Annotated in this window: 42 protein-coding genes, 1 tRNA gene and 2 pseudogenes; 27 read left to right on the forward strand and 18 right to left on the reverse strand. The window is 58.7% G+C overall.

Features of this window, described 5'->3' with window-relative positions:
• Nucleotides 1-453 precede the first annotated feature (453 nt).
• Both HMPREF2804_RS10100 and HMPREF2804_RS11150 read left to right on the forward strand, forming a co-directional pair.
• Nucleotides 454-2,043: an MFS transporter gene (locus tag HMPREF2804_RS10100; RefSeq protein ID WP_083308378.1), complete on the forward strand. Its 1,590-nt coding sequence runs from the start codon at nt 454-456 to the stop codon at nt 2,041-2,043.
• Between the two features lie 362 nt (nt 2,044-2,405).
• Nucleotides 2,406-2,633: a hypothetical protein gene (locus HMPREF2804_RS11150; protein WP_168164914.1), complete on the forward strand. Its 228-nt coding sequence runs from the start codon at nt 2,406-2,408 to the stop codon at nt 2,631-2,633.
• 47 nt (nt 2,634-2,680) lie between these two features.
• Here HMPREF2804_RS11150 and HMPREF2804_RS10105 read toward each other — a convergent pair whose 3' ends face one another.
• A complete protein-coding gene (locus tag HMPREF2804_RS10105; protein WP_246824270.1) occupies nt 2,681-3,292 on the reverse strand; it encodes a dihydrofolate reductase family protein in 612 nt (203 codons plus the stop codon).
• A gap of 43 nt (nt 3,293-3,335) precedes the next feature.
• Between HMPREF2804_RS10105 and HMPREF2804_RS10110 the strand changes: the two genes are divergently transcribed.
• Both HMPREF2804_RS10110 and HMPREF2804_RS10115 read left to right on the forward strand, forming a co-directional pair.
• Nucleotides 3,336-3,905 carry a TetR/AcrR family transcriptional regulator gene (locus tag HMPREF2804_RS10110; RefSeq protein WP_048754247.1) on the forward strand — a complete coding sequence of 190 codons (570 nt, stop codon included), beginning with the start codon at nt 3,336-3,338 and terminating at the stop codon, nt 3,903-3,905.
• 323 nt (nt 3,906-4,228) lie between these two features.
• Nucleotides 4,229-4,714 (forward strand): NTP pyrophosphohydrolase, encoded by a 486-nt coding sequence (locus HMPREF2804_RS10115; protein WP_070628229.1) that lies wholly within the window; start codon nt 4,229-4,231, stop codon nt 4,712-4,714.
• A gap of 82 nt (nt 4,715-4,796) precedes the next feature.
• Here the strand turns inward: HMPREF2804_RS10115 and HMPREF2804_RS10120 are convergent.
• The 5 genes from HMPREF2804_RS10120 to HMPREF2804_RS10140 form a co-directional block, all read right to left on the reverse strand.
• Nucleotides 4,797-4,873, reverse strand: a tRNA-Pro gene (locus tag HMPREF2804_RS10120).
• A gap of 238 nt (nt 4,874-5,111) precedes the next feature.
• On the reverse strand, nt 5,112-5,930 hold the full coding sequence (locus HMPREF2804_RS10125; RefSeq protein ID WP_246824272.1) for an S-layer homology domain-containing protein: 819 nt from the start codon (nt 5,928-5,930) through the stop codon (nt 5,112-5,114).
• Nucleotides 5,931-6,112: 182 nt separating this feature from the next.
• Nucleotides 6,113-7,987, reverse strand: a complete 1,875-nt coding sequence (locus HMPREF2804_RS10130) for an ABC transporter ATP-binding protein (protein ID WP_070628231.1) — start codon at nt 7,985-7,987, stop codon at nt 6,113-6,115.
• Nucleotides 7,987-10,017, reverse strand: coding sequence for an ABC transporter ATP-binding protein (locus tag HMPREF2804_RS10135; RefSeq protein WP_246824273.1), 2,031 nt, complete (start codon nt 10,015-10,017; stop codon nt 7,987-7,989). The genes HMPREF2804_RS10130 and HMPREF2804_RS10135 overlap by 1 nt, the downstream gene beginning before the upstream one ends.
• A 418-nt stretch (nt 10,018-10,435) precedes the next feature.
• On the reverse strand, nt 10,436-10,729 hold the full coding sequence (locus tag HMPREF2804_RS10140) for a YciI family protein (protein WP_070628235.1): 294 nt from the start codon (nt 10,727-10,729) through the stop codon (nt 10,436-10,438).
• 66 nt (nt 10,730-10,795) lie between these two features.
• On the opposite strand from HMPREF2804_RS10140, the gene HMPREF2804_RS11215 reads away from it, so the two are divergent.
• Nucleotides 10,796-11,056 carry a hypothetical protein gene (locus tag HMPREF2804_RS11215; RefSeq protein WP_070628237.1) on the forward strand — a complete coding sequence of 87 codons (261 nt, stop codon included), beginning with the start codon at nt 10,796-10,798 and terminating at the stop codon, nt 11,054-11,056.
• 40 nt (nt 11,057-11,096) lie between these two features.
• On the opposite strand, the gene HMPREF2804_RS11155 is transcribed toward HMPREF2804_RS11215, so the two are convergent.
• From HMPREF2804_RS11155 to HMPREF2804_RS10155, 3 genes are all read right to left on the reverse strand, one after another.
• Nucleotides 11,097-11,258 (reverse strand): hypothetical protein, encoded by a 162-nt coding sequence (locus tag HMPREF2804_RS11155; RefSeq protein WP_168164915.1) that lies wholly within the window; start codon nt 11,256-11,258, stop codon nt 11,097-11,099.
• Between the two features lie 854 nt (nt 11,259-12,112).
• On the reverse strand, nt 12,113-13,093 hold the full coding sequence (locus HMPREF2804_RS10150) for a metallophosphoesterase (protein ID WP_070628239.1): 981 nt from the start codon (nt 13,091-13,093) through the stop codon (nt 12,113-12,115).
• 26 nt (nt 13,094-13,119) lie between these two features.
• Nucleotides 13,120-15,270, reverse strand: coding sequence for a transglycosylase domain-containing protein (locus HMPREF2804_RS10155; RefSeq protein WP_048751234.1), 2,151 nt, complete (start codon nt 15,268-15,270; stop codon nt 13,120-13,122).
• 319 nt (nt 15,271-15,589) lie between these two features.
• Here HMPREF2804_RS10155 and HMPREF2804_RS10160 point away from each other — a divergent pair, with 319 nt between their 5' ends.
• From HMPREF2804_RS10160 to HMPREF2804_RS10180, 5 genes are all read left to right on the forward strand, one after another.
• Nucleotides 15,590-15,796, forward strand: a complete 207-nt coding sequence (locus HMPREF2804_RS10160) for a DUF4177 domain-containing protein (protein ID WP_004005495.1) — start codon at nt 15,590-15,592, stop codon at nt 15,794-15,796.
• A gap of 129 nt (nt 15,797-15,925) precedes the next feature.
• The gene (locus tag HMPREF2804_RS10165; protein ID WP_048751233.1) at nt 15,926-16,408 is read left to right on the forward strand and encodes a RidA family protein; all 483 of its coding nucleotides are present in this window, start codon (nt 15,926-15,928) and stop codon (nt 16,406-16,408) included.
• A 13-nt stretch (nt 16,409-16,421) separates the two neighbouring features.
• A complete protein-coding gene (locus HMPREF2804_RS10170; protein ID WP_048751232.1) occupies nt 16,422-17,486 on the forward strand; it encodes an NUDIX hydrolase in 1,065 nt (354 codons plus the stop codon).
• Between the two features lie 89 nt (nt 17,487-17,575).
• On the forward strand, nt 17,576-18,574 hold the full coding sequence (locus tag HMPREF2804_RS10175) for an NADP-dependent oxidoreductase (protein WP_048751230.1): 999 nt from the start codon (nt 17,576-17,578) through the stop codon (nt 18,572-18,574).
• A 15-nt stretch (nt 18,575-18,589) separates the two neighbouring features.
• Entirely contained in the window at nt 18,590-19,225 is a 636-nt protein-coding gene (locus tag HMPREF2804_RS10180) for an NAD(P)-dependent oxidoreductase (RefSeq protein ID WP_048751227.1), read from the forward strand.
• Nucleotides 19,226-19,271: 46 nt separating this feature from the next.
• Here the strand turns inward: HMPREF2804_RS10180 and HMPREF2804_RS10185 are convergent, their stop codons facing one another.
• Nucleotides 19,272-20,189, reverse strand: coding sequence for an Abi family protein (locus HMPREF2804_RS10185; RefSeq protein ID WP_048751225.1), 918 nt, complete (start codon nt 20,187-20,189; stop codon nt 19,272-19,274).
• A 528-nt stretch (nt 20,190-20,717) separates the two neighbouring features.
• Nucleotides 20,718-21,395 (reverse strand): Crp/Fnr family transcriptional regulator, encoded by a 678-nt coding sequence (locus HMPREF2804_RS10190; protein WP_004005489.1) that lies wholly within the window; start codon nt 21,393-21,395, stop codon nt 20,718-20,720.
• A 371-nt stretch (nt 21,396-21,766) separates the two neighbouring features.
• Here HMPREF2804_RS10190 and HMPREF2804_RS10195 point away from each other — a divergent pair, with 371 nt between their 5' ends.
• A complete protein-coding gene (locus tag HMPREF2804_RS10195) occupies nt 21,767-22,960 on the forward strand; it encodes a MarP family serine protease (protein ID WP_004005488.1) in 1,194 nt (397 codons plus the stop codon).
• 162 nt (nt 22,961-23,122) lie between these two features.
• On the opposite strand, the gene aroQ is transcribed toward HMPREF2804_RS10195, so the two are convergent.
• On the reverse strand, nt 23,123-23,566 hold the full coding sequence (gene aroQ / locus HMPREF2804_RS10200) for a type II 3-dehydroquinate dehydratase (protein ID WP_004005487.1): 444 nt from the start codon (nt 23,564-23,566) through the stop codon (nt 23,123-23,125).
• A gap of 111 nt (nt 23,567-23,677) precedes the next feature.
• On the opposite strand from aroQ, the gene nth reads away from it, so the two are divergent.
• Together nth and HMPREF2804_RS10210 are read left to right on the forward strand one after the other, a co-directional pair.
• Nucleotides 23,678-24,604, forward strand: coding sequence for an endonuclease III (gene nth / locus HMPREF2804_RS10205; RefSeq protein WP_070628242.1), 927 nt, complete (start codon nt 23,678-23,680; stop codon nt 24,602-24,604).
• The gene (locus HMPREF2804_RS10210; RefSeq protein ID WP_070628244.1) at nt 24,597-25,364 is read left to right on the forward strand and encodes an NUDIX hydrolase; all 768 of its coding nucleotides are present in this window, start codon (nt 24,597-24,599) and stop codon (nt 25,362-25,364) included. The genes nth and HMPREF2804_RS10210 overlap by 8 nt, the downstream gene beginning before the upstream one ends.
• Nucleotides 25,365-25,429: 65 nt before the next feature.
• Here HMPREF2804_RS10210 and HMPREF2804_RS10215 read toward each other — a convergent pair whose 3' ends face one another.
• Nucleotides 25,430-27,382 (reverse strand): bifunctional 3'-5' exonuclease/DNA polymerase, encoded by a 1,953-nt coding sequence (locus HMPREF2804_RS10215; RefSeq protein ID WP_083308379.1) that lies wholly within the window; start codon nt 27,380-27,382, stop codon nt 25,430-25,432.
• A 195-nt stretch (nt 27,383-27,577) separates the two neighbouring features.
• On the opposite strand from HMPREF2804_RS10215, the gene HMPREF2804_RS10220 reads away from it, so the two are divergent.
• The 7 genes from HMPREF2804_RS10220 (at nt 27,578) to HMPREF2804_RS10250 (ending at nt 36,326) form a co-directional block, all read left to right on the forward strand.
• A complete protein-coding gene (locus tag HMPREF2804_RS10220; protein WP_048751216.1) occupies nt 27,578-30,061 on the forward strand; it encodes a PEP/pyruvate-binding domain-containing protein in 2,484 nt (827 codons plus the stop codon).
• 6 nt (nt 30,062-30,067) lie between these two features.
• Entirely contained in the window at nt 30,068-31,264 is a 1,197-nt protein-coding gene (locus HMPREF2804_RS10225; protein ID WP_070628245.1) for an MFS transporter, read from the forward strand.
• Nucleotides 31,265-31,491: 227 nt separating this feature from the next.
• Nucleotides 31,492-33,288, forward strand: coding sequence for a TadA family conjugal transfer-associated ATPase (locus HMPREF2804_RS10230; protein WP_246824275.1), 1,797 nt, complete (start codon nt 31,492-31,494; stop codon nt 33,286-33,288).
• On the forward strand, nt 33,285-34,709 hold the full coding sequence (locus HMPREF2804_RS10235) for a type II secretion system F family protein (protein WP_070628247.1): 1,425 nt from the start codon (nt 33,285-33,287) through the stop codon (nt 34,707-34,709). Before HMPREF2804_RS10230 ends, HMPREF2804_RS10235 begins: the two co-directional genes overlap by 4 nt.
• Before the next feature lie 84 nt (nt 34,710-34,793).
• Nucleotides 34,794-35,303 carry a DUF4244 domain-containing protein gene (locus tag HMPREF2804_RS10240; protein WP_070628250.1) on the forward strand — a complete coding sequence of 170 codons (510 nt, stop codon included), beginning with the start codon at nt 34,794-34,796 and terminating at the stop codon, nt 35,301-35,303.
• Between the two features lie 58 nt (nt 35,304-35,361).
• Nucleotides 35,362-35,784: a TadE/TadG family type IV pilus assembly protein gene (locus HMPREF2804_RS10245; RefSeq protein ID WP_070628252.1), complete on the forward strand. Its 423-nt coding sequence runs from the start codon at nt 35,362-35,364 to the stop codon at nt 35,782-35,784.
• A gap of 2 nt (nt 35,785-35,786) precedes the next feature.
• On the forward strand, nt 35,787-36,326 hold the full coding sequence (locus HMPREF2804_RS10250; protein ID WP_070628254.1) for an Rv3654c family TadE-like protein: 540 nt from the start codon (nt 35,787-35,789) through the stop codon (nt 36,324-36,326).
• Between the two features lie 58 nt (nt 36,327-36,384).
• On the opposite strand, the gene HMPREF2804_RS10255 is transcribed toward HMPREF2804_RS10250, so the two are convergent.
• Complete coding sequence (locus HMPREF2804_RS10255) at nt 36,385-38,910, reverse strand: DEAD/DEAH box helicase (RefSeq protein ID WP_070628269.1); 2,526 nt, start codon at nt 38,908-38,910, stop codon at nt 36,385-36,387.
• 162 nt (nt 38,911-39,072) lie between these two features.
• On the opposite strand from HMPREF2804_RS10255, the gene HMPREF2804_RS10875 reads away from it, so the two are divergent.
• The 3 genes from HMPREF2804_RS10875 to HMPREF2804_RS10265 are packed head-to-tail and all read left to right on the forward strand — an operon-like array spanning nt 39,073 to nt 40,715.
• Nucleotides 39,073-39,270, forward strand: coding sequence for a hypothetical protein (locus HMPREF2804_RS10875; protein ID WP_246824276.1), 198 nt, complete (start codon nt 39,073-39,075; stop codon nt 39,268-39,270).
• 27 nt (nt 39,271-39,297) lie between these two features.
• Entirely contained in the window at nt 39,298-40,212 is a 915-nt protein-coding gene (locus HMPREF2804_RS10260; RefSeq protein ID WP_070449788.1) for an oxygen-dependent tRNA uridine(34) hydroxylase TrhO, read from the forward strand.
• Complete coding sequence (locus HMPREF2804_RS10265; RefSeq protein WP_070449791.1) at nt 40,209-40,715, forward strand: GyrI-like domain-containing protein; 507 nt, start codon at nt 40,209-40,211, stop codon at nt 40,713-40,715. Before HMPREF2804_RS10260 ends, HMPREF2804_RS10265 begins: the two co-directional genes overlap by 4 nt.
• A gap of 10 nt (nt 40,716-40,725) precedes the next feature.
• On the opposite strand, the gene HMPREF2804_RS10270 is transcribed toward HMPREF2804_RS10265, so the two are convergent.
• Both HMPREF2804_RS10270 and HMPREF2804_RS10275 read right to left on the reverse strand, forming a co-directional pair.
• Nucleotides 40,726-41,190 carry a pyrimidine dimer DNA glycosylase/endonuclease V gene (locus HMPREF2804_RS10270; RefSeq protein WP_070449799.1) on the reverse strand — a complete coding sequence of 155 codons (465 nt, stop codon included), beginning with the start codon at nt 41,188-41,190 and terminating at the stop codon, nt 40,726-40,728.
• A 161-nt stretch (nt 41,191-41,351) separates the two neighbouring features.
• Nucleotides 41,352-42,722: a hypothetical protein gene (locus HMPREF2804_RS10275; protein WP_246824278.1), complete on the reverse strand. Its 1,371-nt coding sequence runs from the start codon at nt 42,720-42,722 to the stop codon at nt 41,352-41,354.
• A gap of 560 nt (nt 42,723-43,282) precedes the next feature.
• On the opposite strand from HMPREF2804_RS10275, the pseudogene HMPREF2804_RS10280 reads away from it, so the two are divergent.
• The 4 genes and pseudogenes from HMPREF2804_RS10280 to HMPREF2804_RS10295 all read left to right on the forward strand — a co-directional run.
• Nucleotides 43,283-43,651 (forward strand): annotated as a pseudogene (locus tag HMPREF2804_RS10280) (LLM class flavin-dependent oxidoreductase); the annotation flags it as partial.
• A 250-nt stretch (nt 43,652-43,901) separates the two neighbouring features.
• A complete protein-coding gene (locus HMPREF2804_RS10285; RefSeq protein WP_210399323.1) occupies nt 43,902-45,368 on the forward strand; it encodes an SLC13 family permease in 1,467 nt (488 codons plus the stop codon).
• A 100-nt stretch (nt 45,369-45,468) separates the two neighbouring features.
• Nucleotides 45,469-47,475 carry a sensor histidine kinase gene (locus tag HMPREF2804_RS10290; protein WP_210399324.1) on the forward strand — a complete coding sequence of 669 codons (2,007 nt, stop codon included), beginning with the start codon at nt 45,469-45,471 and terminating at the stop codon, nt 47,473-47,475.
• Nucleotides 47,472-47,942, forward strand: a complete 471-nt coding sequence (locus HMPREF2804_RS10295) for a response regulator (protein ID WP_007588139.1) — start codon at nt 47,472-47,474, stop codon at nt 47,940-47,942. The genes HMPREF2804_RS10290 and HMPREF2804_RS10295 overlap by 4 nt, the downstream gene beginning before the upstream one ends.
• Nucleotides 47,943-48,016: 74 nt before the next feature.
• Here HMPREF2804_RS10295 and HMPREF2804_RS11385 read toward each other — a convergent pair whose 3' ends face one another.
• Both HMPREF2804_RS11385 and HMPREF2804_RS11480 read right to left on the reverse strand, forming a co-directional pair.
• Entirely contained in the window at nt 48,017-48,217 is a 201-nt protein-coding gene (locus HMPREF2804_RS11385) for a hypothetical protein (protein ID WP_246824280.1), read from the reverse strand.
• A gap of 66 nt (nt 48,218-48,283) precedes the next feature.
• Nucleotides 48,284-48,370: pseudogene (locus HMPREF2804_RS11480) on the reverse strand (hypothetical protein); the annotation flags it as partial.
• Between the last annotated feature and the right edge of the window lie 23 nt (nt 48,371-48,393).

Raw genomic sequence — 48,393 nt, forward strand, 5'->3', positions numbered from 1 at the left:
GGGGGGGGGGGGGGGGGGGGGGGGGGGGGGGGGGCAGCTGTATGTGACTGGGCGCATCAAAGATATGATGATTGTGAGGGGGAAGAACTATTTCCCGAACGATATTGAGAAGTCTTTGCGAAGGGACTTGCCAATCCTGCGTGGGCGGCGGTTTGTCGTGTTCCAAAATACGGAGGACCTTATCTATTGCTTCGTGGAGGAGGTGATTGAGATAGGCGATAGCACGGGTGTTCCAGGTCTTGTTCGGGACAGTGATGATGAGGTTGGCAGCATGTTGCGATCCGGAATCGCGCGTAGCGTGGCGCAAAGATATGGTTTGTATGTTGCTGATATGCGGGTGGTTCCGGCGGGCAGCTTGCCGACGACTGTCTCTGGAAAGATTGTCCGGACAGGTTTGGAGGACCTAATCAGTCGGTTAGACGTTGGAGAGAACGACGAGTGAGTTGATGGTATATGGGAACTGCAGTAGAGTCCGGTAGTCGCGAAATTACAGATTTAAGGGATAGCCGCGTTCTGGCGCTTGTGCTCGTCTGCACGGTGAGTTTCATGAACGTCCTGGATATCACGGTGGTGTCGGTGGCACTGGGTGATATCGGGCAGAGTCTTGGTGGGTCGCAGAGTGAGTTGCAGTGGGTAGTGGATGCTTACACGCTGCCGTTGGGAGCGTTGCTGATGTCAGCGGCGACTTTGAGCGGAAGTCTGGGGCGGCTGCGATTGTTCCGATGGGGGCTGGTCCTGTTCACGGTGGGGTCGGCCGTGTGCGCGTTGGCCCCTTCGATGGTCGTACTCAATGTTTTCCGAGCTCTTCAGGCGGTTGGTGGGGCGATCTTCTTGGGCGTCGGCGTGCCGATGATCTCTGATCGCTACGCCGCCGGACGCGAGCGGGCACGAGCTACCGGGATTTACGGGCTCATCTCAGGGGTGGCTATCGCAGTGGGGCCACTGGCAGGAGGCGGTCTGGTCCTAGTCGCTGGGTGGCGCTCTATCTTTTGGATCAACGTCCCTGTGGGGGTGGTATCCTGGCTGGCGTCGTGGTATGTGAAGGATCACGGCGCGGATCGCAGAGGTTCAGACATGGACTGGCCCGGAACGCTACTGGCAGTCCTTGCCGCCGGGGGCGTGACGGTCGTCCTGCTGGAGGGGTCGGCCTGGGGGTGGACCAGTGCGCGCACACTTGGTGGCGTTGCCGTCGGACTGGCCGCGATGGGTTTGTTCATGGCCGTCGAGCGGCGCTCGGACTCACCTATGGTTCCGGGACGCCTGCTGACTGACCGGCTCTATGTGGTGAGTATCCTGACCGGCTTTGCCGTCCAGGCTGGTCTGGTGGGGCAGATGCCCTGGCTGTCGCTGTATGCGCAGAATATCTACCTGTTGTCACCCCTGCAGGCCGGACTCTGCTTCCTCCCGTTCAGTCTCTGTGCCATCGCGGGGGCGTGGCTGTTTCGTGGCGGTAATAGGCGCTGGGCGCCGTCGGCCAGGCTGCTGGGGATCCTTGTCGTCGGGTGCGCGGCGCTGATGTCATGGGTACTGTTGTACGGCTCATCGACCTGGGTGGCGCTCCTGCCGGGTCTGATCCTGGCAGGCATTGCGGTTGGTGCTGCCGGGACCGTAGTCAACGAACTGGCGGTTGCCTCCTTCGAGGGTGATGACGCAGGTGCGGCCTCTGGGCTGTCCGCGGCGATGAGGCAGATCGGCGTGGTACTCGGCGTGGCTGTCTCCGGCGTGGGGTTCGGTGGCGCGAGCGAGCACGTGGTGCGTGATCAGTGGCCGGTGGGTGCGCAGGAGCTTGTCAGCAGCGTGCGCTCAGGACAGGGACTGCGTACGACGGCTAGTGCTCCCGGTGCCGGACGCAGCCTTCTTGCCGACGTCGTGCACCGTGCCACCGACTGGGGGATGGTGACCAGTTTCGCGATCGGGCTGTTCATCATGCTAATGGTGCTGGTTACCGGTGTCCTGTGGCTACGACGAGGAGGCGTCAACATGCCGACTCCGGGGAAGAAAAACTCCCCCGGTCCGAGAAACACCGCGCCCCCCGCACACTAAGCGTCATGAGTCAGGCGTTTTCGCCTCACAGCCCTAGAATGCTCGGCTTCGGCGTGCCTTCTTGGGCTTCTTCAGTAGGTCGGCATGGGGAAGTTCACATACCAGGCCTGGCGCTACCCCGGCAGAACACCAGAATTGGAGCACGATTCCGGGGACATGAATCTTTATATCCCCGAACTCGGTATTCCGCGAGATTAAGTCACAAGGACGACCCTCAAGAAATCTGCTTTCCCAAGACTTCAATCACAACCGCCAAAGCTGTAAATGCATGAAAACTTTGATAGGACATGACGGATTATCTTAGTAGGTTGATCACATCCTTGCGTGAGGCTGAGATTCACGTTCACGGCAACAAAGGGCTTGTGAGTTTTCCTTGCAGGCGAAACATCAACGACGCCTGCTTCTGGGCAACCAATGACACATGGAATGTAGGCTATTCACGCTGGCTCACGGATCCAATAGCAATTCTCACCACTCCTGATCGTGATGTCTCACTGCGCTGGCTGATTTGCTGCATCGGCAACCTGTATCGCAAGAAGCAGAATGATTCTACCTCCTCCTCCCTCTCCGAACCACTTCCGGATTCGTGAACGGATGGAAAGTTCCCGAACCCAGCAACGGATAGGCACGTAACGGACTACTGTCGGATAGTGCGGGCGTATTCCTCCATCACGACGCCGGATTCAAAGCTTCGACAACTCACCAGATCAAAGTTCTGTATGACGGTACCAGCATTGCCGAACAGTCGGACACCATCACCAAGGACGACGGGATTGCGTTTGAGAATGAGGCGGTCGATCTCGGGCAGCAGCTCTCCTGCAAGACTTCCACCACCGCAGAGATAGATCGCAAGCCCCTCTTGCTGCTTCAGCTCACGCACAGTCGCGAGCGCGTCAGCGGTGAATATCACGCCAGCTGGCGGGGCTGTCTCCGAGCGTGTTGCGACGAACTCGCTCAGGTGCGCATAGGGTCGTTCAATACCGGCCGCCCGCGCAATATCATAACTTGCTCGCCCTTGAATGACCGTGTCGAAGCGATTACCCGGCGGATGCATATCGAGCGCCGCGAGTACATGGGCGGGGAGTGCATCGGCGAAGTCACTCAAGTAAACAGCCATGTGATCCCCTTCAACGGGGAAGGCGTCGTAACTGCCGTCCGGTGCGGCGATGTAGCCATCGATAGACACGGCGACGTAGTAAATCAGTTCACGCATCATATCTCCAATCACTACTTTTGTCGTGGTTAACATGACTTTACCACGATATCAGTAGTACATGCGATAGCATGATCACATGGTCCGTAATGCTGAACGACGCACACTGCTCGCCGACGCTGCTGTACGAGTACTCGCTCAACAAGGCTCACGCGGTCTGACACATCGGGCGATCGACGCCGAGGCGAAAGCACCCAGAGGTACAGCCTCAAACTACTTTGCCTCGCGCGATGAAATCATCGATGCGATCCTGCTCCGTATCAGTGAACGTCTGCAGCCGGACCCCGACATCCACGCTGACCTTGCCCAGCGACCTCCCGGCGTTGAGCTATTCACCGAGTACTTGCGCGACATTGTCCACCGGCTGACAGACAACCGTGATGCTGCGATAGCGCTCTTCGAGCTGCGGCTCGAAGCCACCCGCCGCCCGCGCGTCGCGGAGGCGCTCACCACCTGGCGGCGAGCAGGGCTTCAAGCCGATATCGAGTTCAACGAGAAGATGGGCCTACCCGGTCGGCCTGCGGACATCACGCTTTTCCACTACGCCCTCGACGGACTGCTTCTTGATCATCTCACCGTTCCCGTGGATGAAACTGTCAATCCTGACGAGGTGGTGAGCGTGCTCGCCCACCGACTTCTCGGCAGCTGACGCAACCCATCACTTTTTAAAGTCGCCAACACACTGGGTTCTCCCCAAACCCTCCAGTTCAATCCTGCTCTGCCGAGTAGACGCGGTCTACCGACGACAGATCAAACTGCTGCATTTGACGTCGTCGCCCAGAGCATGCTTGTCACGCAGATACTCCAGCGTCGGAACGAGGTTCTCAGTGGGGCCACTACGTGCTGTGCATAGGCGCTCGTCCTCATGAGCGGGCGGGGATAGCCCAGCGAAGTGACGAATATGCTGGCACGCACGGTTTCTCTTCGATACTCTGGTGCCTACTGAAGAACACGTGAGAGAGGAATAAGCCCGTGAAGTACTTTGCGTACAGGGTGGTGGGGAAGACTGAATATAACGGATTTGATGTTCCCCAGACTCCGCAGTCTTTCGCCGACGATACCAAGCAGCGCCTCACCGATCCCGACTTTTTGGAGGGTGACAAGCGCTTCGCCCTCGTGGTGTGGGCTCTGCCTGAAGGCGTGAACCATGTTGATGACGTTCCCCAGGATTCGGTGGCGCACGGCAACTATATACAGTGTGCCGGTTCCACGCGTGCGATGACGGTGGAAATTAGGGTGACTGCCGAAGATGGTTCGTACGAACAGTACACGGTGGCTCGCACACCTGTGACCGACCCCGATGCGTGGACAACCATCACATGGGTTGGTAACCGTATGCCCGTTCAAGTGCACCCTGAAGAAGTTTTTACGGGTGAGCAGGCGGCGCCTATCTTCCGCGCCTACATTGAGGACGGCGTGATTCCGCCGCGCGAGTTGCTGCGTACACTGGATATTTAGATGTTTGGTGAGGCCCAGGGGGGCCCGGGCAGAAGGTACATACAGCAAACCCCCTGAAGATTACTCTCAGGGGGTTTAGGGTTGGTCGGGATGACAGGATTTGAACCTGCGACCTCGTCGTCCCGAACGACGCGCGCTACCAAGCTGCGCCACATCCCGGTGTTAACCTGTCGGACAACCCGCAGGCAACTCATCAATAATAGCCGAAGAGCACGGGGAAAGCAACACGAATAAGCCCTCTCAAAAACCTGTAAACCCTGAGTTTCCAGGGGAGTAGGCGCGGTGTCTTGTGCGTGTGCTTCCGCCTTCTGCTTGATGCACTAAAAACGCGGAAGCACACGCGACACCGGAGAGAAACGCTCAACATTTCCCGCAGCGACTGTACAAGATTATCCGCTTAGATCTTGGCGAAGCGGAACACAAACGCGGCGGTCGCTTCACGAGTAACAGGCTCATGCGGGCGGAAGGTGCCGTCAGGCCAGCCGGTCGTGATCTTCTGGGCCTTAAACCATGCGATTTCACGGTAGAACGGGCTCTTCGAGGTAACATCCGTAAAGGGTGCCTGAGTCGGTGCCGCATCGTCGTTCATATTGGCGGCACGGTAGAAGAACGCCGCCAGAGCCTCACGAGTAACGGAATCGTGCGGGCGGAAGGTGCCATCCGACCAGCCGGTCGTGATGTGCTGCTGGTGCATCCACACGATCTCCTTGTAGAAGGGATCGCTCGGAGCAACGTCGGTGAACGGCGACTGCTTGGGCAGAACAACATCGGGTGAGCCAGCCATCCGGTAGAAGTATGCGGCAATTGCGGCGCGCTCAATATTCTGGGACGGGCGGAAAGTGCCATCGGGCCAACCCGTCGAAATACCGGTCTGTCCCAGCCACGTGATCTCCTGATAGAACATATGGGTCTGGGGAACATCCTTGAAGACCACCGCCGCTGGCTTTTCGCTCGGCGCGGGTGCGGGTGCCTCCGGAGACGGGCCGTCACTCGGAGCCGGTGCGACTACAGGCGCCGCAGGAGTCGGATCTACCGAGAGTCCGGGGTTCGCCTCAGCCGCCGGTGCGCTGGGGGCCGCGGATGCGCTCGACGCAGGGTCCGCCGCCTTCGCAGTTTCCGCAAAAGCAGGCTGAGCGGCAAAGGTTAGGCCAAGAGCAAGAGTGAGTGCAGAAGCGGTGCCCTGAGCCAGAAACTTCCTCGCATCATTGCGTGACATATTTTCCTCCATGAGGTTATAAGGGTTTAAGTGAATGAGTATCTGCACGCTCTATGAAGCGGCAAGACACCTTTATCATCCACAAAAAATTTTGCCGTGTCTACTCAGGCGGTTACAGCTAAGAACTATGACGTTTAGGGATCTCATGCACGTATCACAATAGGTAAACGTGCGCATAAGAGTTAGGCGCTGGGGGAGTCTGAATCCTGCCGCGCATCCTCCCACGAGGTGTACATTGCGGCAAACTCGCCACCGGCGGCAATCAGCTCCTGCGGTGAACCATCCTCAACAATAGCCCCCGCAGAAACAACCAGCACCCGGTCCGCACTCAGCACAGTCGAAAGACGATGCGCAATCACCACGGCGGTACGCCCCGCCAACAAGGCATTGAGCGCCCGCTGCACCGCCCGCTCGCTGGGAATATCCAAGGATGCGGTGGCCTCATCCAAAATCAGTACCCGCGGATTTGCCAAGAAAACGCGGGCAAAAGACACAAGCTGACGCTGCCCGGTCGAAAGGTTCACACCGCCGCGCCCGAGCATTGTGCCGTACCCCTGCGGGAGGGTCTGAATAAACTCATCCGCGCCGACAGCCTGCGCCGCCTGGCGTACCTGGTCGTCGGTCGCCTGCGGGTTGCCCAAACGAATGTTCTCGGCAATCGAGGTTGAGAACAGAAAGACTTCTTGGGTGAGCATGACGACGTTTCGGCGCAGCTCCTGATCGGTCAGGGAACGCACATCCACGCCGTCGAGAAGCACCCTGCCGGTATCAACGTCATAGAAACGGGCAATTAATTTGGCAATCGTAGACTTTCCGGCACCGGTTTCACCCACGAGTGCCACCGTCTGCCCCGGTGCAATCCTCAGCGACGTAGGCATGAGCGCGTGCTGACCCGCAGTGTAACCGAATGCGGCATCCTCAAGAACGATCTCACCCAGCGGGGTTGCCTCTGCTGAACTCTCGGTGCTCGCCGGCGTGGAGGGGGACTGCGGCAGGCTTACAGGATGCTGCGGGTCTTGAATCTGCGGTTTTTCGGCTAAGAACCCGGAAACCTTCTCCAACGCCGAAAACGCCGACTGGAGTACGTTATAAAACTCGGAGAGCATCATAATCGGCTCAAACACCCGGTTCGCATAAATAATGAGCGCAAGCAGGGTGCCCACCTGCATGGTGCCGCCGAGCACCGCATACCCACCAATCACAAGCGCCGCCGCCACAAAAATATTGCCCAGCAGAATCAGCACGGGGGAGTAGATGCCGAAGAGCTTGATAGAATCCATGACCGCCACCCGGTACCGCTCGGCGTTGCGTGCGTACGATGAGCGCGCATCCGCCTCTGCACCGAAACTCTTGATGGCTCGAATACCGGTGTAGGTTTCAACAAAACGGCTTGTCAGCTGGGCAGATTCGTTACGCATGGCACGGAATGCGGTTTCTGAGCGGGTGCGGAACCAGCGGGTTATCAGCCAGATGGGAACCGTCATAGCCACCAGAAGCAGACCGATGCGCCAATCCAACAGGAAAATGGCGATTACCGAGAACGCAATCCCCAGCAGGGTTGTGGCAAGCTGACTGATACCACTGTCTAAAAAGGTGCGGATCGTATCAATATCGCTTGTCAGCCGCGAAATTACGCGGCCTGACGTATATGACTCGTGGAACGAGACGCTCAGCGACTGCGAATGCTGGAACACACGCGTGCGCAGGCTCAACAGCACACCCAGCGAAACCCTCACCGTATACACCACATTCACCCAGGTCAGGGTGCCGTTAGCGAGCACGGTTGCCCCAAAAAGTACCACAAAGAATATAAGCGGGGTGCTGTCGCCGCGGGTGAGTGGTTCAATTGCGGTATCGAGCACACGTGCAATCAGCCAGGGCTGCACGGCGGATGCGATCGCCCCGAGTATTACCGCCGCCACCGAAATCGCCAGGGACAGCCGATGCGGGCGCAAAATCTCGCGCAGTAGACGGTACGAACGCTTCCGAGCCTGCCGCCGTTCTTCGGGGGACAGGTTCGTGCGTTCGTCGGAATTCGGCACGAGACGCCTAGGCATTAACCCTCGTCCTGCACACTCATTAGGCGGCGATACTGTGGCAGCTTCATAAGCTCGGTGTGGGTGTCCTGGGCGGTAATACGGCCATCCTCCAGCAGCAGCACCCGGTCGGCAAGCGCCACCGTTGAAGGCCGATGTGCGGTCAGCAGGGTGGTAGCCCCGCCCAGTCCTTCATGCCCGGTGCGCAGCGCCTCAATAATCTTCTCTTCCGTGTGAACATCTAGCGCCGAGAACGGATCATCAAGCAGCAGCACGCTCGGGCGAACCGCCAGGGCACGCGCCAAAGAAAGCCGCTGCCGCTGACCACCCGAGAGGCTCAACCCCTCTTCGCCAATAATGGTATTGACCCCTTCGGGAAGGTCGTCCACGAAATCGCAGGCTGCGATCGTGAGGGCGGCGCGCACACGCTGATCCGCCTCCTCAGAAGAGCTAAGATCGTGCACCCCTAACAGGACGTTCTCACGCACCGACCCCGAGAACAGCACGGCTTCCTCAAAAACAGAGGCCATTTGCGCGCGTACCTCGGGCAGCGGCATATCGGCGGCATCGCGACCGCCCAGCAGAATCTTTCCTGACGAGGGCTCATAGAACCGCGGAATCAGGTTGAGAATTGTTGATTTCCCGCTGCCGGTAGCCCCTACGAGCGCCAAAATCTCGCCCGCAAAAGCTTTAAACGTAATATCGTGAAGTACCGACGGGGTTTTGGAGGTTGCAGCCTTCTGCTGTGCACGCGCAAACTCGCGTTCCTGCTCTGTAGGCTCGGGGCTTGGATCCTGTAGATCAGCCTGTAACTCCGGGAACGCTGCGGGGTCTGCCTCCTGCGTGGAATCGGCACTGTCCTGGTGATCCTGCGAGCCCTTGGCAAAACCTAGAATCTTCGCCAGAAAACCACCTAAACCGCTCTGCTCGGCGTGATCCGTTGAAGCCCCATCCTGCCCGGAATGCTCCTCAGGAACCTTAGCCGTGCGCGCCTGAGTATCAGCGGAATCTTCGTGTGCGCGTGCCACCGCATCAGAATCGACGGCATCTACGGTGTTCGCCTGCTCGGCATAGCTGAAGCTCACCGCCTCACACGCCACAGAAATTGCGCCACCCGAAGGATAAGCCACGGTCTCCTCCTCAACTAGTCGTACCTGTTCATCGCCGGGATCCGCCATCACCTCAACGTGACGCTCAAACGCCACCCGGTAATTCAAATATGATGCCATCAGCGCGGTCGAACGGAGCACATGCCCCAACACCACCGTCAGCACCGCAAAATAGGCGGTCATCGCACCCAAAGAAAGACTACCCGATGCCACCTGCGGCGCGCCCACCAGCAGGGCGAGCATCGTCACCGCCCCCACAATCACGCGCTGATAAAACCCCACGCGCGCCACCAACATGGCACGGCGATGCTCCACCTCATTCAAATGTTCGGCATCGCGGGTATACTCAGTAATCTGCTCGGGGGAGCGACCCAGCGCTTTCACCACCCGAATACCGCGCACAGACTCCTCAATGCGGGTCGAAAGATCGCTGGTGAGCCGCTGAATCTCGCGGGTGTAAGCCTCATATTTGCGCACATAGCTGATGAGCGAGAGCACCAGCACCGGAATAGCCACCACAAAAATAACCGCGAGCGGGGCGGATGCGGTCACCATAAAATACCCGCCCGTTACGAACATGACCACAACCGAGGTCATCTGCACCAGCGCAAACGAAAACCACCGGCGAATCGTACTCAAATCGCTCATGGAACGGGTGAGCAGCTGCCCGGAAGACCACCGGTCAAGAACGCTCAGCGGCGCCCGTAAAATCCGGTCGAAAAAGTTCATGCGCATGCGGATTTCAAGCGTGGAGGTAGGATCCACGATCAGCCACCGCCGCCAATACGCCAACGATGCGTTCCCCACGCCAATCAAAAGTACTAGTCCGCCGCCAATCCAGACACCCGCCTCGGTCGTATTCTGCACAAGCTCATCGACAATGAACCGAAGCATCTGCGGAATAGAAATTTCGAGAATCGCCGCGCCAACAGCGACCAGCATGCCGATAGCCCAGCGCCACCGAATCGGGGCAATATACGGCAGGAATTTGAGAGGCGCGCGCTCGCCCGCATCGTAATTTACGGGTGTGGGAATAGGTTCCGGGGCGGTTTCCAGGAAGGGATTGCGTCGTCGAGAAGTGCCGGGGGTGTGTGTGCGGGTCGTGCTCGGTTCCTCCTGCTTAGATACGGTTTAACGTTCTTACATGGTGTGAGCGTTAGTGCTCTTAATTATAGAGGGGCACCCCGGATGCGCCCGCTACGGTTCTGCCCTGAGCGTCCCGTTCTTATCGGTGAGCTTAACCCGTTCTCTTAGTCTTAATCCGTGAGCAGATAGTATTTCGACGAAAAGATAGCGGATTGTTATCTTCTCGCCGAAATACTATCTGCTCGCGTGTAGCTCGCGGATACGGTACGGTAATTTAGAGTGTCTTACGGTACTGAGCTAAATCTTCTGAGGTTTTGGTGGGAATGAACTCGATTATCTGATATTCCGCCACTTTAGCGCGGTGAAAAGGGTCTTCAGAGATAATACGTTCCACCTGCTCCACGCTCTCTGCCTGCATCACAATAATGCCGCCTGTGCGTGGCTGTTTACGCCCCGACATGAGGAACACGCCTTGACGATAATAGCGGTCGAGATAGGCAACATGGTCAGACAGGTGTGCTTCAATGTCGGCCAGGTCTTTGACGTAATTCAACGATACGATGAACATAATTTTTCTCCCCCGGTGGGTGTTATTCTCAGATACCGCAAGCTACGCGGCCATAGCCTAGGCGTAATGGGTGTTCAGATGCGCCAGGTAGTCATCCGCGCTATCTGCCACCTGCTGGGCAGCGGCTTCATCGTAGCTCTCATAGGTGTCGATGGTGTGGAACGCGAAGAGAGGCTGATAATCGGCGCTGATATAGTTGGCTGTCAGCTCGAAGGGACGCAGGGTTCCGGCGACGGTATACCCGACGGAACCTTCCGCACTGTACTCTGGGGCGGGACAGTCCCAGGATTGCGGCTGCTTCGCTGGTCGTTAAAATTTCTGGGCTGAACTGCACGGAAACAACATGGTGAGCAAGAATCGCTCGAAATTATGCACGAACAAAGTCGGCAACGGGTTCAGGGGCTTGAACCTTTTGCCCATTCGGCAGAGTCCCCTGAACCGTGAGGCTTTGGACGAACTCTTCTGATAACGGAATAATCTGTTCCTGCAGAGGTTCAGCCGCAAAAGTCCGAGTGTGCTGGGCAGTCATGACTGCTACCTCCTAACTCATACATACTTGGGGATTTCTCCCTAGTTTACAGTATTTTTCGTTTGCAAACGAAAGTTGTAATACTAAGAGATGTCGTGCAGTGTGGCATATTAAGTGGAAGCAGATAGGTAATGCAGACTAGCCCTCTATATTTTTATGAGTGGTTGATATTTTTCGGTGTGTAGAGATGAGTGGTATGCATGTGGGTGTGCCATATTACTGTGGCACACCCACATGATTTTACTTTATTTCATCTTGGATGCTAATAGTGCGTATGCCAAGATGATAGTAATGATTTCTATCATTTAAATCACCTCCTCTTTATGTCTATTTATATATTTGATCCTAGAGGCAGATATAGTAAAGACAAAATATCCTAGTTATAAACTGCCACCATTTTGTAAGGTATTTTTAATAACTTACATGAAACCATTATAGTATAGAAAAACATTAAAACAGATTTTGAAAATATCTCTCACGACTTGAATAATAAAAGTCAAATAAAAATCTACTCAAGAACAATAAAACAAGCTCACAAGTAAAAATACTAAATAATTTACAAGGAAGAACTATCATCAAAAATATCTAGCACATCAACAAGCAAAATCCCCAAGATCATGAAATAAAACAAAAAATCTTACACCTAGCGAAGTTACTTTGAAATATATGGAGTATGAGAAAACCAAACTAGCTATGTACACCAATGTAGAATCAATTCTGACAAAACTTAGAATCAATCTCCCCGTAAGACTCATTCTCCACACGCGAGCAGGTAGATTTTGACCGAGCAGGTAGGAAAATACTACCTGCTCGGCCAAAAACCACCTGCTCGCGGAATATAAGGGAAAGAAAACCTACCCGTCCTTTGCCGTGAGGGTGACGAGCACCGCCTCCGGGGGACAGAAGAGGCGCACCGGCGCGAACCGTGAGGTCCCCAGCCCCGCCGAAACCTGCACCGGAACATCGCCCTGATAGCTCACACCCTTCGCCCGCGACGGCGGCAAATCACAGTTACTCACGAGCGCACGACCGCCCGGCAGACACACCTGCCCGCCATGCGTGTGACCGGCAAAAATAAGTTCGGCACCATCCTGCACAAATCTGTGCAGAGTGCGCATATACGGTGCATGCGCAACACCCACACGAATACGCGGCACGTCCGAAGACTCAAACGCTTGCGGTGAGAACCCCGGATGCGCATCGTAACGCAGATGCGGATCATCCACCCCCGAAAATTCCAGGCGCAGCCCACCCAACGTGATGCCGTCGTACCGGTTAATAAGCCCTACCCAGCCGCGCGACTCAAAGGCGTCATGCATACGCTCAATCGGAAGCGGCACACGCGACCCCTCCTCAATCTCCTGAGGCGTGCGCGCCTGCCACAGATACCGTGCAGGATTCTTCAGCACCGGGGCAAAATAGCAGTTCGAGCCAGGCACGAAAACCCCCGGAAAATCCAGGAGAGGGTCAAGTGCCTCTAGGAGAGGATCAAGCCCGCCCACATGCGAGAGGTTATCGCCCGTATTCACCACCAAATCCGGGTTCAGGCCCGCCAAAGAATGCATGAACTCGGTCTTCGCCCTCTGCCCAGGAATCATATGCATATCCGAGATATGCAGAATCCTAAAGTTTGGCGACCCCACCGGAAGCACCGCGAGAGTTTCCTCGCGCACCTGAAAATTATTCAATTCGACGAAGCGCCCATACGCCGCCGTGGCGGCTCCCAAAGCAAGCCCTGCAGCCGCAAACTTCACCATACTCTGTGTGAAGTGCGAACCACGTGCCGCTTCAGAAGCCGCCACGGATGCGCGGGCACCGGATGCGTTCTCACACATCGTGTGCCTTTCTTCAGTACGCCCTCTTAGTTACCGTTGACGTTTGTTGACGTCACCGATGCCGGGGGCTCAGTAAACTTCTCGGTGTTGTACTTCGGTGCCATGGCCTGCATGAACTGCTGCCACTGGGCACCCGCATAGGTCGCACCGTCCACGTACTCCAGCACGCGACCGTTAATCGCAATACCGTTCATCGAGCGGTAACCCAAGTCGTTACTGCCCACCCATGAAGCAGTTGCCAGGCCGCGGGTGTAACCGACCATCCAGGTCTGCGAGGAGTTATCGTTCGTACCGGTCTTCGCGGCGGAAGCATCCGGCAGACCGATAGCGCGCTTAGGCGCTGAACCTCCGGAGGCAAGCACGCCCTTGAGCACGTAGCTCACACCGTTAGCAATATCCGGGCTGATCGCCTGCTCACACTTAGACTCGTAAGTCTTCATGGGCGAACCGTCACTCTTAGTAATCTTCTCAAGTGGGCGCGGCTCACAGTACTTACCTTCGCTCGCGAAAGTTGCGTATGCGCTCGCCATGGTCAGCGGGGTAGCACCGTACCTGGTACCACCAATGTTTGCACTGAGCAGACCCGGATCGTACAGCTGCTGACCCAGACCGTCGTGCAGGTGCAGCTTATTTGCCATATCGCTGATATCGCAGAGGTCGAGTTTACTGACCATCGAGTACAGGTAGGAGTTAGCCGAAACGCGAATACCGTAGGCGACCGTACCCCAGCTCTGGTATCCCGGAACCGCGTTCTTGAAGGACCAGCCGTTAGCGGAGTCGCGGTAGTAGTACTTACCGCCCTCCACACAGCGGGCGTTCCACCCAAAGCTGCTTGGGTAGGATAGAGCCGTACCATCGATTTGGGCGTTCACACCTCGACCAGAGTTAATCCACTGGGACAGCACCACGGGCTTGAAGGTTGAGCCCGGCTGGAATCCGGGGGTGCCGCCATAGAGCGAATCTACGTTGAAGTTGAACTGGGTTTGCGAGTGGTCATTCGCATCCTTGGGTTTACCCCATTCGGCGTTCTGAGCCATCGCCACCACGCGACCGCTGCCAGGCTCCACACTGGTCAAAGCGGCGTTCACGTTGTTGGTGTTGGTGGAACCAGGCTGAACGGCCTCCACAGACTGTTTAGCGATCTTCTGCGCTTCGGGGTTTAGGGTACTCACAAGCTTAAAACCGCCGCGGTTGAGCAGGTTCAAACGCTCCTCAGGAGTTGCCCCGAAAGATTCGTCAAGCGCAACATAGTTCACCACGTAGTTACAGAAGAATGAGCTTTCGCCCGCAACAGAGCAGCCCTTCTCAGGCGGATGAACATTGAGCTTAATAGGCGATGCAATGGCTTCATCGTATTCTTGCTGTGAAATCTTACCGTCACGAAGCATGGTGCCAAGCACCACATCGCGGCGTTCACGCGCCAAATCGGGGTGCGTCGTTGGATCATAGGTGTTCGGTGACTGCACCAGACCCGCGAGAAGGGCCGATTGGGCTACCGAAAGATCCTTCGCGGAAATACCCCAGTAGTATTGGGCCGCCGCCTCAACACCGTAGTTGGTGCCGCCCAAGTTCACGATGTTCAGGTAGCCCTCAAGAATCTCGTCTTTAGACTTGTTCTGCTCCATCGAGATAGCGAGCTTCATCTCTTTGATCTTGTCGAGATAGCCTTTATTCCCGCCCAGAGTTGTGGGGTCTGCGCCGCGCTGCACATCGGAATCAACGATCAGGTTGTTCACGTACTGCTGTGTGAGTGTCGATGCACCCTGACGTTTCTTCGGGTTCAGGAAGTTATTCGCGAACGCACGACCAATGCCGATAGCTGATACGGCACCGTGGTTGTAGAAGTCGCGGTCTTCCACCGAGATAATGGCATCACGCATATGCGGTGACATCTGATCGAGCTTAACCTCTGTGCGGTTTTCCTCGAAGAAGGTCGCAAGCTCGGTCTTACCATCAGAGGCGTACAGAGTCGATGGGCGTGAGAAGGGGCCTTCTGAAATGTCTTCCGGAAGATCCTGGAACCACGTCATTGAGGCATTAGCGACCATGCCAACACCTACCGCCGGGGGTACCACGATAATTGCTACCAAGAACCCGGCAATGATACTGAACGCCACAAACTGCAAAAAGTCACTGGGGCGACGCCGTTGCGCGCGCGATTTTTTTCGTGAAGCCATTCATTCAGTTTAGCGGATACACCTGAGAACGCATCCCTCAAAAGGGTTAAACTCTAGGTTTAACTTGCCGGTTTCCCGTCTTCGCGGGCAACGCGCCGGATGTACTTCCTTGGCTATACCGTGAAAACACCGGGTCTATGCCCCGAAAATCCGCGGCATCTCGCGGGTTATGTACTCGGTGCGAGGCTGACCGGCGTATCCGGCGCGCGGGGTGACCGTTCGGCGTCATGTTCTGGCCTTCTGTTACGCCTAGAGCGTTGAACCTGCAATAGAGCGCAATAGCCTTGTTCGAGCCGGGGAACAGGACTACCCTAGAGCTATGAAGAAATGGGAATATTTGACTGTGCCGTTGATCGTGCACACCACCAAGGCAATCCTTGATAACTACGGTGAGGAAGGGTGGGAACTTGTTGCGGTTCTGCCTGGCGCACCCGCACCCAGCGGACCGAACCCCGCAGGCAACATGGTGGCACCCACCCAGGGTAACCCCATCGCCTACCTCAAACGCGAGAAAGTCGAAGGCTAAAGCCTTGCACCACGCCCGGTAACCTGAATCCTCCGGTTGCCGGGTTTAGCGTCTCTTTTGCGATATGCTTCTACACAACACTACATATATGCGGCGCACGTGCCACCAACCACATCCCTGGAGAACCCCATGACTGAATCCCGTTATGAACTGAGCATTCGTGAACTCGGCTACCAACTTCCCGAAGTCGCAGCCCCTGTCGCCGCCTATGTACCCGCTGTGGTGAGCGGGAATTATGTGTATACCTCCGGGCAGCTTCCATTCGTCAGCGGTCAGCTGCCTGCCACCGGTAAAGTCTCGGATTCGGGTGACTCAACATTTGTGACCCCTCAGGATGCCAAGAAGTACGCTGCCATTGCAGTGCTGAATGCGCTTGCCGCTGTGAAGTCCGTTATCGGCGATCTTGATCGGGTGAAGAAGGTCGTGAAAGTTGTGGGGTTCGTGGCATCTGACCCGGAATTTACCGGTCAGCCCGGGGTGATCAATGGCGCCTCTGAGCTGTTGGGTGAGATCTTTGGCGAGGTTGGTACGCACGCCCGCTCGGCGGTCGGTGTTCCGGTGCTTCCGTTGGACTCTCCCGTTGAGGTTGAAATCATCGTCGAGTACGTCTAATATTCTCAGGATCATGACTACGACACCTTCTCAGAAGTTGTACACCGGAGTAGTTCCGGTGGTTGGTGAAGAACAGAAGCCGCGCATCTTTACCGGGCGCTCGTCTGTACCTGCCGCACGCACCGAGCAGATTCAGCGTCTTTATAAAATCCCGGAGTTTATGCGCACCGCCGCCGAAACCTGGGTATCCGAGGGCGGTGAGGATGCTGGAGGGGCATGCTCGCTCCGCCAAGCGGCGTCAGTCATCTTTGTGCGTGACGGCGAAGACGGTCTTGAAACCATCCTGACCTACCGTCCGGGGTCCTCACCCTTGGGCGTTGTCGCTTTTCCGGGCGGTACCGTGACCCCCGGCGACGACGACGCAACCCCCTGGTATGGTCCGACCCCCGATGAATGGTCTGCCAAGTTCAAATTCAAAAATGTAACCTGCGCGCGACGCACCGTGATCGCTGCTATTCGCGAGTCCTTTGAAGAAACCGGTCTGCTTCTTGCCGGTGAGGACGGGCAGAACGTCGCCGAGAGCGGCGCGGGTGAAGAACAGATGAGTCAGCGTGAGGCAATCGCCGATCAAGACAAGAGCTTCGGGCAGTTCTTAACCTCATGCGGACTGAAACTACGCACAGACCTGCTGCGCCCGGTATCGCGCTGGCAGTCGCCAGACTTCTTCCATAAACGCTACGACATCGCCTATTTCACCACGGTTGTTCCCGTGGGGCAGAACGCCAAGCTGCTGGAAGGCAAGGGTGTGTGGGGCAGTTGGGTGAATGTGCGCACGCTCATGGAGAGTAAGGATACCTCGGAACTGGGGGATCGTATCGGGCAGCCGAATACGGTGGGTAAGACCCTTGAGGAACTGGTGACTCCCGCCGTGATGTGCATGCTTGAGTCGCTCGCCACCTCAGAAACCGGGGTATCGTGGCTGGCAAAGCGCCGTACCGTTGAGGTGAAGAAGCCCGTGCTCGTGAAGAATGACGGCGCGTGTATGCTTTCGTTTACAGAAGTTGTACCGGTGTCATCTAAAACAGGAACGCTTGGCACAGTCGGTCCACTCAAGTCGGCCTCTGTTGCCCCCTCATAAGACTTGGAAGGCCGGATTTTCCGCATTGTATTGTGTTGAGAATCCGGCCTTTGTTGTAGGCAGATAGTCACAGTGAAAGGAAAAATCTCATGATTCGCAAAATTCAGTACAACGCCTATGGCGATCCCAGCGTCCTAGAAATGGTTGAGTCAGATGAACCTACACCGGGTGAAGGTGAAGTCCGTGTGACGGTCAAAGCGGTCGGACTGAACCCTCTGGAGATGAAGACTTTCGAGGGGTTCAAGCCACTTCGCGTCGCAGAGACGATTAACCGTTTGCGTCACCCGTCCTGGTGGTTTGGCCGCGGTCCCGCACGTTTTCCGAAGGGTGTGGGGCGTGACTTTTCTGGTGTGATAGATGCCCTAGGCCCCGGTGTGAACAATGTTGCTGTGGGCGATGCGGTACTGGGAACCCTGCGCAGCGCTCCCGGTTCCGGCGTGACGAAAGGCTCACTGGCTGAGAAACTGGTGACTTCTGCCCAGAATATTGTTGCGAAACCTGAGAACCTGAACTTTGAGGTTGCAGCAGCCTTGGGTGTCGCCGGGGAGAGCGCATGCGGGGCGTTCCGTGCAATCGATCTGAAACCCGAGGATGTGCTGGTTATCAGTGCCGCATCCGGCGGTGTGGGAGCCGTGGCGGTTCAGCTTGCGGTGCATCGGGGAGCAACAGTTATCGGTATCGCATCGGAGAAAAACGCGGAGTTTGTGCGCTCTCTAGGGGCTATTCCGGTTGCATACGGTGATGGTTTGAAGGAACGTATTCTCAAGGCAGCACCGACCCCGGTTACGAAAATGCTTGACTGCTACGGCGGGGACTACATTCCGTTAGGGGCAGAGCTCGGACTGAAAGGGTCCGCGATGGGCACGCTGATTCCTACGCCGAAGGCGATGATAAAAGGCGCGCAGTTTACGGGGGCGCGGCATGCTCAGCCCGGTGACCTGAAAGAAGTCGCTGATCTAGTGGCATCGGGAGATATTGACGTGACCTTAGCGCATGTGTACCCGTTCAAGCTTGAATCCATCCGTGACGGCTATAAGGAACTGGGCACGGGGCACGTGCGCGGTAAACTTGTGGTCACTATTCCCTAACAAAAGTCGAAAACTATGAAAATTTTAGTGTCTGGTGCTACCGGAAACGTGGGTCGTTTGGTCGTGGAACAGGCGCTTGCGCGTGGCCATGAGGTAGTTGCACTTGCCCGGAACCCGCAGAATCTTCAGCTCGATCACCCGAACCTAACCACGGGCGCTGTAGATATTCTTGATGCTCAGGCCCTCAAGCCCTGGCTTCAAGGCGTAGATGCGGTCATCAGTACCGTAGGGATTGGAACCTCGAAAACGCCGACAACCCTTTACTCTGCCGGGACGAAAAATCTTCTGGACGCAATGCAAGAGCATGGGGTATCACGTTTGGTTGTGATCTCTTCGGAGGTCGCCGAACATTGGGCTCATCAAGGGCTCTTCAAGCTCTGGGTGGTATTGCCGCTGCTGCAACACTTTTTGGGTGCAACCTACGATGATATGCGGCGTATGGACGTGGTTTTGTGGGAAAGCACCGCACAGTGGACGGCGGTGCGTGCCCCTCGTATTCAGCCGATGAAAGCTAAAGGTTCTTATCGGCTCGATGCCCACAAGCCGCTTCGACGCGGCTGGATGATTACCCCGGCAGATATGGCTACTGCGTTGCTCGATATTGCCGAACGTGAGGACCTGAACCGACAACATGTCTACGTTGCTAACTAGATGTGAGAAGGCCTACTATACCTTAATTTGGCGATGCTTATTTCAGCTATACGCTCCAGAGCCTACTTGCCGTTTGCCAGTTATCAGGAGCTCCCATATGTGAAATTGGGACTATCTGAACTTCTGGAAACGATTGTACGACTGTCGGTAACAGCTTTTTATTGCCGACAGTAAAACGGTCTAAGAGAAACTGTATAAGTGTCAGTTGCCCGAAAGTGCGTTTCCAATCGGTATTTATGCAGTCGAGATCGGTGTGGGTACCTTGAGCAGGTAGCTTAGGCGAAATAGCATGTACCCTGTTAAAAAGGCGCCCATGATGAGCGCAGATATTCCGCACGATGTTAAGAGCCTTAAGCCAGCTACGCAATTGAGGCGCATTAAGACCGCACTGACTAGATATAGTATTCTGCACGCTACGGGGTGAAAGCTCGTAAAGATAAGTTAAGCTTCCCCAGTCCATAATCTCCGTGGCAGCCCATACTGGAAGGTTCCCGCCATATTTCTGTTTGTGGTGATTAACAAAGTCTTCACGTGATGATTTAAGCTCATGTTCATAACGTCTACGCCAACCGTTATATTTCTTCTCTTTAAGGGTACGAACTTTAATTCCAAGCTTGTAAGGATCGAGATGAATCAAAGGGTCGAGACGCCCTAGTTCATGACCAAGATGCGCACGTATTGCAAGCTCAATAGGTGTAAGAGCTGTAAATGTTGCTGTACGAAGTCGAGAATCAAATCTATATAAGTCAACTACATCTCTCAACCGCGTACCTGGAAAGAAAGTATCTGCACGGCTGCTATTTTTAAACTCCCGAAACGGGTAGCAATAACCACTCAAACGATAATAACTAACCTGCTGAAGCAAAAATACCGCGTCGTCGCGATCTCCTATGTCCATACCACGTCTGGCTAGGATATCTACTTGCTCATTGTAAGTTTTAAATTCTTTGATGTCCTCGCCCATGAGTACCTTCTGTATGATGAAGACCGGCCCTGGACCTAGCTATCAAAGCAGTAGGCGGAACCGGTCGTAGTGATAAACACTCTACACAACGTTAGTCATTCTAAGCAAGCGCGATCGCGCCTTGTTTCTCACGAATAATCCTTATAGAACCGTCTGGGCACGTGAACACAGGGAAAACGTTTATCCCGGTGGGATACTCATCATTCGCTTTACAAGGGGACCCGTATCGCCTGGAGGCGATCCACCCTTAGGCGCTTATGACGAGTATCCCACCGGAAACGTCTGACTTGCCTCACTCTCACTTGGGCTCAGGAGGATATCCGCAACGAGCGCCTAAGGCTGTCATCCACGGCAAAGCGAAGCGGCACCGGGGATGACTGGTCGCCTTGTCAAGCGAGTGTGGAGTATCCTCCTGAGCCTTGGAACTGATTCGAGGCAGAGCACGCAAAAACCGCATCCGAAATCGTTGAATAACACGATGTATCGGATGCGGTTTCGTACGAAGACTTTGCGAGCCCGTCAGAGAGCTTAGCGCGAGCGTTGGCGCAGTCGAGGCAAATCGAGGATCACGACTGCGCGTGCCTCTAGACGAATCCAGCCGCGGGAGACGAACTCTGCCAGTGCCTTATTAACGGTTTCGCGGGATGCACCGACAAGCTGTGCCAGCTCTTCCTGGGTGAGTTCGTGGGCAACGAGGATGCCGTCGGTTGCGGGGCGCCCAAAGCGGTCTGCAAGGTCGAGGAGTGCCTTAGCGAGACGACCGGGGACGTCGGAGAAGACGAGGTCTGCCAGCGCTTCGTTGGAGTGGCGCAGGCGGCGTGCCAGGGTCTTGATAACCTGGTCGGAGATGCTGGGGTCCTGTCGCTGTGCACGTTTGAAGGATTCGTGCTTAATAGCAGCTAGGCGTGTTTCGGAGACCGCTACGGCGTTGGTGGAGCGGGGGGAGGGGTCGAAGAGTGCCATCTCGCCGAAGACGTCACCGGGTCCCATGAGCGCGACCATATTTTCGCGCCCATCTGCGGCGGTGCGCCCGAGCTTGACCTTGCCGGAGAGCACAGCGAAGAGCTGGTCGCCCTGGTCACCCTCGTAGAAGAGCACGGCGTTGCGGGACAAATCAATTTCTTGGATATCGTCTGTGAGCAGCTTGAACGCGGCGTCATCGAGGGTCGCGAAAAGTGGGGAACGACGAAGGATATCGAGATCCATAGTTACTCCTTGAGTGGGATAGCGGGCGATTCTTTCGCTCGAAAATCTGTGCGTCACACGGTCGCGTCTGCGAGACGGATACGATGTGAACCGCATCGCTGGTGTGTGACATATTCAACTAACACTAATACTGAGCGTACCTCATATTTTTTATTTCCGCATCTAAAAAACAACATCTAGGAGGAAAAGTTTTCTGCGCTTACGGGGAAAACTTAAGAAATTCACAGCTTCGCACTCTAGCATCAGCATGTACAGTGTGAGAGGGCTTTGAGCAGCGCACGAACTCTTCGACTTCTCTCATGCTCAGGCGTGCCTTCCGGACGCGCCGTGCGGATTCACCGCATTTTATGTATTCACCAAGGAGGACGCTCATGTCAGCAACTTTTAGCCCCCTTGACATTATTATTCCTGTCATTCTCGTGCTTTATTTCATTGCCGGTCTGCGTAGCGGCTTCTTCACCACGCTAGGCACCTTTATCGGTCTTGCTCTAGGTGTATGCGCCGCAGCGTGGCTCATCCCGCTTGCCGTTGCGGCTGTGGGATCCAAATGGGGGCTGATTACCGCTATCGGTATCCTGATCCTCTGCCTAACGCTGGGGCAGTGGTTGGGACTCATCGGCGGCCGCAGCCTGCGCCGTGTCACGGATATAACCCCGCTTAAAGGCGTAGAACGTTTCTTTGGCGGCGTGCTCAATGTTGCCGCCTGCGCGCTTGTGCTCGTGGTCTTAACGCTCACGATGCGCACCGTACCCCTGCCGCAATTCAACGCCGCGTTGAACAACTCAAAGACCCTCTCGTGGATGGTCGAGAACACCCCGGATGGTCTGCGCAACGGTATTGAAAATATTCGTAACGATGTGCTCGCATCCGGCACTATTCCCGAGGTGCGCCAGCTGATCGCCCCGGAAACCAGCGCGCCCACCCAGGGCGTAGAAACGGAGGCGCTCAATAACGCCTCTGCCTCTGTTGTGCAGATTCTTGGCGCCGCAGAACAGTGCGGATACACCTCGACCGGTTCCGGGTTCGTGGTGGATCATGGGCTTATCGCGACGAACGCACACGTGCTTTCGGGCGTGAACTCGCCTATGGTGAGGGATCAGCGCGGGCGCACCTGGCAGGGCGAGGTGGTCTATATGGATACCGCCCAGGATCTTGCCTTTATCCGCGTGCCCGGCATGAACCTGGACCCGCTGCCGATCGGCAGGAACGCAAACCCCGGCGAGACCGTAACCTTCATGGGTTACCCCCAGGGTGGGCCGTTCAAGGCGCTCCCTGCGACCGTGCAGGGTGTGGGCAATACCCAGACCATTGACGTAGAGACCGGTAAGCCTAACCCGATGCGCCAGGTCTACCAGCTTGCCGCAGATGTGCAGCACGGTAACTCCGGCGGTCCTGTTCTTGACGAAAACGGTAACGTTGTGGGTGTGGTCTTCGGTAAAGCTCCTGACGGTGAAAGCAGCACGGGTCAGACCGGTTATGCGATAACCGCATCCACCCTGAAGCAGGCGCTTGAGGCTGGCGGCAGCAACACCGCTTCCGTGGCGACCGGAACCTGCAAGAACTAATTGCTGTAACACGATAAACGCATAATGTTATCGCTGGGTAAACGTGCGATGACAATCAAGATATAAGGTGCCTCACGTATCCTTACCATTGGATGCGTGAGGCACCTTTGCGTGTCCGCCCCATTACTCGGCGCTGAGGCTCTACGACGATACTTCTCGGCTCTACTCCGACTCCAGGTGCTGCGCCAAGAAATCTACCGCCATCACGTACCCGTAGGCGCCTGCTCCGGCGATCACCGCCGTAGCCTGCGGGGACACATACGAATGGTGCCTAAACTCCTCGCGTCGGTGCACATTCGAGAGATGAACCTCAACGACGGGCAGCTCGGCGGCCTCCAGCGCATCGTGAAGCGCCACCGATGTGTGCGTGTACGCCGCCGGGTTGATAATAATCGCCGCGCCACGGGTGCGTGCACGCTGAATCTCATCCACCAGCACACCCTCATGATTGGACTGCATAAACTCAATATCGAAGCCGTGCAGGGCGGCGCGCTCGCGCACCATCAGTTCAATATCGTGCAGGGTTGTGTACCCGTACACCTCGGGGCGACGCTGCCCCAGCAGATTCAGATTAGGGCCATTCAGAACAAAAATCGTTGCAGACATACCCCTAGTGTGGCATATTTACCCGCTCAAAAGCGGCAGAAACTGTGCGGTAACGGCGAACTTCGGTACCCCTAGCTGGGAAAAGCAGACAAAAAACGGTAGGCTCGCGCTATGAGCGCATCCGCACCGAAAAGCACCACCGACACAGCCCCAGAGCTACAGCTCACCGAAGAAGAACGTGAGCTGCTAAGCATCCGCACCGTGCCCGAGTTTGAGGCAGCACAGGCGGCACGCCGCCGCGCGAAAGCACTCGCCAAAGCCCCCGAAAGCCACCTTGCCACCGTGCGCCGAGCCCGCAAAATCAACCGCATCCTGGGCGAAACTTACCCCTACGCCGTGGCTGAACTCGACTTCACGAACGCCTTTGAACTGCTGATCGCCACGGTGCTCTCGGCGCAAACTACCGATGTGCGCGTCAATCAGGTAACCCCGGCGCTCTTCGCCCGCTACCCGGATGCGCCCGCCCTCGCCGCCGCCACCGAAGAAGAAGTCGAACCCTATATTCAATCCCTCGGGTTCTACCGCGCCAAAGCGAAATCTATCGTCAAACTCGCCCGCCAGCTCACCGACGACTACGACGGAGAAGTGCCCGGAACCCTCGATAAACTGGTGAAACTGGCAGGAGTCGGGCGCAAAACCGCAAACGTGGTACTCGGCAACGCTTTCGGAGTACCCGGGCTAACCGTCGATACCCATTTTGGCAGGCTCGCGCGCCGCATGGGATTCACCACCGAAGACGACCCCGTCAAAGTCGAACACGACGTTGCCGAGCTTATCGAACCACGCGAATGGACCGACTTCTCACACCGCATGGTTTACCACGGGCGGCGCATCTGCCACGCCCGCAAACCCGCCTGCGGGGTCTGCCCCATCGCCGACCTGTGCCCATCCTGGGGCGAAGGCGAGACGGACGAAACCAAAGCGCGTAAACTCATGAAATATGAAATGGCACCCGGGCGTGAACGCCTGCACCTGCGCTTCCTCAACGGTGCCACACGCCGCCAGCTTCACGCCGAAGGATACCCGCTGAGTGCCTAACACCCTGAACACCGCCGCCGAACAAGCCCGCGATGCACTCGCGAACCTTGCCGCAGGAAAACTCGATTTCAAGATAGACTCCCTCATGCGGTACGCGCCCAACGGTACGCTCTCCAAAGAGGCGGCAGTGCTCGTTCTCTTCGGAGTACTCGATGATGAACCGAGCGCATCCGCTGACTTTGAGGGATGCCCAGAGTGCGTGGGTGAGAACCTGGACGTTCTGCTTCTGGTGCGGGCGGATACTCTGCGCTCACACGCCGGTCAGCCTGCATTCCCGGGCGGAAAAATTGACCCCGAGGATTATGCGCTGTCGCGCCAGCAGGGAGTTCCGGTGGGGCGCATCGCCGCCCTGCGCGAGGCCGTGGAAGAGACCGGGCTTGACCCTGCGGGCGTTGAAATTCTGGGGGAGCTGCCGACCCTGCCGCTTGCCGTGAGCGATTTCAGGGTGACCCCGGTGCTGGGGTGGTGGGCTTCACCCACGCGGGTTGGCGTGGTCGATACGAACGAGTCTGCCCTGATTACGCGGGTGCCCGTGCGGGATCTGCTCAACCCCGCCAACCGGCATACGGCATATGTGAAGCGCGAGCACATAACCCATAAAACCCCGGCGTTTGAGGTTGTGCACTCTCACGGCGATGCGCGGGTCGAGTTCACCGTGTGGGGATTCACTGCGATCGTGCTCGATAAGATTTTTGATGCGCTCACCTGGACAGTACCGTGGGATGCTTCGGTACTTAAACCTGCGCCCGCATCTGGGTAAGCAGCCTTTGGCGGGTGTCTAAAGGCTCTCGGGAGGGAAGAGAAACGAGCGTAGGCGGCGTGGACCTATTTACCTTCGGCATAGTTGGTTGTGACCGTCACTGAGACCGGGAATTCCACCGGCACCGTCCCGAAAAGCAGGCGCGCCGCCTCTGCAGCAGACTCCCGCAGAATCCTCTCGATACGCTCCGCCTCAAGCTTGGGGCCGCACAGCAGCAGCTCATCGTGCAGAAAATAGACAATTTTGGTGCGCATAGGCATGCCGAAAACCGTCTCGGTCAGCAGACGCGAACGCACCCTGCCCATCCAGCACAGCGCCCATTCCGCAGCCGTTCCCTGCACCACAAAGTTGCGGGTCATACGCCCGTAAGAGCGAGAAAGGGAGACAGCACGCGACTCCGCCGCCGGGGTAGAACGGTCTGCGACCGTCCGTTTGAAACGTTCATCTGGCGCGGGTGAGGTGCGCCCCAAAAAGGTGGTGACCTGCCCGCCCACCTCGCCGATGCGCGCCGCACGTTCCGTAAACTCCATCGCACGCGGAAAAAGCTTGGCGACATGCGGCAGCAGCGCCCCAATCTCTCCGCTGCGCCCGCCGTACATAATGGCGAGAAGCCCCACCTTAGCCTGTGCGCGTTCGGTGAGCGCCACGCCCTCAAGCCGGGCGAGTTCGGCGATTCCCGCATACATATCGGTGCCGCGGCCCGCCGATGCCAGCGCCTCGTCGTGGCTGAGTGCCGCCAGGATGCGCGGCTCAATCTGCGAACCGTCAGAAACGAGAAAAACCTCGCCTTCGGGGGCTAGAATTGCCGAACGGATTTCGGCGGGAAGCTGCAGAGCCCCGCCGCCGGATGCGCCCCACCGCCCGGTCGCGGCGCCTCCAACTTCAAGATGCGGGCGAAAACGACCATTGCGCACCCAGGAATCCGCCCAAGACCACCCGTTTGCTGTAAAGATACGGTACAACTTCTTGTACCTGAGAATGGGCTCGATGAGTGCCCACCGCCGTTCCCGCTGCGTGGCAGTCTCGTCAGCCCAGCCCTTGAGCACATAGGATCGGGTACTGGGCACGTTCACCCCGGCGGCGTGAAGTGCGCGTAAAAGTTCCTGCGGGGAATCCGGGTTCAGATGGGGCGCGAAAAGGTCGGCGCGAATCTGCTCGGCAAGCTCCATCAACTTGGCGGGATGCTCGCCTTCGGGCGGGCGCGGGCCCAAAATCTCAGTCAAATGTGCGTCATGCGCGGCGGTGTCAAAAGGAATTCCGTAGTATTCGATTTCTGCCGCAACCAGGGACCCTGCCGATTCCGCCGCCGCCAATAACCGCAGCCTTTCAGGGTGCGAACCGGTGGCGATCGCCCGCAGCTGCGCGGTAAATTCGTCGAGATGCCGGTGCACCAGCTCGGTATCTGCCGATGTCAGTGTTGGGGGCGCCGCCTCATGACCAGATACAGTATTTTCTTCCGCCGCCGTCAAAAAGTCGTCCCCGAAAAGCTCGCCCTGACCGGCAATTTGGCGTGCGACGGGCAGCTTACCCGCAGGTTTTTCGACAGTATCCTGCGCCAGGTCGAGAACGGGTTCATAACGAACATGCCCGCTCGGGTGAGTGCTTGCGGTGCGCAGAATTCGCTGTACCAGGCGCATATCGTGGCACAGCTGAACCCGCACCCCTTTGCGCAGCAGAATAGGTGCAATTGTGCGAGTGTCAGCCCATATCCAGCGTGCGTGCGGTTGCTTCGACTCGGGGTTAATGCGCGGGTCAGAGCGGCGTTCGACTTCGCGCACATAGGCGGGCAGATTCCCAGTACTCACGCGGTCGGCGCGCAGAATATTGAGCTTCGTATGCGTGCCGGTCAGTTGCGCCGGGGCGAGAGATTCGACGTGAAAAACTCCCCAAAAAGCGGGGGAGGATGGGGAACCATGCCCCGATGTTCCCGTGACCGTGTGGGCACGCGCGGGATGCGCATACAGCGGAATGACCGAACCGCCGGTGGGCGCATCGAGGGGAACAACGAGAATGTACACACTCCTATTATCGGTGAGAGAACCCCGAATATGCGAAGACGGTTATGCGTGAACCTGCATGTCAGGGCGAATTCGATGACAGCAATCTATGTCCAAACCCCGCCGCGACAGATATTCTAAAAGAACAGAGAAACGCTTTGCCGTTGAGACAGGACAACAAGCGACACGAAGCACAATTAAGGCGGTGATCGGGCGATGACTACCCCACACGAACAAGAGACGACCGCGTTCATATCCTGGTTCCGGCGAGGTCATCCTTCAGGGGACGCCCAGGTAGCCAGCGTTGGCGGCAAGGGTGCCAACCTTATAACGATGCATCGCGCCGGTCTGAACGTGCCGTCAGGATTTTGCGTGACAACAGACGCCTATAGAGCAGCCGTTGCACCGATTGCTGAAGATATTATTCATGAGGCAACCGGTACGAACTCTCACGGTGCACGAGAGCTGATCTTGAAGCAGGAAGTCCCGTGTGCCGTGCGAAATGCCGTTGTCGAGGCTTATCGGGCGCTGGGATCGCCGATTGTGGCGGTACGTTCATCAGCGACAACGGAAGACCTGGACAGCGCGAGTTTCGCGGGGCAGCAGGATACCTATCTCGGCGTGCAGGGAGAAGAGTCTGTTGTCGATGCCCTAAGGCGGTGTTGGGCGTCCCTCTGGACGGATCGGGCGGTGGCATACCGCACAGAAGCCGGGTTCTCCCACGAATCGGCGGAACTTGCCGTGGTGGTGCAGGAAATGGTTGCTGCAGACGTGGCGGGCGTCTTATTTACGGCAGATCCTATCTCTGGCATGACGGAACGGATGCTCGTCAGTGCCTCCTACGGTCTTGGCGAGTCTGTCGTCGCCGCCCACGTCAACCCGGATACATTTACGCTGGACTCGCGGGGGCACGCCGTCGAGACGATCATCGGGGATAAAGAAACGCGCATCGACCTCGACCACACTGGCGGGACTAAGAGAAGCCCGGTTCCACCGAATGATCGCGCGGCTTCGTGCCTGTCAGACTCCGATCTTCGACGGCTCCACGCTCTCGGGCGGCAGGTATCCGCCTATTACAACGCACCCCAAGATATCGAGTGGGGCATATGCGGCGATGAGCTCTACCTCTTGCAGACTCGACCGATTACATCTTTATCGAATCTGTCAAGCACCGACCCGGGACACGGTCCTGCACAGTCAAAGATTCTGCAGATGATGCGTGATGACCTGATCGAGCATTATCCCGCACCGTATCCCTTAGACATCATGCCCGTGCGCAAGGTACAGCAGGAAGTTCAGCAAGTTCTCGGTTCTTTTGGCGTGGATACAGCACCGGCTAATCGTGTTATCCGCATCAGCGATGACGGGATTGCGAGCGTTCACGCAACGTGGCCGCGTGTTTCGCCCCGCATCGTAACGCACTTGCCGCGCACGATCCGACAAGCTTTTTCGGCGGCTAACCCCGACTGGGACGCAGACTCGCTGGATTGGAAACATGAACTTGAAGCATTCCAAGCGGATAACCGGGCGCTTGAGAATATCACCGACCGGGATCTGATTGCGCGAAGTCACCGGGCGGTCGACGCGGCGGCTGAGCTTACGCGTGCTCGCTTCTCGCGCTACCTCATGCCGTTGATGTTTAAACGTGCCGAGGCGGATGTGATGATGAAGATTGCGCGGCTCGGTCCGAGCGTCACCACCGAGGATTTATTCGCGAACCTTGATTTTGTGACGGCACATATCGACCGCGAGATTTCGCGTCTCTGCGAGCGTGCCCGCGATCTTGCTCTCGACGACGTTCTCGTGGAAACGGATAACCCGGTTGAATCTCTCTCGAAGCACGCCAACGGGCCGACGTTTCTCGAAGAGGTTCAGCAGACGCTGTCGCGGATTGGGGCGCGCACACCGCGCATGTACCTGCCCTATTCAAGCAGGTCTTGGGGCGAGAACCCCGAATCATTTTTCACACTGATTGCCGCCGGTATTCGTGGCAGGCACACCATGGATGCGGATCGGGCCGATAAACGTCAGCTTGTGCGTAGCCGGCTGCCACGGTTCCTGCATAAACGTTGGGATAAGACGGTCACCGCGTTGCGGGCTCTGCATGTCGCACGTGAAGGCTCTCTGTACCTCATCGAAGAATGGTTTGTTGAGGCTCGTAGGGTCATGGACGAGATCGCACATCGACTCGTTGAACGCGGCATCTTGGCGAATCCCTCAGACGTAACCTATGCGCTGTTTGACGAGGTGGAATCTGCGCTGCTTGCAGAAGACCCATCCTCCGATCTTCAGCAGAAGATTTCGCGCCGAAAGCAGAAGCGCACAACCGCTGAGACTCTGTGGTGGGACCGGGGGAATCGCCAATCCGAGACGGACGGCATCAAAGGGGTTGGCGCGAGCCCCGGGGTGACGATGGGCACGGCACGGGTTATCCATGGGCCGGAAGAGTTCGGGCTGTTGGAACCGGGCGAAGTGCTCGTGTGCCGGTACACAGATCCAACCTGGACCCCGCTGTTCAATGTGGCTGCCGCCGTGGTGGCTGATACCGGAGGTCCGCTTTCTCACGCGGCCATCGTCGCGCGCGAGGTCGGGATTCCTGCTGTGCTTGGCACTCAGTCCGGTACGCAGGATATTACGTCGGGCCAGACGATTCGGGTTGATGGGAACACAGGACTGGTTACACCGGTCGAAAGTGAGTGAGGGCAGATGAGTCGTCGTCACTGGTGTCTGGCAGCCGTGCTCATTGGGGCTGCTTCGGCTACGCTGATGCAGAATTTTATCACGGTCAGTTTGCCGACGATCGCCTCCGAGCTTGCCGGTCACAGCACCGTGGGGTGGGTTGTGGGCGCCTACATGTTAGCGTCCACCGCTGTGCTTCTGAACAGCGGTCGCTGGGCCGACCGCCAAGGACCGCGGAAGGTTTATGTTGTGGGTACCCTGCTGTATGCAGCGGCTACAGTGTTGACTTCGCAGTCTCAGTCGATGGTGCAGCTCATTATGTTCAGGGTGTTTCAGGGGCTTGGCGCTGGCATTATCGTGCCTGCGAGTATGGCTGCTGTGACCCGGTACTGGCGTGATAAACGTCTTGGCAGGATTATCGGTCTGCTGGGCTCAATGCAGGTTGTCGCGACACTGATCGGGGCGCCCCTCGGGGGCTGGCTGACCTCAGTTCTCGGCTGGCGTGTGGCGTTCGCAAGTCCTGCTATTCTCTCTGTCGTGGCTCTTGCCCTCTCGTTGAGCCTCCCCGGAAGCCGGTTGCCGAGTGAACCCGATAAAGCGCGAAGCCTCCGGTCTGTACTGGCTGAGCCGGTATTCGTGCGAGGACTGATCAGCACGGCGGGTTTGTCGAGCCTTGCCTTCGGTGCCGCCGTCTATCTGCCCATGTCAATGGCCCATACGCTGCATATGGATGTCGCGACTTTAGGGTGGTTGGTACTGCCTCTGGTGGCGGGAAGCGGCATCGGTTCCGCAATCGGCGGACTGCGCGCGCATCATGCGCGCACAGAGGTGATCGGGTGGCTGACGGCGACTATCGGTGTTCTGACGTGCCTGGTGCCTCATATCTGGTCGCTGACTGTGGGAGGTGCACTTGTGGGTATCGGTGTTGGCATTGGTATGCCCGCGATCTTCGTGAGGCTCCAGGATGCGATCAGTGGCGGGAGCGAGGCTGTGACAAGTGGGTTTGTTCAATTCGCCAGGAACGCCGGTGGTGCTTTGGGGGCTCCCCTCTACGGAGTTGGGTTGATGCTGCCGGTAGCTCTCTCCGCCTCTCTGCTGCTGACCTTCTCGTTCATGTCTGCCGCCGCGATCGGCGGACTCATCCTGTGCTGGGTGGGAATCATCGGTGTTTCTGCATATAACCCGGTACATGAACCGTCTCGTGAAGACAAGGCAGTAGGGTGAGGCGATAAGAACCCTTCCTAGTGGTTCGGGCGCAAAGCGGCACGGTTAGCGCGGTGCGTTATAGCGCGACATAAAAGCGTGGTTTGTGCAGTCGGTGAGCAGACAATCGGTGTGGGATCGTCCTCCTGCCCTGTGGATACCCCGTAAAAGTGTCCCATAGGGCGAAGTTATCCACAGCCTGCGGCTCGGCTGCCGTGCGCATGCGCGAAAACCTGTGAAATAGGGGTATGGCAGCTTTACCTCCTTCACCTCAGGCAGTATTTCGCACCCAAACGGCAGAACACGGCGTTTTCCGGGCGTTCTCTCGCGGCACCGACAGCGCTTATAGATCGGGCAGCGCTGAGACAGCAGGCACCGATGTTGCCCCCGAGCAAACAGACTTCGTCGCCTGCGGAAACTATGCCCCACCCGAAACCCTCTCGATTGTTGGCACCTGCATGCCGCCTCAAGAGCTGATGGCACCCGACTTTTCAGTCGAGACGAGAGAACGCCTGGGGCTCACGCCTATTCCGGTGTTTGAGGATCACCGCGCGCGGCGCATCGCCCGGCATGCTCTCACCTACCTGCTGGCGCGCCCACCCAGCCCGCACGCCAAGACCAATCAGGCTTCACCCGATGCTTCGGCAGCAGGCGAAAATCCCCGATTGTGGTCGAGTAAAGACCTAACGTTGGCGGTGCAGCAGGCCTGTGAAGATGACATGTACGGAGATGACAACCACGAGTTTCCCGTCGAGCACGAGCCCGACATCGTATCGCGTGCGCTGTCCTGCCTGCACGCCGAACTTTACGGTCTGGGTGCGCTTGAAACCCTCACACATATTCCCGGAATCACCGATATTTACGTGAATTCCCCGCAGGATGTGTGGGTTCAGGCGCACGGACAAACCCAACCGGTAACCCTCACCTTCGAGACCGAGGCGCAGGTACGCCAACTCGCCAACCGTCTCATTAGGGCGCACGGCGGCAGGCTCGATGCGGCGCATCCGGCAGACGACGTGCACGACGACTCCGGTCGGCGTATTCACGCGGTCATTCCGCCGCTGGTCGAGAACACACACCTGTCTATTCGTCTGCCCGCCCAAAGCTGTTTGACACTTACCGCGCTCCGCGAAAGCGGCATGTTTGATGCGGCGACCGAGCAAGCCCTGCGCACCATGATTGCGCGGCGGCAGAACTTTGTCGTCAGCGGGGGAACCGGTACCGGAAAAACCACGCTTCTCAACGCGCTTTTGGGCGAATGCGAAGCCTGGGAACGCCTCATGATCCTGGAAGATACCCCGGAACTGAGCCCACAGCATCCGCATACAGTGAGCCTCAAAACCCGTGCCGCGAACGCCGAAGGCGCCGGAGAGATCACGCTGGGAGACCTGCTGGTGCAAGCTCTGCGTATGGCACCCGATCGGCTTATGGTGGGGGAGTGTCGCGGCTCTGAAATCCTGCACCTGCTTAACGCCATGAACACCGGGCACCAGGGTGCAGGCACAACGCTGCATGCGAATTCCGCATTCGCTGTGCCGCATCGTCTTGCCGCGCTGGGTGCGCTCGCCGGTTTGGATGAACGCACCGTTGCCCTGCACGCTTCTACCGCATTTGACCGCATTATTCACCTGGAACAGGTGCAGGGCGTGCGGCGGATCGCTGGAATTTACCGGCTTGACCTGCGCCAGGATGCGCTGGTGGTAACGCCGTGCGGGTCTGAGCCTGCGGGTGAACTCTTGCCGGGCGAAGGCCCAACGGCAGACAATTCGGCGGGCGGCACCCTACCTGAGGGTAACGGGGAAAACTTACCGCTGAACCCTCCCACGGACGCTATTTCACCGGATAGGCACGCTGTCCAGCCGTACCCGACAGCCGCGCAGCCCGCACACGAACACCGCGGTGCAACCCCCGAAACGTCGACTACACCAACCGCATGTACCTACGGATACGACCCGGGGGTTCGCACCGATTCTGATGTTCCGCCCTACACAACCGCACCACGGGAACAAACCGACCGTAGTAGCCAGGAAGGAGAGGAACTATGAGCCTGATGGTGCATCATAAGACACGCGCCGCCGGTTCGTCTCAGAGAAAGGCGCGTAAAAACGCAGGCGACAGCATGGCATTTGGCGAGTATCTGCCCGCCACAACACAGCCTCGGCTAAAGACACGGTTTCAAAGGCTTATCCCGTCGACTCCACCAACCTCAACCGAGATGCGTCTATGGCCGCAAGCGTTGCGCGGTATATCTGCAACCCTGGATGCGGGCCTGAGCCTGCGCGAAGCAACGGCTGAAAACCGTACCCGGCATCCGCCTGGCGCTGACGGCTTTACGGTTCACGGTTCCGCAGCACAAATTCGGGAAACGGGGAACGCTGATGGGAACGGACCCGAAAAGTCCTCGCTCTTTCGCCGGGCGCTGCACCGGCTGACGGGCAGCAGACGCGAGCGGGCATACCGGCAAACTCAAGACGATATTGACGAGCTATTAGACATTTTGGCCCGTGAAGAACAGCTTGGTTTCGCGGCGGGAACAACCCTGGGCGCCCTTAGCGCGCGGCGAGCACACAGCCGGGAGCGCATCCGCGAACTCGGCCTGTGCTTACGCATGAACGAAACCACCGGCGCACCTCTGGCGCAGACCCTACGGGCTGCAGCCGAACACGCCGAAGAACACCTGGATGCTCTTCTTGGGCGAGAAAGTGCGCTGACGGGACCGAAAACGACCGGCAAGATACTGTCGTGGCTGCCGTTTATCGGGTTGGTGATGGGCTGGCTGATGGGAACGGATCCCGTCGGCGCGCTGACTGGTTCGCTGGCTGGTCTGCTGACTGGTTTTTTGGGCATTACGCTGGCGCTTCTTGGGAGGCGCTGGACGGCTCGGCTTGTGCACCGGGCCGAACGCAGCTCCGTGCTGGCCGAGGAACCCGCGCAGAAGAATGCCCGCGCTCAAGGAACTAGGCGGCGCCGAAGAGAAAAGAAACCGCAGAAAGAACTGGCAGGGTTTAGCGGTTCTGCAGAGACTGAGCCGCTGGATCCGGCACTGATGCTTGAGCTTCTTGCCGCACAATTGCGTGCGGGGCTCGGCCTGACCGGTGCCTTACAGGCTCTTGGCCGGGCACTCGCGCATGAAGAACGGGCAATAAGTGATGCGCTTGAGCACATCACCTTGACCCTGACGGTAAGCGCCGATTGGCAGGCCGCCTGGGACGGTTACGACCATCCACTCTTGCGGGAATTGGCTCGGATCCTGGCACCGGCGTATTCGGCGGGAACACCCAGCTCGGCACTGCTGCGGCACTGCGCGGCAACATATCGGCTTGAAGAGCGCCGGGCGGCAGAGCGCGCATCCGCAAAGCTCGCCGTTGCACTGGTTCTGCCGTTGGGGCTGTGCTCGCTTCCGGCCTTTATCTGCTGCGGAATCATACCGATTGTGATCTCGCTTCTTCCGGGGCTGCTGGCCTGAACCCGGTGAGCTTCGCCCCGAGGCACGTTGCACCAAATCTACCCACAAAAATTATCAAACAACACTATATGAAAGGAAACAACAATGACTGTTGTACACTCTGCTCCCGCTCTGCACACCACGCACCGGAGCACTCAGGAATGCCTTGAGGCCTATGCCCGCACGGAAGAGAACCCCGTACTTTTAGGGCAGGCACTCGACGAATACACGAACATATACCTGCAGCAGCTTGAACCGCATCTTGCCCAACAACTAGCGCAGGCGCTCGCCGCCGGCTGCACCCTCGATAAATGCGCCGCAGAATGCCGTTCCCTGAGCGAACACGAGGAACTCTTCGCGGGAATTCGCACGGATGAAGCCGCCGAACTGCACGAGATGACCTCACCCACCGACGAGGCTGAATACGCGAACGAAAACGACCCGGAGGAGGGCGCCAGCACCGCCGAATACGGCATCGTAATGCTCGCCGCCGTAGGTTTTGCCGGTCTGCTGGTCGCCATTCTCAAGTCCGACGAGATTCGCGGCATGCTCGTAGATATGGTCAAGAATGCCCTTGCAACGGGCGGTTCTGGGCTGACCTTTGGGCTTTTCTAAACCCGGTACTACCCGTGAAAACCGCGAGAGTTGCCCAAACCCGACGAAAGGAACGTCTATGAGGCTTATACACCGCATGATGCGCGCCTGGCGGTTACGTGCACGTGATGAGGGCGCCGTGACTGCCGAATTCGCGGTCGCTCTGCCCGCCGTGATCGCGGTGCTTGCGATCTGTCTCTCAGCGGCAGCGGTGGGAATAGCCCAGTCGCGACTCGAAGAATCCTCGCGAGTCGCGGCGCGTGCCTTCGCTCGGGGAGATAACCTCGCCGCCGTGCAGCATGAAGTTTCACGGATAGACCCCAGCATTAACCTGCAGGTGCAGACCGTGGAAGAAACATCGGGGGCGCGGCAGGTGCGGGTTCAGGTGGAGCGTGCGGCACCGGGGGTTATCGGCTCGGTAACCGGCTGGAGGCTGCAGGCCACCGCGACCGCACGGGTTGAGGGCAGCTCGGATAACGCCACGACAGTTGGCGGCGAATAAACATGGTCACGCCTGGTTTCATCTGGAATGCATGCGTGCCGCCGTTTGCCAAACCGCGGCGCGAGGCGGCTGACCGACCGCAGCCGACCGAAAACCCGGAGGAGGGGAGCGGCACCGTACTCGCGGTAGGCATTATCGCCGCCCTGCTGATCCTGGCAACCGTCATCATCGGTTTTGCGGGGGTAAGCATGGCGAATCGGCGGGCGGCGCAGGCGGCAGACCTTGCGGCGCTCGCCGCGGCGGATGCGCTGCGCGGCATCACCCCTGGGGATCCTTGCGAAGTTGCCGCCCAGGTAGCCCGTGATAATAACGCCAATCTGGTGGGGTGCGCCCTCGCGGACCGCCCCGAAACCGTGGATATTCGGGTGAACTCTGCCGTGCACGGACCGTTTGCTTTCCTCGGCGATGCGCAAGGTACATCGCGTGCCGGGGCACCGCATCCGGACTCTGGGGCGGGTGCACCCGATGAGGGATTATCCGGCGACGAGATTCCCGAAAACGCTCCCTCTGACCGATCTGCTGAAGAACCGAAAAGCCCATAAAATCCGGCTGATGAGATCGATAGGAGGTGTTAGTCAGACCTCGTGGAATGCTCTAGCCTTACAGCATGTCCCGTTCTGCGTCATCGAGTGAGTGCAGCATTACCCGCAGTAGGTTTTGTGCGCCCGCCTTGGAGAGCGGTTCGTTGCGGTTGCCGCATTTGGGGGACTGTACGCAGGAGGGGCAGCCGCTCTCGCATCCGCAGGAATCAATAGCGTCCAGGGTTGCGCCCAGCCAGGTGCGAACCGCCTCAAACCCGCGCTGGGTAAAGCCTGCTCCGCCGGGTGCTGCATCGTACACGAAGATGGTGGGGCGTTCCGTATCGGCGTGGTACAGGGTGGAGAGTCCGCCTAAATCCCAGCGGTCGCAGGTCGCAATCAGCGGTAGCAGACCGATGGCGGCGTGTTCTGCGGCGTGCAGGGTGCCGGGTGCATCGGGTTCGGTCACACCGGCGGCAAACAGGTAACTTGGCTCGAAGGTAAACCAGATAGCCTCGGTCATCAGGATGCTCGGCGGCATCTCCATCGGCTCATCGCCCAGGTACTCACTGCCGTACACCGAGAACCGTTGAAAGCCCATAACCTGATCGGTCACCTGAACCCGCCCGCGATGCATCGTCAGACCAGCAGCACCGGGCTGGGTGCCGTCGAATCCGTACCGCACACCCGCCTTTTCCTGCAGAATCTTAACCTCGGTCGCCTCGATCGCCCGCGTGTAATAGTCGGGGTACACTCGCGAGAGCAGAATAACGCGCGCCGCTTCATCCAGGGACTCCACCAAATACTGGGCGTTCTGGTGAATATAGATAGCACCAGGGTGTCCCTGAGTCATTGCCTGCGCCGAATCCATCGTGCCAATCAGCGAACCGTCCTCAGCATCAATCAGTTGATAGGGACCACCGCCGGTGGCACGCAGATCCACCAGATTCGTCGCCGACTCCGCGTGCGTCCAATACCAGCCATCCGCCCGGCGGCGCAGATAATTCTGCTGCACCAACCGGTTAAGCAGAGCCTCAGTATGCTCGCCGAACAGCGAAAGCTCCTCGGCACGCAGCGGCGACTCCGCCGCGGCAGCGCACAAATGTGGCGAAAGCACATACGGGTTCGTCGGGTCGAATACGGTAGCTTCCACGCTCTGCCCGAAAATCGCCTGCGGATGATGTACCAGGTACGTATCCAACGGATCGTCCCCGGCGATAAGCACAGCGAGCGCATCCTGACCCCCGCGACCGGCACGCCCAATCCGCTGAATAAAGGATGCGCGGGTTCCGGGCCAGCCCGTCACGAGCACCGCATCCAGCCCGGAAATATCGATACCCAGCTCAAGCGCAGAGGTACTTGCCAGCCCGAGCAGTTCGCCGGTGCGCAGCCGATGCTCAAGCTCACGGCGTTCCTCGGGCATATACCCCGAACGGTACGCCGCCACCCGATACGCCAGCCCCGCCTCCGTCTCATCAAGGTAGCGCTGCGCTCGCTGAGAGATCAGCTCAGCACCGCGCCGCGACCGGGTGAAGGCAAGCGTGCGGGTGCGCGAAAGTACCAGGTCGGTGAGCATCTGAGCACCCTGTTCAATAGCGGAGATACGCTGCGGCGCCTGCTTTTCCGCCTCGGAACGGGTGTCGAAGGCGCTAGCACCGGCGGCGAGTTTATCGGTCACCTGCGTATCGGGCAGAAACTCCGGTTCCCATAGGATGACGGTGGATTCTCCACGCGGTGCGGTCGATGCGGTAATCGCGTCAACGTTCCCCTCAGGTACGCCAATGAGCTTGGCGAAAGACTCGGCAGGGTTCGCACTCGTGGCAGATGCCCCATAGAATACCGGGCTCACCCGGTAGAGCGCGCAGACTCGGCGCAGGCGGCGCAGCAGATTGGCGATATGCGCGCCGAACACGCCGCGGTAGCTGTGCACTTCGTCAAGCACCACATAGCGCAGCCCGCGCAGGAAGTTCGCCCATTGCCGGTGGTTGCCCAGAATTCCGTAGTTGAGCATATCCGGGGTGGTGAGCACAAAATTAGCGTGTTCGCGCACCCACCGCCGCTCCTGCGCCGGGGTGTCGCCGTCATAGGTGGCGGCGTTGAGCCCGGGAAGATGATAGGCGGTGATGGCGTTGAGCTGGTCGGCTGAGAGTGCCCGCGCCGGTGAAATATATAGAACGTTCGCTCTCTGATGAAAACCTGTGGAACCTGCATTAGTGGCCGTGGCGCTGAGCGGTTCACGGCGCGCCCCGCGGTAGAGGGCGTCGAATGTGGGCATGAGGTAACTCAGCGATTTTCCGGATGCGGTCCCGGTCGCCACAATCACATGCCGCGCCGTTGCGCCCGACTCATCGTGCCCCTGTCCGGATGCTCGCCCGAAGGAGAGCCGGTGCGCGTCTTCGGCGAGTGCAGCATCGAAGGCGCAATGTGCTGCCTGTGCCGCCTGCACCTGGTGGGTGTATGGTTCGTGCACGCCCAGCGACTCGAATGCCTCAATCACGCGCGGGTGCAGCCAGTGCGGCCACGGCGAATACTGCCCTTCACGTGCGGGAATGCGGTGCACATGGGTGATTTGCGGGGGCAGCGAACCGTCGCCGGGGAGCTTGGGCATAAGCCTGCTCAGCTGTTCGCGAAGGTTCTCATCGGGGCGCGAGGCAGGGGAGAACCCGGGGTGCTCATCAGCCGGGGAGTCGGGGGAGGGTTCGGGGCGCATCACACCATTGTAAAACCTCGGGTACGGTAAACCGGCGTTGGCAATCGCAGGGCGCCCGGTATGTTCCGCTCGCCCCAGCAGGAAGGTATTCGCTACCAGAAAACGGCGAAATCAGCCGGTGCAATGGGGCAGAAAAACGACGAGATATACCTCATGGTAAAGAAACCACATGCACCCATCATCGTGGGCGCATCCCGCGGGAGAATAGGGATTATCGGTCATGTTACGGGACGAGCGCCGCCGCCACGGCACACATAATGTACCTAGAAAGCGTAAAATAGGAGGGTGGCTCAGAATCGAATTATCTTGTATTACCAGTTTGCCCCCATAACCGACCCCGTGGCGGTCATGCTCTGGCAGCGTGCCCTGTGCGAGAAGCTCGGTTTGCGCGGGCGCATCCTCATTTCCAAACACGGCATTAACGGCACGCTCGGTGGCGAAATCAGCGCGGTTAAGGCGTACACCAAAGAGACCCGCCAGTACCCCGGTTTCAAGAACATGGAATTCAAATGGTCTGAGGGCGGTGCCGAAGACTTCCCCCGTCTGTCGGTCAAAGCGCGCGATGAAATCGTGGCGTTCGGCGCTCCCGACGAGCTCAAAGTAGACGAAAACGGCGTGGTCGGCGGCGGCGTGCATCTCAAACCCGAAGAGGTGAACAAGCTTGTAGAAGAACGCGGCGATGAAGTCGTCTTCTTCGACGGACGCAACGCATTCGAGGCTAAAATCGGTAAGTTCAAGAACGCTGTGGTGCCCGATGTTCGCACCACCCACGACTTTATTCGCGAGATCGAATCCGGTAAGTATGACGACCTGAAAGATAAGCCCGTCGTCACTTACTGCACCGGCGGCATTCGATGCGAAATCCTCTCCGCCCTCATGAAGAACCGCGGATTTAAAGAGATCTACCAGATCGACGGCGGTATTGTGCGCTACGGCGAAAAATACGGCGATAAGTCCCTGTGGGAGGGCTCGCTCTACGTGTTCGATAAGCGCATGCACATGGAGTTCACCCCGGATACTGTCACAATTGGCCAGTGTGAGCGTTGCTCGGCACCGTCTAATAAATTTGAGAACTGCTCGAATGAGAGCTGCCGCGAACTTGTGCTCCTATGCCCCGAATGCGCCACCGACGATGCGAAACGCCGCTGCGTGCCCGAATGTGCGGTGGACCGCCAGAGCGCCCACGCGAGTATCTCATGAGCGATTCCGTACAGGCGCCCGTGACGGTTTCGCCCGCGCGCATTGAGAAACACGGCTCTTTGCTGGTGGCGGGAGTCTCCCAGGTGTATAAACTGGGGGACGATTTCACGCCGCTGTGGGATGAGCTGAATCAGAAGGCATCCCCGGCGATGCTCGATATTCTGGCGGTCACTCAGTACATTGGCGTGTGCACCCAACCCAGTACCGACGGATTCGTGCGCTACACGGCTGGTATTTTGGTCGATGACCGTGCCTCGGCGCATAAACTTGGGCTGGGTCTGCTGGACCTTCCCGAGAGCACCTACGCGGTGGTTGAGATTACCGGGCCGATTTCGCGGTCTATTCCGGCAGGTTTTGAGAGCTTTGAGCGTGAGTTCTTCCCGTCGCATCCGCAGTACCGCCCGTTAGGCGGCCTGGAGGTGTACGGTCGCGGCGATATGCAGGCGGCAGACTACACGATGGAACTGTGGGTTCCGCTGCTAGAGGTTCCTGCCTCGGCATAAAGCGCTCCGACTAGAACTCCTTAGTCTTCTCCCAAGCCTCTATTTCGCCGGGGACTACCTCGAATACGGGGTGCACCGCGGGCTTACCGGCCTGGGTGAATTTCGCGAGACGCTCGGTAAGAATAGGCACCCAATCGACATCTCGCCCGGCAACTTTGTGTGCCAGAAAGCTCAATTCGTAGGCAAGCTGGCTCTCGGTCACGGCAATAGGCTCCAGGTTCTTACCCCGCTCAGCGGCGATCAGCGAACGGTTGAAGGAGTATCCGCGCAGCTGCGCCTCATCGGCGAGCCCGTGCAGATAAGCCCCAATTGCCTCTACCGGCTGTGAATGCGCACGAAACCGAACGAGCTGCGGATGATTCGTGTACCCGCGGGTGAGCCCGCGCAGCACTTTCTGCGCAAGCAAGCTCTCACGCCAGCACGCGATCAGGGCGCGACGGTCAAGAAGGGACGGGTGGGCAGACCAAATACGCATCCACCCACTATACAGCCGCAGACCTGCGCTCTTAGGTAAAACAGCAGCGGCCCGCCCAAAAATTATTGAGGCAGAATGCACCTATGGGGCGCTCGCATCTGAACAGGATGCGAGCGCCCCACAGTGGTGCAGGTGCCTTGAGGCTACGAGTTCCGCGCTAGCTATGCCCAGTATTCTGGGCTTTCGGGGGAAGGTGGGTCGGGCTGCTTATTCGGATCTGATGGGCAGAAAGAATACGTAATTGTGCCGTCCCTGATTTCTCCCCGCCATTCTGCCCCGCCTTCAGCATTAACATAGGGGTTGAGTACATCGGGAGACACAAAGTTTCCGCCGCCGCCTCCTCCTCCCGAGGCAACGCCCACGAATGCGGCATCATCATACATATACACGGGATTTTCGGATGCGGCAGCCACCGCCGAACCGGATCCGCCTCCACCGTAGCCCGCGCCACCGCCTCCGGAAACAATGTATCCGATACCATTGCGGTCATCGCTTGTGTTGCCTGCAGTATTGAGCACATACCCGTAGGCAACAACGCCGTCAGCCCCGTTGCCGTTGGGGCCAGAGCCTCCGGGTTTACCTGCGGTATTTCCGGTATGAATCTCTGTTCGTGAGGTAGAGGAAAAGGTCAGCATTTCGTCTCCTGTGACGGTGCCGAGGTCGCCGCCGGAGCCGCCAGCCGTGTTGCTGCCATTCGACCCGGAAGGAATCAGAATTTTGGCAGAGTAGTGCCGGTAGTAACGTTCTCTTCCCGAGCGCCCCAACCCCTCGGGCGCGTAGTCGTCGCCAGCAGAACCTCCCTGACCAATATGCAGATTAAAGTTGTCATAAGAAGTTGGGTCGTCTGTTATCCAGGTTCCCGCGTAAGTAACGACGTGTGTGAGCCCGCGTGCGCCTGCGCCTCCGCCGCCTCCAGCGATGGCGAGTACGGTTTCTTGGGAAGTTTTCGCATCGACCATGACGATTGCCGAAGAACCACCGCCGGAGCCCGAATAGACTGTAACTTTATTGTTGTGGCTGTTTAGTTTACCTTGTACATCTGACCCCAGTTCGGTGGGCAGTGCCGCAGACGAACCGCCGTTACCGTACCCTTCGCCGCCTTTGGCGGGGCGGTCATAATATCCGACGCCGCTGGCACCCACATAGAATTTGATGCGCTGCCCGGGTGTTACCTTGACGGTTCCTTGAATATAAGCACCACCGCCTGCGGTTCCGCCGGTTCTGTTATATCCTGTGGCTTCCGAGTACCGTGTCGCCAGACTACCGCCCGAGCCGCCGCGCAGGTAGAAGCGCATATACGAGGCGTAGTCGGGAACCACAATTTCTTCGTAGCCTTTTTCACCGGCTGCACGGTTTTGCGCGGCGGTGCGCACATCCTTGGCGAAAATATCGTAGCTTTTATCGGGGTCTAGGCAGGGGCCGTCGTCGGCAGATGATGATGCGTATGCCGGAATAACGGCGGTGCTCAGCACAAGCGGCGCAGCCCATGCGGTTCCGGTCACCAGGTTTCGGCGAGAGAGGCCTCGTCTCATGAAAATATCCTTGCGTTTGAAGTTGTCGTGAGTGTTTGCCATGCGCAATGGCCCCAAAAAACCGCGCTGCACCGCCAACTCAAGGCTAGTGGGGCTTTGTAACGCGTGCGTGACGTCATGGTCAGCGAGATCCACTGTGACAGAGCGTTGCCATTATGTCATGACCTGTCTTATATCGAGTATTTCCTAAAATTCAGGTGCATCTTGAAGAGCCGAGCCAGAAAAGCAATGTCTGTAGTACCTGCACCTAGAAAATAATGAATCATATGGTTTTTCTACCGGGGTCTTATACATAAAAGATTTGAACGAGGTATGGATATACTAAGGGTAGAAGAAATGCACATTCGTTACCTTGAGGTAAGTATTGCGCGTAAAAAAATATAAATGAATCATTACCTAATATGTCGCATATATTTTATGTCGAAAAGCGTATTGACTAGTAGTTATATAAGTGGGTTTACTCATATTATTTAAAGCTTGTTCTGTAAAGTAAATAATTGTATGCTGAATGCTCATACACGAGGAAATGCCCCTTGTAGGGCAATACGAAAGGCATAACAATGAACGCATCAGACACTCAGAAAACCGAACTTGCGGTACAAAATCTTGAACCACAGCCGGGCACAGAGAAAAAACTTGGTTTTCTTTCTTTTGGGCACTGGGCCGAAATTCCCGGTTCGCGCGTGAACAGCGCATCCGAATCTTTGCACCAGGCTATCGATTTGGCGGTAGGCGCCGAAGACATTGGCCTAGACGGTGCTTTCTTCCGCGTGCACCATTTCGATCAGCAGCAGGCAACCCCGTACCCGCTTCTGTCTGCTATTGCCGCGAAGACCAGCCGCATTGAGCTTGGTACCGGCGTGATCGACATGCGCTACGAGAACCCTCTCTACCTCGCCGAGGAGGCCGCAGCCCTGGACCTGATCGCCGACGGCCACACCGCCCTCGACGAGGCCGGGGCCGAGTAGCCGGTCCCGCGCGGTTCGGTGACTGGGAGTAGGCGACTCGGTTATCGCATCTTGCCGTCTGTGATCGGGAGAGAGGTGTCAAGCGTCGATCAGCGCCTCGTCATTAAGCCGGGGTGGGGCATCGGGATGCCCCACCCCGGTTTCCCTTTTTGTGTGTGCTGGCATACACTGGTCGGACACTATCCATGCAAGACGATGAGGTCTTCTCATAATGGCTCGACGCTCCAAGGGCGCGGTGTCAATCAATCCGCGCTCCGCTCAGAATATGTCCACGCGACCGGCAGACTTTGCCAAGAAAAAGCAGGCGATCAGCCCGGTCAAGGTATTCGGCGCCGTAGCGGCGCTGGCGTGTATCGTGACCTGCCTGTTCGTGCAGCTACCCGGCCTGGATGTGGCCGGCACGCGCATGTTCGGCATCTTCCTGGCGGCGATTCTGCTGTGGGTGACGGAGGCGGTGCCGCTCGCGGGTACGGCGGTCCTCGTCATTTTCCTGGAGGTCCTGTTCATTTCGGACCACGCGCTGCTGAGCGTGGGTGAGGGTGCCCCGGCCTACACGAAGTTCTTCGGTGCCCTGGCAAACCCGGTCATCATTCTGTTCCTGGGCGGCTTCATGGTGGCCGACGGCGCCGCCAAGTACAAGCTGGACCGCGCCCTGTCTGCCGTGCTCCTCAAGCCCTTTATGGGCAAGCCGCGCCTGACCGTCATGGGCGTCATGCTGATCACCGCGATCATGAGTATGTTCATGTCGAACACGGCGACCACGGCGACGATGTTCGCCGTCATGATGCCCGTCATCATGGCCCTGCCCGAGGGCAAGGCGCGCACCGGTATCGCCCTGTCGATCCCGGTCGCCGCGAACGTCGGCGGCATGGGCACGCCGGTCGGCACGCCCCCGAACGCGATCGCGCTCGGCGCCCTGGAGAACGCGGGTGTGAAGGTGACCTTCCTGCAGTGGATGCTCGCGGCCGTCCCGCTCATGCTGGTCCTCCTGGCCCTGTCGTGGGCCTTCATCGCGTGGCGCTACATCCCCAGCGACGCCAAGTTTGACATCGACACGTCGGCGCGCTTCGAGAAGTCGCGCAGCGCGATCATCTTCTACTCGGTCGCGGGCCTGACGATCCTCCTGTGGATGACCGAGTCGCTGCACCACATTTCCGCCAACGTCGTTGGCTTCCTCCCGGTCGTGGTCCTCCTGATGACGAAGGTGATGAGCGGCGACGACCTGCGCGCCCTGGACTGGCCGGTCCTGTGGCTGGTTGCAGGCGGTATCGCGCTGGGCTCGGGCGTGTCCGCTACGGGCCTCGACAAGTGGATGCTCGGCTCGATCCAGTGGGCCTCGATCCCCGGTATCCTCCTGATCTTCGTGCTTGCCCTCGTGGGCTGGGTGACCTCGAACGTCATTTCGCACTCCGCGTCCGCGAACCTCCTGATCCCCATGGGCATGGGCCTGGCGACGACGGTCTCCACGAGCGCCGCCGAGATCGCCATCGTCATCGCCCTGGGCTGCTCGCTCGGCATGTGCCTGCCGATCTCGACCCCGCCGAACGCAATCGCGTACTCGACCGGCACGACCCCGACCCGCGAGATGGCGATCGTCGGCATCGTCGTGGGCGTCGTGGGCATCATCCTCCTCGCTTTCATCGCGCCGTTGACCTGGGGATTCATCGGGGTGATGTGACGTGTCCGGGGACGAGGCCATGGTCGGTTCGGGGGCGGCGCACCCCCGGCCGGGGCTGGCCCACGGGTGGACGCAGGGGCCGGCGGCGGAGGACGCCTCGGTGCTGGCCCGCACGGATGTGCGCAGCGGCGGGCACCGAGCTGGCTACCCGATTCACATGCTGGTCGTGGGCGACGACTCGCGCTCGATTGCCGCGCCCGTCACGAGGGATCTGGCGCACGCCTTCCCGGGCCTGTGCCTGGACCGCATCGACGGGATCGAGGACCTGGCCGGCTACGAGGCCAGCCTGAATGTGGGCGACCACGTGCTGATGGGCCTGGTGACCTCCGAGGTCGGCGATATTGACGCGCTCATCGACCGTGCGAGGACCTTCCCGGCGCTGCAGCGCATGCAGTGGGTGGTGGTGACGGATAAGTCCGAGCACCGCGACCTGGCCCGGTGCATGCAGTCCTGCGCGCTCGCGTCGGTCTTGAAGTCCCCGTGGACGGTGCCGCTGCTGGCGGGCCAGGCGTATTCGACGATGGTGCGCTACCTGCAGGGGTGCGGCTATTCGGACAGGCAGATCCGCTCGCTCATCGCCGATCCGCCGCCTTTCGCCGTGCAGGGCCCACTCCTGGAGGGCCTGGACCGCGACGAGCACGAGGTCGTCATGGAGCTCCTCGCCGGCGTCGAGCGCGTGCTCGGCCAGAGGCCTCGGCTGATTGTCCCCGAGGGGATACAGCTGGTGACCCAGGGCGAGCCGGTGGGCGCCGTCTACCTGGTGCTCGACGGGCAGGTGTCGCTGCACAGGGATTCGCCGCAGGGCGAGGTCCTGGCACACCTGGCCTCGTCTGGCCCGCTCATCGGCCTCGTGTCGCTGGCCCGCGCGGAGGACGCGTTCTTTACGGGCGAGACGGCGACCGAGGCGACGCTCGTGCGCCTGACGACCGAGCAGCTCCAGATCGTCATCTCCGAGGACCCGTCGATTGGTGCGACGCTGACGGCCCTCGCGATCCGCTCGCTGACGCGCCGCCTCATGCGCGCCGAGGACCTCCACCTGCAAAACGCGATGCTCGCCGAGGACCTCGAGGCCCAGAAGGAGGCCCTGGCCGCCACCCTCGAGGACCTGCGTGCCACCCGCGCCGAGCTGGTCGAACGCGCGCGTTTCGCCATGCTTGGCGAGCTGAGCGCCGGCATCGCCCACGAGCTCAACAACCCGGTGACCGCCCTCGTGCGCGCAGCCAAGCACCTGCACGAGGACGTCGATGCCGCGCTCGCGGCCCCGGCCACGGCCTCGTCGAGGGAGGCGATGGCCCGCGCCCTCACCGCGCCCCCGCGCTCCACGTCGGTCGAGCGCGCCCTCATGAAGGAGCTCCTGCCCGTCGTCGGTGACCGCACGCTCGCCCGGCGCCTCGTGCGCGCGGGGATCCAGGGCGCGGATGGCGCGCGTGCGCTCGCGCAGATCCCGGGCGGCATCGACGCGTACGAGGCCGGGGCGCGCCTGGGCGGGTCCCTGCGCTCGGTGCTCGCCGCGGGCGATCGCGTCATCGAGCTGACCCAGTCCCTGAAGGGCTACGCGCGCCCGGACGCCGAGGACCTCAAGCCCGTGGACGTGCGCGAGGGCATCGACGATGTCCTGCGCCTCACCGCTCACAGGGTGCGCGGCATCCGCATCGACTGCGACTACGAGGACGTGCCGCCCGTGTGCGCGCACCCGGGGAAGCTGCAGCAGGTGTGGACGAACCTCATCGTCAACGCTGCCGAGGCCATCGAGGACGAGAACGCCGACCTGGTCGCGGCCGCCGAAGCCTCGGGTGGCGTACCCGAGCTGCCCGCCCGCGGCGAGGCCGAGGCCCTCATCCGCATCACCGTGCGTCCCACGCCCGAAGGCGTGAGCGTCACCATCCACGACAACGGCCCGGGCATCGATCCGGAAATCGTCGACAAGATTATGGAACCCCACTTCACCACCAAGGCGGGGCGTGTCCGATTCGGCCTGGGCATGGGCATGTCCATCGTCCGAAGCATCATTGCTGATCATGGGGGCACCCTCACGATCGACTCTCACCCGGGATCCACGATCATGCGGATCTCGCTGCCCGCCCAACCACACGAGGAGGAATCATGACCCTGACAATCCTGTCCCTTGAGGACGAAGCAGACGTGCGCGACGCACTCGAGCGTGATCTTGAACAGTTCTGGGACAAGATCCGGCTCGAAGTCGCCGAGGACGTTGACGACGCGTGGGCCGTCATCGACGAGATCGTCGAAGACGGGGACGAGCTCGCGCTGGTGCTGTCCGACCACCGCCTACCCGGAAAGTCGGGCGTGGACTTCCTCGTGGAGCTCATGAAGGACGAGCGTTTCGGCGCGACCCGCACGGTCCTGGTCACCGGCCAGGCGGACCAGTCCGACACGATCCGCGCGGTCAACCAGGCGGGCCTGGACTACTACATCGGCAAGCCCTGGAACCCCGACGAGCTGCGCGCGGTCGTGCGCGACCAGCTCACCGAGTACGTCCTCGAGTCCGGCGTGAACCCCCTGCCCTACGTGAGCGTGCTCGACGGCGTGCGCGTCATGGAGGCAATCCGCTAAACCCTTGACTAAAGGGCCGTCGCGCTCGCCGATGAAGGCGAGCGCGACGGCCCTCATGTCAGTGGTGGGGCGTCTCAAGTTGTCGGCTCGCACGCCCACAGGGGGAGTGACTGCCAGTTATCGGGTGTGCCCGTCGCTCGCAGGGGGACGACGTCGGTAGCGGGGAACGTTGCGAGGACTGAGGGAAGGGCGGTTCCATCTCCCAGGCCCATCGTGCGGGTGAGGTATTGGACGAGCGTGAGCTGGTCGAAACACTTGTTTTTCTTTGGTGACAACTCTCTGATTCCGAGAATTTCAGCGTCTTCTGGAAGCTTCACTTGTCGCAGTGTGCGATTAAAAAGTCGTCCCTGGTGTGCGCAGATATTGCGGAGAATTCTGAGTATGTCGAGCCAAGAATTGACCTGTGACCGACTTAAGTGGCTCTTCATAATTGGGGGTGTAGTTGGGGTCT

The sequence above is a fragment of the Rothia sp. HMSC065G12 genome (assembly GCF_001811455.1).
Lineage (GTDB): Bacteria > Actinomycetota > Actinomycetes > Actinomycetales > Micrococcaceae > Rothia > Rothia dentocariosa.

Excerpts from the sequence above, each read along its gene's own strand:
- HMPREF2804_RS10185 (WP_048751225.1), bottom strand. The coding sequence starts at position 20,189 with ATGGGCGAGGACATCAAAGAATTTAAAACTTACAATGAGCAAGTAGAT.
- HMPREF2804_RS10195 (WP_004005488.1), top strand. The coding sequence starts at position 21,767 with ATGTCAGCAACTTTTAGCCCCCTTGACATTATTATTCCTGTCATTCTC.
- HMPREF2804_RS10110 (WP_048754247.1), top strand. The coding sequence starts at position 3,336 with ATGGTCCGTAATGCTGAACGACGCACACTGCTCGCCGACGCTGCTGTA.
- HMPREF2804_RS10100 (WP_083308378.1), top strand. The coding sequence starts at position 454 with ATGGGAACTGCAGTAGAGTCCGGTAGTCGCGAAATTACAGATTTAAGG.
- HMPREF2804_RS10140 (WP_070628235.1), bottom strand. The coding sequence starts at position 10,729 with ATGTTCATCGTATCGTTGAATTACGTCAAAGACCTGGCCGACATTGAA.
- HMPREF2804_RS10255 (WP_070628269.1), bottom strand. The coding sequence starts at position 38,910 with ATGCCCAAGCTCCCCGGCGACGGTTCGCTGCCCCCGCAAATCACCCAT.
- HMPREF2804_RS10275 (WP_246824278.1), bottom strand. The coding sequence starts at position 42,722 with ATGAGACGAGGCCTCTCTCGCCGAAACCTGGTGACCGGAACCGCATGG.
- HMPREF2804_RS10130 (WP_070628231.1), bottom strand. The coding sequence starts at position 7,987 with ATGCCTAGGCGTCTCGTGCCGAATTCCGACGAACGCACGAACCTGTCC.
- HMPREF2804_RS10175 (WP_048751230.1), top strand. The coding sequence starts at position 17,576 with ATGATTCGCAAAATTCAGTACAACGCCTATGGCGATCCCAGCGTCCTA.
- HMPREF2804_RS10160 (WP_004005495.1), top strand. The coding sequence starts at position 15,590 with ATGAAGAAATGGGAATATTTGACTGTGCCGTTGATCGTGCACACCACC.
- HMPREF2804_RS10180 (WP_048751227.1), top strand. The coding sequence starts at position 18,590 with ATGAAAATTTTAGTGTCTGGTGCTACCGGAAACGTGGGTCGTTTGGTC.
- HMPREF2804_RS10155 (WP_048751234.1), bottom strand. The coding sequence starts at position 15,270 with ATGGCTTCACGAAAAAAATCGCGCGCGCAACGGCGTCGCCCCAGTGAC.
- HMPREF2804_RS10270 (WP_070449799.1), bottom strand. The coding sequence starts at position 41,190 with ATGCGTATTTGGTCTGCCCACCCGTCCCTTCTTGACCGTCGCGCCCTG.
- HMPREF2804_RS10285 (WP_210399323.1), top strand. The coding sequence starts at position 43,902 with ATGGCTCGACGCTCCAAGGGCGCGGTGTCAATCAATCCGCGCTCCGCT.
- aroQ (WP_004005487.1), bottom strand. The coding sequence starts at position 23,566 with ATGTCTGCAACGATTTTTGTTCTGAATGGCCCTAATCTGAATCTGCTG.
- HMPREF2804_RS10240 (WP_070628250.1), top strand. The coding sequence starts at position 34,794 with ATGACTGTTGTACACTCTGCTCCCGCTCTGCACACCACGCACCGGAGC.
- HMPREF2804_RS10105 (WP_246824270.1), bottom strand. The coding sequence starts at position 3,292 with ATGTTAACCACGACAAAAGTAGTGATTGGAGATATGATGCGTGAACTG.
- HMPREF2804_RS10235 (WP_070628247.1), top strand. The coding sequence starts at position 33,285 with ATGAGCCTGATGGTGCATCATAAGACACGCGCCGCCGGTTCGTCTCAG.
- HMPREF2804_RS10245 (WP_070628252.1), top strand. The coding sequence starts at position 35,362 with ATGAGGCTTATACACCGCATGATGCGCGCCTGGCGGTTACGTGCACGT.
- HMPREF2804_RS10165 (WP_048751233.1), top strand. The coding sequence starts at position 15,926 with ATGACTGAATCCCGTTATGAACTGAGCATTCGTGAACTCGGCTACCAA.
- HMPREF2804_RS10220 (WP_048751216.1), top strand. The coding sequence starts at position 27,578 with ATGACTACCCCACACGAACAAGAGACGACCGCGTTCATATCCTGGTTC.
- HMPREF2804_RS10250 (WP_070628254.1), top strand. The coding sequence starts at position 35,787 with ATGGTCACGCCTGGTTTCATCTGGAATGCATGCGTGCCGCCGTTTGCC.
- HMPREF2804_RS10150 (WP_070628239.1), bottom strand. The coding sequence starts at position 13,093 with ATGTGTGAGAACGCATCCGGTGCCCGCGCATCCGTGGCGGCTTCTGAA.
- HMPREF2804_RS10295 (WP_007588139.1), top strand. The coding sequence starts at position 47,472 with ATGACCCTGACAATCCTGTCCCTTGAGGACGAAGCAGACGTGCGCGAC.
- HMPREF2804_RS10125 (WP_246824272.1), bottom strand. The coding sequence starts at position 5,930 with ATGTCACGCAATGATGCGAGGAAGTTTCTGGCTCAGGGCACCGCTTCT.
- HMPREF2804_RS10190 (WP_004005489.1), bottom strand. The coding sequence starts at position 21,395 with ATGGATCTCGATATCCTTCGTCGTTCCCCACTTTTCGCGACCCTCGAT.
- HMPREF2804_RS10875 (WP_246824276.1), top strand. The coding sequence starts at position 39,073 with ATGTTCCGCTCGCCCCAGCAGGAAGGTATTCGCTACCAGAAAACGGCG.
- HMPREF2804_RS10170 (WP_048751232.1), top strand. The coding sequence starts at position 16,422 with ATGACTACGACACCTTCTCAGAAGTTGTACACCGGAGTAGTTCCGGTG.
- nth (WP_070628242.1), top strand. The coding sequence starts at position 23,678 with ATGAGCGCATCCGCACCGAAAAGCACCACCGACACAGCCCCAGAGCTA.
- HMPREF2804_RS10265 (WP_070449791.1), top strand. The coding sequence starts at position 40,209 with ATGAGCGATTCCGTACAGGCGCCCGTGACGGTTTCGCCCGCGCGCATT.
- HMPREF2804_RS11215 (WP_070628237.1), top strand. The coding sequence starts at position 10,796 with ATGGGTGTTCAGATGCGCCAGGTAGTCATCCGCGCTATCTGCCACCTG.
- HMPREF2804_RS11155 (WP_168164915.1), bottom strand. The coding sequence starts at position 11,258 with ATGACTGCCCAGCACACTCGGACTTTTGCGGCTGAACCTCTGCAGGAA.
- HMPREF2804_RS10135 (WP_246824273.1), bottom strand. The coding sequence starts at position 10,017 with ATGCTGGTCGCTGTTGGCGCGGCGATTCTCGAAATTTCTATTCCGCAG.
- HMPREF2804_RS10230 (WP_246824275.1), top strand. The coding sequence starts at position 31,492 with ATGGCAGCTTTACCTCCTTCACCTCAGGCAGTATTTCGCACCCAAACG.
- HMPREF2804_RS10225 (WP_070628245.1), top strand. The coding sequence starts at position 30,068 with ATGAGTCGTCGTCACTGGTGTCTGGCAGCCGTGCTCATTGGGGCTGCT.